The organism is Deinococcus deserti VCD115, assembly GCF_000020685.1.
Lineage (GTDB): Bacteria > Deinococcota > Deinococci > Deinococcales > Deinococcaceae > Deinococcus > Deinococcus deserti.
Map to the genome: position 1 here is coordinate 223060 of NC_012526.1, position 56188 is coordinate 279247.

A 56188-nucleotide genomic window follows, 5' to 3' on the forward strand; every position below is an offset into this window, starting at 1 on the left:
GTCTTCCTGATGGATCTGGTCAACAACGGCCAGTACAACGACAGCTTCCTGCTTGGCTCCACTGTACCTGGACTCACCGGCGCCACCGTGAAGTATTACGACGCGAACACCGGCACCGAGCTGTCCAGGAACTCAGCAGGCCAGTACGTGACCCAGGTTGTGGGCAAGGGTACCGAGTACAAGGTTCTGGCAGTCATCGACGTGCCCGTCGGTACGGCGAACGGTGACTACACCGTGTCTCAGACGGCTGCTGGCAACTACAGCACCATCAGGATGACCGACACCAACAACATCATTCGGGTGGCGCGTCCCGGCGCTCTGAACGTGGCCAAGTTCATTGCCAGGAACGGTGCTGCGGCCGAGACGGTCAATGGCATTGACGGCGGCGCAGGCTACACCAGCACCTCCGCTGGCGCCACCACCGCCAGGCCGGGCGAGCAGATCGCCTACAAGATTATTGCCAAGAACACCTACCCAATGGCGGTCAAGAACATTGTCCTGAGCGACATCGTTCCGACAAATACGACATTCGTCAGTGCCACGGCCGCTGGCGTTGCCACAGCGAAGGTGCTGTACAGGACCAGTGCGAACGGCGCGTGGAGTGCTGCAGCTCCCGCCACCCTCAGCGACGTTTATGCAGTTGCGGTTGACCTCAACGGAGACGGCGTCATCACGGTGGCTGACGAACTGGCCTCCAACGCTCAGGTCACGCTGAACCTGACCGTAGTCATCAAGTAAATTTTCCCCAGCGTACCCTGCCTCCGTGCGGGGTGCGCTCCTTTCACAACACCAGACAACCTTTTTGATCCCCGGCATATTTACGTGCCTTTTTTTGCCATTGGTCTGTGCCGTGCGCTCTTTCAAAGGAGTTCCTCCGTGAAACGCTCCCCCTTCCTGTCTGCTCTGCTTCTGGGCGTGCTGGGTCTGATGGCCCCCGCCAGTGCGCTAACGCCAGCAGGCACCGTCATCACCAATCAGGTGCGCGCCGAGTACCTGCCACCTGTCGCAGGCGACTCTGGTGTAGCGCTTTCCAACGAGGTACGCACGGTGGTCCAACCGGTATGCGCCGCCAGCATCACCCCGGACGGCACAGCGTCCCAACCGGCCTACAGTGTTACGCGGCTGCCGGGCGAAACGGCCGCCTTCGCCTACACGCTGGTCAACGCCGGCAATGCCACTTTCCAGTTCCCACTGGCTGGGCGCGTTGAGGGAGGCAGCGTCAGTCCGGCACTGCGCGTGGTCCAGGATCTCAATGGCGACGGGCAGTTGGACGCGGGTGAGCCTGACGTCACGGCAATAAGCCTGTCAGCCGATGAGAGCATCAGACTGCTGCTGGTCGCCGGGGCCCTGACCGAGGGCTCGGCCCTGGTCAATCTGGTCGGTAGCTGCACGGGCGGCGTGGCGGACGAGAACAATGTCAGTCGCGTGATTGTGAATCCACCGCCAGCGTTGACACTGAGTAAGACCTTCACTCCGGCACTTGTGCGCCCTGGCACCGAGACCACTGTGACCCTCACTGCCACCAACAGCGGGGCAGGGGAGAGCCGTGAAGTCGTGGTGAGTGACCTGCTGGCCGATCAGGCGGCGCAGGGCCTGACCTACGTCGCCGGCAGCGCTTTAGCCAGTGGCGGCACGGTGGAATACACGCAGGACGCCACAAGCTGGGCCGCGCAGGAAACGGCGCCCGTGCGTGGTTTGCGCGTGCGCATGCCCAGCCTGAAACCCTCTGAGACCCTCAGGCTGAGCTTCCGCATGCTGGCGGCAGAAGCCGCAGATGGCCGGAAGATTCCGAATACTGCCACTGTCACCACTGGGGGGCAGGTACTCAGTGCCTCAGTTACTGCGGACGTGCGCTACCTGCCAGCTGTGGCAATCGGACCGCAGGGTGACGCAGAGGCCGTGGAAGGAAGCGACGCGGACCGTCAGAGCCGCAACCTGGGGGTTGTGGGCCAGCCTGTGTGCTTTGCCCACACTGCCAGGAACACCGGCGACGTGTCAGACAGCTACCGGGTTGGTGTCGGCTTTTCTCAGGGGGCTGCCAGCACGGTCCTGCTGGGTGAGGATGGCCAGCCGCTGGCGCAGCCCTTCGTGATGCAGCCGGGCCAGACCCGTGTTGTGCGCGCCTGCTACGAGCCTCAGCAGGCTGGTTCCCTGGTCGCTGTGCTGACCATTCGCGGCGAGCGCGGGACCAGGAACGCCACCACCGACGCTGTGCTGAACGTAGAGGCTGGCCTGCCGGAACTGCGCAAGAGCTTCCTGGCCACCACGGTGAATGACTCGGGTCAGACCGTGCCTGTGCCACAGGACCGCCCGGTACAGGTGGGCGATACCCTGACCTACACCCTGGCAGTACGCAATCCCTATGCCCGCGCCCTGACCGATGTGATGGTGGCTGATCCGCTGCCGGCCCATCTGAATTTTGTCTCGGGCAGTACTGGCGTCCAGGTGAGCGGTGGGCCCGGAAACCAGAGTGTCAGCTGGGCACTGGGGACCCTAGCGGCGGGCGAGACCCGTACCCTGACCCTGATCACCAGGGTCAGCGACCGCGCTGTAGACGGTGAGGCCCTGAAAAATATCTTTACGCTGGTCAGCAGCGAGTTCACCACCCCGCTTCCCAGCAACGAGACCAGCACCCCGGTCTGGAAGGCGAAACTGGTCGTCACCAAGAATGTCAGTGCCCGCGAGGCGGCCTACGGCGACCGTCTGCTCTATACCCTGACCGTCACGAATCAATCCGAAACCACGGCCATCGTAGACGCTGTGGTTGTTGATACTGCTCCAAGGGGTCTGGAATATGTGCCGGGCAGCAGTACCCTGAATGACGAAGCTCTGGCCGACCCTGACATCGTGAGCGGAGACAAGACCTTTACAGCCACCTGGACCGTCCCCCGGATCGCGCCGGGCGGTACCGTCACGCTGACCTACGTATCGCGCGTAACTCCGGAAGCCTCCGGCACGATGATCAACACGGTGCGCGTCTCGGGGGCTGGAGCGGGCGGCGTGGCTAAGGCTATTGCCAGCAACCGTGCTCAGGCAACGACTCGCCTCAATCTGCTGCGCTTTGCGCCCCAGGCTGACATCGTGGGCATTGTCTACGTCGACCGCAACCGCAACGGTCTGTACGACCAGGCCATCGACACGCCTGTGAGCCGGGCCCGCGTGCTGCTGGCCGGTGGACGTGAAGCCCTGACCGACGACCGGGGACGCTACAGCTTTGGCAACGTGCCCATTGGCACCCACGCCCTGCGCCTGGATCCCAATACCACCCCGTATGTGGCGCTGATCACCCCCCAGGCCGGCGGCCTGAGCAGCACCAGGACCGCGCACGTGACCGGTCTGACCAGCGTGGACTTTCCGCTGGCCCCGCCTGGCGGCGACATCAGCGTGCTGCGCCGCACCACCCTGACGGTCGGCGACGTGCGTCTTGAGAAGACCGTGTTTGTGCGCCCCGGTGGCTACACCGTGCACCTGCGCATTCTCAGCCCCAGGGTCCTGAACGGCGTGACGCTGACCGATCCGCTCCCAGCGGGCGCCACCCTGAAAGAAGGCAGAAATACCTTCAGCGGTAGCTTCAGCGCGGGTGAAACCGTTCTTACCTACCAGTTCGACTGGACGGGGGAATCCCGTGCTGCCACCACCGACCCGAGCTTGAGCTGGAGGAACTGATTCATGCGCAACTTCACTTCTCTGGCCACCTCAGTGACGGCGCTCCTGGCTGCTGGAAGTGTGTCCGGCGCGCAGGAAGTCAGCACCAGCCTTCCCCTGACCAGTATCGGTGACGCCCTGATGTGGACGGCCGGCGATCAGAGCCTGCTGCTGGAGGTGCCGGTCGGGAACCGGGTGCGGCTGGAGCTGTACAGCCCCCGTCTCAACCCGGCCGACTCCCGAAGTGACCGTTACTACGGCGACGAGCAGTACGCTGCTGCGCCGGACCTGCGCACCACATTTACGCTGCTGCGTGCCGACGGCACCGAGGTGCTCGCGCGGACTTTCGCGCCCGGCGCCCATGAATGGGACATCCTGTTCGATCAGACCCTGCCCGCCGGCAAGTACGTCCTGCGCTCGGTGACGCATGGAGCGGGGAAAAACACGTTCGCCGTGCGTCTGGCAGGTGTCAGCGCGGCCATGAGCGCTGAGCGCCTGACCGTCAATATCCACTCGCGCGACTGGGTGCCCGCGCTGAGCGTGACCACCGATGGTCAGGGTTACGCCCTGCGCATGTACGACGGCGACGGTCCTACCGAACTCGAGGCCCGGCTGCGAGACGCCCAGGGGCACGTCTATCCTCTGACCGTCAGCCGTGACCTGAGTCACAGCGATCTGCCGATTCCGGCGGCCCCCGGCACCTATACGGTTGAGCTGCGTCAGGCGCCCGGCGCGCGCCAGTTCAGCAACGCGGTGGGTTTTGCGCTGTCACGTCAAGGAACGCCGAGACCCATCACGGTGGCGCGTGTGGATCAGACCGGCCAGCTGCGCGTCAGTGCCGAACTGTTGCTGCCCGGCCGCACCCTGCCTGCTGAGGCCGACCTGCTGCTGGGCGGCAGCCCGGTACACGTGAACGGCACCCAGACACAGCCCACTGCTGCGGGCACCTTTATGCTCACTCCTGCTGCGGTACCCGGCGCAAAGGTGACGGCTCCAGCCAGCGTCACCGTGCCGCGGGGCGGCGTCGGTGAGGCGCGCGTGCAGGTTCAGCCTCAGGTGGCCCTGTCACTTCAGGCCGACAAGGCCGCCGTATGTCTGGGCGACACCGTAACCCTGACCGCCCGGGCCACCACTGCTTACGCTGGAAGCCTTCCGCTGGACCTGAGCCTGGACGTGCCGGCGGGCGTACAGACCCAGGGTCAGACCCGTCTGGAGGCGCCGCTGAGTGCCGCTCAGCCCGGCGAACTGCTGGTGAGTGCCACGGCTACCCAGGCCGGACCGCTGACGTTCACTGCCCGGCTGGCTCCCTGGGCCCAGGCCCAGACCGTTCGGGTGAACGTTCTGCCTGTTCGCACCAGCCTGCAACTGGCCCGGATGCCACTGCCAGATACGGCGGTAGGTGAAGAGGTGAGAGTCGGGCTGACTGTGACCAACACGGCTGCCGAACCTGCCCCCTTTACCCTGCGTGATCAGGCAGGGGAAGGACTTCAGGCACTGGAACCCGCCCGCTTCGAAGGCACCCTGGCAGCCGGCGAGACCCGGACCCTGAGCTACCGGGCCCGCGTGGTGCACAGCGGCCAGACCGGCCTGACCGCTACCCTGAGCACGCCAGGCTGTGCTGTGCCACAACTGGTGTCCGGCGAAGTTCTGGGGGTCAATCCGGCGTCCGTTCCAGCGGCGCCAGCCGCCACGGAGTCCGGTGCTACAGGGGAAACTTCAGACAGCCCCGTTGTCGTGCGCAGCAGCGTCATAACCATGCCTTTCGATGCGCCGGGCGGATCCATTGACCTGGTGATTGCCCATACCCTGCCCACAGGGGCCGAACTCGTGGTCGGCAGCAGTCAGCTGGATGGCCAGACGCTCCCCGATCCCAGACGTGGTGCGGGCGGCACGCTGTACTGGATGGTCCCGACCACAGTGGACCGCCAGGGCGTCACGCGGGGTGTGGTGACCTACGAGGTGCGGCATGAGTCGCCGCTGGGCACCCTGGATGCACCGTCGCTGCTGTCACGTTTCCCCGGAGACCGCCACGAACCCATTGCCGGCAGGGTAGACCTCAAAGATCTCGCTGCTGCGCAGTCGCTGACCCAGCCCTCGCAGGTCACGGAGAACGAGGGAGCCATCAAGCTGCCTCTGCAAGGCAGCGTCGTTCGCGTGCGTGACCGCGTCAGCATTGTGGTTGAAGCGCCGCTGGGGGCTGCCGCACCTGCCCTGAGTGTCAATGGTCTGCTGGTCAGCCCTGACCGCGTTGGCCAGACGACAGAAGACCCGGGACGGGGTGTGGTGCGCCTGACCTATGTCGGTGTTCCGGTGCAGCCAGGGCCCAACCTGATCCAGTTCGGAGACGCCCGTGTGACCGTGCAGCGCGCCGGCCCGACTGCCCGCGTGGAGGTCACGCCGGTCAGCCTGATGGCGGACGGCAGTACCCCGCTGCGTCTGAGAATCCGTACGCTGGACGCCTTTGGTAACCTCAGCAACCCGGGCACCGTGACGGTGCGCACCAACCTGGAAACGCGCGCAGCAGACGCCAGCAATGAGGTTGGCTATCAGGTGCGTCTGAGCGACGGCGAAGGGCTTGTGGAACTGCAGCCGCAGTCGTCTCCAACCACCCTGAACCTTGATGTGGTGCTGGGTGAGAATGTCAAACGCTACAGCTACGAAGTCAAGCCTGACGCCCACCGCGTAGGCGTAGGCCTGATCAGCGCCACCGCAGGCCTGGACGGCAGTTTCAGCGTGCAGGATGACGTGAGCTGGCAGGCCCGCGCCACCTATGAGGGTCCGCTGGCTGGCGGCAAGCTGTACATTGCTGCCGACAAGGACGGCCTGCCCACCGACCGCAATACCCTGCGGCGCTACGCGAGCTACGGTGACAACAGCATCGAGAACGTGCCGCTCCAGGGGATTGATCCAGTCGCACTGACTTACGATCACCCGAACTTCCGCGTGCAGTACCGTCAATCGGCGTTGCCCATCAGTGTGCTGCCGGTGGGAGAACAGCTCACCGCACTGACCGCCTACAGCAAGACCAATCCCCTGGTGTCGGCGTTCGTGGCGGCGCTGCCCAGCGACCGCATCAGCGGCGAGCGCCTGACGCTACAGGGAAACCGCCTGCTGCGTCTGGCTCGCGGCAATATCGCCGAGGGCAGCGAAACCCTGGAACTGCTCACGCTGGAGCGCACCACAGGCAAAGAACTGAGCCGCGTTACCCTGGTTCGCAACGCCGATTACCAGCTGGACCCCACCACCGGTATCGTCACGCTGGCCCGCGCGCTTGATCCCCTTGACGCCCAACTTAACGATGTTGCCGTGCTGGCCTCTTACCGGCTGGCCAACGCTGCAGATCAGCGCAAGCTGGCTTACGGGGCACAGGCGAAATACACCGGTCAGGATTTCACTGTAGGCGTGGCTGCTGTGCGTCTCGATGACCAGCTGACCTTTGGCGCGCGGGCCACCTACGACAACGGCACCACCAGGGCCGATGGCCTGCTGGCCGTGTCGGGCGGCGTGCAGCTCAGCGCTGACGTCAGCACCCGCTTCGGCCAGAACACCCTGAATGCCAAAGTGCGCTACCAGGATGAGAGCTACGCCGGGCTGGCTCCTCTTACTCCCGGCCTGAGTGGCAGTGCCAGCTTCGTGGCGCCTCTTACGACCAGTCTGCGTGCGGCTGTGGACGCCGAATATCACGCGCCCGCTGGCGCAGAAAGCGGCGGCAGCTTGACGGCCCGGGCCGATTACCGTCTGGCACCCTTCAGCGTGGGCGCCGGGCTACGTTACGCCTTTGGCGACAGCCAGGGCCTGGGCGCGGTGCTGGGCGCGGGCTACCACCAGGGCCCGGTCGATGTGGACGTAAGCCACACCCAGCCCCTGAGCGGCAACCTGAAACCCGAGACCAGCGTGACCACGCGCTACCGCCTGAGCAACAGCCTGTCTCTGGGGTTTACCGACAAGATCACCTGGGGCCTGGGTCACGCCGCTGCTGTAACGCTCGACAGCGCCGTCGGCAACGTGAACTACGCGGCCGCATACGAGCTGCCCGGTGCCAGCGGCCAGGGCAACCGTGCCCGCTTCGGTGTCAGCACCAGCCTGCCCCTGACCGAAAATCTGACGGCCGGCCTTCGCGCCAGCGCCACATACACGGTCAGCAGCGGCCAGTTCGACGCCGGCGCAGGGGTGGACCTTCATCACAAGGGCGACGGCTACGTCACCACCACTGGTACCGACGTGACCTATGGCGCTCAGGGATTCGGTGTCGTGATGCGCGCCGGCATCGCTGGCAACCTCAGCGAAAACCTCAACCTGACAGCCGACGGTCTGGTGGAGTTCGGTGCCGGCAAGAACGGACAGCGGGCCGCGGTGGGTTACGCCTATCGCAGCCGAAACTTCAACAGCCTGGGGACGGTGCGTTTCGTCAACGGCACCCTGGCAGGCGGCCAGCCCGAACTGAGCAGCAACGTGAGTGCCGAGTACCGCCAGAGCAACTACGCCGTGCGCGGTGCGCTCGATACCCGCATGCTGCTGCTTGACCGGGCCAGCTTGACCGCCCAGGCGTCGTTCAGCGGGACGTACTACCTGACGGACCGGCTGGGCCTGGGCGCCTGGGGCCGCATGATCACCCAGCCGGCTACGCAGACCACCGAGTACGGCTACGGCCTGGAGGCGTCATTCCGCGCGCTGCCCGGTACCTGGGTAACGGCCGGCTACAATCCCGTGGGCTTTAGCGGCATCGGCACGAGCGCGACCTACACGAAAAAGGGCGCTTACGTGCGCCTGGACCTGACATTGGACGAGACGCTGGGAGGAGACAGGTGACCGGCCTGCAAGTGCTGCCAACGGCCCGTGTGGTGGTCCTGGCAGCCAGAGGCCTGCGGGTGCCCCATCTACCCTCGATTGCTCCGGGGCAGAGCTTATGCGTGTTTTCAGGAGTGTCGCGTGGCCATCCGGGCAGGGCGCCCTGCCCGGATGGTCGGAATGGACCGTCATCGTCAGGAAGGGATATGAAGAAAAACCTCCATATGTGTCAGGGTATTTCCCGTTTTAAGCGGGCCAGAGGCAGGTCGTGAGCTTTTTCGGGGCGTTGCGGGCCATGTTTACCGCTCCACACCTGGCTCTTCAGGGTGCCGTGAGGACACTGTGCTTTCTGCTTTTCAGCGTCGTGATGTCGGTGGCCTCAGCTCAGCTCACCGTCACCTCGACAACGGGTTCTATTTTTCCCTACGACAGCAACAAGTGTGCGACCACTCAGGGGCCGCGGGCTATGTATATCGGCTATACCTTTACCGCGACAACCAACCAGACCAACCTGAAGGCAACCCTGACCACATCAGGAGCGGGCTTTGGTCTGGCAGGCAGGCAGGGTGCGGAACAGTATCTCGGTTCCCTGGCGGCTGGAGCGAGCAGAACGCTGTTCTGGTACGTCACCTACCCATGTGTGGACCAGGCCTCCGGGACCATGACAGTAACGATCCAGAACGATGCGACCAATGCATTGGTGCAGACGTACACCGGAACCTATGCGACCAGCAGCATGCTCAGCGCGAACGCTGGAGCAGATCCCAGGCTGATTGTGAATGTCGCTGGCGCCGTGGTGGGCCAGATCATTTCTCGTCAGGTGACCTTCAAAGTGGGCAATATCGGTTCAAACAACACTCTTCTGGTGGAGCCGGCAGGCAATCTGGACTTCGATGCCTCCTGTCTTCAGCTGATTGGCACCAAGGTAGAGAGTGTGAATCTCGTCACTGGCGTCACTCCCGGAACACAAAACATCCTGCACTTTTCAGGTGTGTCGAGTGGCGGCGGGCAGAACAACGAAGTGGTGATGACTTACGACTTTCTGTATACCGGCCTGTGTGCCTCTGAGATCAAAGCGCTGCCCTTCTCCTACTCGGGCAGCGGCACACAGATCAAGTACATGATGAGCGCCGGGACTGATCCGGCCACGTATTTCACCTTTCCCGCCTCAACGAATGCTCTGACCATTTCTAAGCAGGTAGAGGCCGGAACCGGAGGCGGAACGCCAGCATCTTCGACTGAACTGCTCAATGGTGGGACAGTCACCTACACGGTCACCATCAGAAACTCGTCGGCATACACTGCCAACCTCGGCAAGATCACGGATGTGCTTCCGGTTTCTCCCGGCGCTGTGACGTATGTAGGCATTGCTTCAGGCAGCGGAGTAACCGCGGCAAACTCCATGATTACTCCGGCGCCCAATACGTCAAGCGCTACCCAGCCGACCCTGGTGTTCCGGCCCTTGACCACGACCTCCTACCAGATCGCCCCGAATTCCAGCCTGATTCTTAAATACACCGTGACGATCCCGGTCACGCCAGGGATCTATGACAATTCAGCTACGGGTGGTGTGGCCGCTACCACGGTCTACACGACGACAACAGGAACCACGCCAGCCAAGGCAACCGTCAACAACGTCGCGCTGGCCAATCTGGGCCTGACCAAGACCTTTTCGCCCAGCACCATCATTGCCGGCAACACCACCACCTTGACGCTTACACTCAACAACCCCAACGCTGCCGACGCTACTGGTGTCAGCCTCACAGATAACGTGGCCGCCACCATGGGCTATCCCACGCCGATGCTGCTGCGCGTAACGGCAAATACCTGCGGGGGCACGACCTCGGCCAACGTGAACACCACCGGCGTCCTGACCCTGACTGGCGTGTCTCTGCCCGCCAGCCGGTCCTGCACTCTTACCGTGGCATTTACGCCCTGGGGTCCACCCCTGGGTACGGCCACCAACCAGATTCCGGCGGCCAACGTCAGCGCTACCGTGAAAGGAACCACGGTAACGGGCACAGCGGCCAGTGCGGCGCTGACAGTCACTGCTGGAAATGCAGGCAGCGGATATGTCTGTACGCCCGACTTTTTCCAGATTCGTCAGGATCCTGTGACGCTGCTGACCAACCTGTACAAGCTCGACTTGAATAATCTGGGGAGTGGTGGAACGCTGCAATGGTCAGAGGGCTTTGGCCCTGCCCTGAACGGAATGGCCTACAACCACAAAGACGGCTACTTCTATGCAGTCAACATCACACCATTCAACACGGGCTCGCCGTTCCGGCTCTACCGCCTGGGCCGGTCAGGTGCCGTGGAATATGCCAGCTTGACCAATATTCCTGCTGGCTCCAGCATCGCGGCGGCCACCGTGGACCGCAACGGAGTGATGTACATCAAGAAGCTTCAGCAGGACAGCGTGATCTACCGCTATGACCTTGTTGGAAACCGTACCCTGAGCACTCTGACCCTCAATGCCAGCGTGTACCTGTGGGACCTCGCTATCAATCCGTTGGACAATCAGATGTACGGTGCGGTGACACCGGGTGGGGTGTACGTCATTGATCCCTCGACCGGTGCAGTGGTGCTGCGCGGCACTCCCGCCGCTCTGGCAGCAGACAACTCCAACGCTGTAGGCACGCTGTTTTTCAATTATACCGGTACCCTGTATGCCTATCAGAACGGTGGCGCCTTTGGCACCATCAACACGACGACTGGAGCCTTTACCAGAACCGCTCTGGCCTCGGCTGCAGAACAGTCCGACGGCGCTTCGTGTGCCTTCCAGTCGCCGGACCTGACCCTGATCAAAACTGCCTCGGCTGCCTACATGACCCCGAGCACGCCAGCGAATGCGCCTGTGGCTGCGGTGGACAGATTCATTACTTACACCCTGACTGTCAGGAACATCGCTCAGGTTCCTACTTCGGGAGCAGTAAGTGTGGCAGATGCCCTGCCTCAAGGTTTGACGGCGACCAGCCTTGGCGGCACCGACTGGACCTGCACCCTGGCCACCCTGTCCTGCACGCGCAGTGACGCTCTTGTTGCAGGGGGCAGCTATCCGGACATCACGTTGGTCGTCCGCGCGCCATACACCACCGAGCTGGAGTCGAACGCTGGCCTGCGCACCATCACCAATTCGGCCACGGTCAGCGGGGGCGGCGAGGCCAACACGTCCAACAATACGGGCGCTGCGAACACCACCATGGTCTATGCCAAGCTGACGAAAACCGTGCGCAATGTGTCGGTAGCAGGCGCCGTGTTCGGCACCGCAAGCAATGGCAGACCGGGTCAGACCCTGCAGTACTGCATCGAGTTCGTGAATTACGGGGGCGGCACGCTCAGCAACTTCAAGGTCAACGACGCCTTTCCCCCGAACACCACGTTCGTGCCCGGCTCCCTGATCTACGCCTCACCTGCCACCAGCCTGAGCGGCACGTCGACTCCGCCGGCCAACCAGCCCCTGCCCACGGGCGTGACGTATGCGGCCTCGGCCTCGGGTGTGGCGCTGAACCTGGGGGTCGCGGGTCTGGCTGCCGGTGGTTCAGGAATGGTCTGCTTCAGCAGCTCCGTGAACTGAGAAAACCCATGAGGTTCAGGAGAGGCCACTGGCCTCTCCTGTTTTGCTTTTCAGCAGCGACGGTGGCGTGGCGCAACTTGGTGACTGGGCGCGTGTTATATCCAGCTTACTGGGCCTACACTGACCGTCGTGATGCCCGCCCGCTCTCCTTACGCGCACCTGGAGGGCTTTTTGCGTGACACGCTGGGCGGCGGTGCCACGCGCCTGTATGAGGAAGAGGCCCAGGCCGCGCAGACGCTGCCGGTCGAATCTCTGGACTGGTCACCAGCAGTCCAGCGCGGGTTCGGGTTTCCCAGCGTGTACTCGCATCAGGCGCAGACCTACCGGCTGATGCGTGAGGGCCAGAACGTGATTGTCACGACGCCCACGGCCAGCGGCAAGACCGGGGCTTTTTTCCCGGCGGTGTTTGACCGGCTGGAGCGTGATCCGCAGGCCACTGCGCTGTTCGTGTATCCGCTGGTGGCGCTGGGACAGGACCAGCGTGACAAGCTGAAAACCTTCCGCGACCGTGGAGGCTTTGACTGGGAAATCGGTGCTTTTCAGGGGGCGGCCCAGGCCGGTGAGGTTTTCAAAGGCGGCGTGCGGATGGTCACCGCCACGCCCGACAAGCTGCACTGGGCCCTGACCCAGCCGCGGATGCGCACCTTCCTGTCGAAGCTGTCGTTTCTCGTGCTGGACGAGGCACACACCTACCGGGGTGGTTTCGGCTCGGAAGTGGCGGGCATGCTGCGGCGCCTGCTGAGGTTGGCCCGGGCACTGGGAGCCAACCCTCAGGTCGTACTGAGCACGGCCACCATCGGCAATCCGGCGGAGTTCGCGCGGGAACTGACCGGTGTAGACGCGGTGGAAGTGAGCGAGTCCGGCGCTGCCCGGCACGGCAAGCGCTACGTGCTGGCGGATCACCGCGGTCAGCCGCGCCGTTTCTGGAATGCCGTGATGGACGCCAGCAGCCGGTACAACCTGAAGGTGCTGGCTTTTTTCCGGGGCCGCTCCCGCGCCGCGCGGCTGTACGGCACCTACCGCGCCCAGCCGCAGTACGCCAGCCGCGCGCACCTGTACATGGCCGGCACCAGTGACCGCGAGGGCCGCCTGAGCGAGTTCCGCCGCACCCAGAGCGGTGTCATGTTCGCCACCAACGCCCTGGAAGCCGGCGTGGATATCGGGGACCTGGAAGTGGTGATCATCGACGGTTACCCAGGCAGCCGCATGGCCTTCCGGCAGATGGCGGGCCGCGCCGGGCGGGTGGCGCCGGGGCTGGTGCTGTACCTCCCGGCCCTGAACGAGCAGGGGGTGCCGCAGCCGGCCGATGCCTTTTACAGCAACTCGGGCAACTTCCTGGAACTGCTGACCGGACCTATTGAAAAGGCGGTGGTGGAGGCTCAGAATCCTTACCTCCTGCCGCGTCACCAGTCGCGTGAGACCGAGGAATTCCGCCTGGCCGGGCTGCCTGATCCGTACCCGGACACGCCCGGAACCCAGCAACGCTACTGGAATCTGCGCGGCGAGGGCAGCGCGAAATTTGCAGTGGTGGAGCATGCCGAGTGGGAGCGCCTGGGCGCGCGCAGCCTGGAAGCCCCCCTCGAATCTCCCAGTCAGCATTACGCGCTGACTGAAAAGCACGAGGGAGCCGTCTTCACGCTGGACGGGCAGGGATACAAGGTGGCGCGCTGGGAAGCCCACCCGGCCGGTACCGCCATCATCGTGGAGAAATATGACGCGGCCAGCCTGTTTACTCGTGGCCTGTACAGCATTGAGGTCACGCCGCTGCGCATGGGCGCCTGGGAGAAACGCGGACCACTGGCGTTCCGGCACGGCGAGGTCGTGATCCGCCGCCGGTACACCGGCTATCAGATGCGCCGGCAGGTCTTCGAGCGCGTGTGCGTGGGCTGCGACCGCGAGCCCGGCCCTACCGAGCGCACCTGTGTGAAATGCAGCGGCCGCATTCAGGACCGCATGCAGGACCATAAGCTCTCCGAGCACCTCTACGATCAGCCGGTCGAGCTGCCTCCCTTCCGCACGGGGGCCCTGGAGGTCGGGGTGGACGCCCGCGCCACCGAGCGCCCGGGGGCGGTGGCCCATACCATCAAGCATCTTCTGCAGAAAGTCACGCCCGAACGCATTGCCTGCGACGACAACGATCTGGCGGGCGCCTTCCGGGAAGGCCGTGACGACTATTTCTTTCTGTATGACGACTGGCTGGGCGGTCTGGGCGTCTCCCGGCGCGCCTACGAGCAATTCGACGATCTGCTGCGGCGTGCACTGGACCTGAGCATCAAGACCTGCTGCAAGAATGCCGAGGGCTGCTACGAGTGCATCGCCGTGAGCCGCTGTTATGCTCCGCATCTGGCCAGCGGGGAGCGGCGCCCCACCGACAAGCACGCCACTCGGCTGTTCCTGGAAACCCTGCTGGGTGTGCAGCCCAGGGCCGCCGAAGGTGCTGGGGACTCGGTCCTGCCTGACGAGGCGCCCGACCTGCCTGCGTCCTGGCCGCTTCAGGCGCGCGAACTGCTGGATCTGCATGGTCTGTCACTGCCGGAAGTCAGCGCCCGCCTGGGCATTCCCAGCCGCGAGCTGCAGCGTGCGGTGACCAGCACCCAGCCGCTGCGTCTGCTGCATGCGCGCTTCGGAGAAGGGGTGTTTATGCAGGGTTTTCATCAAGGCGAGCGCCGGGAGGTGCTGGTCTACTTTCCCGGCATCGGGCAAAAGCGCCTGCTGCTCCAGCACGCTGGCCTCAAGGTGGTTGAGCCCCGCGAGGCCCAGCCGGCAGGGTGAGAAGGCGGCGCGGTACCGGTTGACCGGTCCGGGCCTGCACCCCTATACTTCTGAAGCTCGCGCCGCAGGACTCCCGCGCCAGCGCCACTTTACGGGGATATAGTGTAATGGCAGCACAACAGATTTTGGATCTGTTCGTCTAGGTTCGAATCCTGGTATCCCTGCCAGACGGTGGCCTTCCTTTCCGGGAAGGCCACTTCTGCTGTTGCAACGGTTCGGGTCCAGGGGTCATAGACAGTAACGGAGCTCGCCCGTGTACCCCTGAAAGCAGCGCCAGAGGTTCATGACCGCCGGACCAGTTTGGCCGAGCTGGTTGACAGCACATGTCTCATGAGGGGAAAAGCGACATTCCTCACCTTCAGTCAGCCAGACTTCACCGCACGTCAGGTGCCAGAGCCTACCGTTAAGGAAGTGGACACGCCTGCTTTCGGCGCGCCGCTGGAGGAAGTCATGAAGAAGCCCGTTTTGCTGCTTGGTCTGATTGCTACTGTGCTTGGCGCCTTTGCCACGCCCGTGCTGGCAGCGCCCAAGCTCAGCACCCAGAGCATTATCGTCAACCCGGTACAGACCACCCTGCAGGCGCGCGTATGGGTGAACCGTGACCCCAGCGGCACCTATACGCCGGTCTATTACGTTGGCGACCGGATCACGCTGTACACGTCCGTCAATGAAAACGCCTACGTGTACCTGTTCAACGTCAACCCCGACGGCACCACCGACCAGATCCTGCCCAACCGCCTGAGCGGCAGCAATTATGTGCGCGCCGGCCAGACCCGGGCCTTCCCGGCTCCGGGAGACAGGTTCACTTTCGATGTGGCAGGGCCTGAAGGCCTGAACCGCGTGCTGGTGATCGCCAGCCGCCGGCCTCTGAATCTCAGCGAGCTCAGCACCTACCAGCAGGGCCAGAGTTTCGCCACGGTTAAGCCCACCACGACCCCCGGCTTTGCCCAGGCGCTGAGCATTGTGGTCAATCCGGTCACCCAGCCTGTGCCCCAGCAGGACTGGACCAGCGACACCGCCGCGTATACCGTCCGGTACTAAGCTCCACCGTGCAGGAGGGCAGGCCACGTGGCCTGCCCTCCTGCGTTTACGCTTGTGCTTTTTCCCGCCTGGAGACTGTACCCAGGAACAACGCAAGAACCTCTCCCTCTTCGCCCCGGCGCACCTCTACCCGGTAGGTCGCCAGGGTGCGGCCCACCCGCTCTGGCGTGGCGACCGCCACCAGGACGTCTCCCTGGCGCGCAGCTCTGAAAAAGCTCAGATGCGTTTCAATAGCCACGGCCTGGGCACTGGCGTTGCTGATCAGGGCAAAGGCTTCATCCGCAAGACTGAAAATGAGGCCGCCGTGCGCGCTGCCGTGCATGTTGAGTCCTGAGGCTTCTACAGTCAGGCTGATACGGGTAAGGTCAGGCCCGGTATCCAGGACCGTCATGCCCAGGTGACTCGCGTAACTCATGCAAGCAGGGTAACGGGTCTCCTGCATACGGCTGTGGGTGCACATCAATGCGCGTCAAGGTGGCTTCTGTTCATCCGCCGTCCTGTGGCTTCTTGCCTGCGGGGAGGGTTCCAAAAAGCTCAGGGCCTGCTACGGTCTCTCATCCATGGGGAAGACCAGCCCATATTCCCTGCATAGCCGGGGAATACTGTCGTAATCGACCTCAAGTCCGTACCGGGCGTCCATGGCCGGCGCGCCGTCACCAACGAAACTGTCCGGGGCCGCGCCCATATCTGCAAACAGCTGCTCGAATCCTCCGGGCGAGATGATCTCCAGAATCCGGCAGGGCTCGTCCCCGGCATTCCAGAAGGTGTGCCACTGATTCCGGGGCTTGAACACCAGGTCCCCGCGCTGCGCGTACACCACCTGATCACCCAGAAGTGCGCCCATGCGTCCTTCAAGCACGTAGCTGTACTCGTCCTCGTTGGAGTGGCGGTGCAGCGGGGCGGCCAGCGTGCGGGGCGCAATCGGATGCTCGACTAGGGAAAATCCACCTCCGGACTCCCGGCTCCACACCATGAACCGGACTCCAAGCGCACCAAGATCGACAAAATGACCGTCTGCTGGCCCGATGATCCGGGGTGCTGGTGAGATGTGTGGCTGGCTTTCCATGTCTGGCTCGTGTGTCATAGGGTGTCTCCTGGACCCGGGATGAGGAGAGTCCTGAACCCCGACTCGTCCCTGACCGGATGGGTGTCGGAACGCTTCTCTATTTCGGCGACCATGCTCCGGTCCAGCGGCGTCCGTGGAGGCACAAAGGCATAACTCTCTGGTCGGAGGCTGCTGAACTGTTGCGCCAAGCTGGACCTGGACCGGCTCTTCCAGCCCCTGCCACGCGTGCTTGAACACGGTATGTAGGGAGGAGGTCCCGCGAAGACTGCTGGAAGGTGGTACTCGGTCACGGAGTACCTTCACGTGTGGTGGCGCCGCGAAGTTTCACGACGATCCGCGTCCCGGCTGCCCTAAAGCTTTCGCTGCCTCTGGAGGGGGCAGGATGACTTCGGTCATGCTTCATCGTGCCGGATGGTCAGGGCCCAGGGAAAGAGGATGCCGGAGCTGTGCAACGGATGTGCACTTCCTCTGCTACCGGCGCTGCGTGCGGCTACAGCCCGACCATCTGGGCACTCTGATCCCACAGCATCTGTGTCAGGACAGGGTTATCGGCTATGGGGTGCACCATGCCAATGTTCCGGCGGTCGTAATACTGGCCCGGCTGCCAGTCCACACCCGGCGTTCCATTGGCCAGCCACAACATCGTGTCGGTGCCCTGTTGGGGCGTGATCAGCAGCAGGTGCCGCAGCGGCGTGCGGTAGATCAGCCGCATCAAGCTGGACGATTCGCTGGCGAAATTGGTGGCCACCGTGCCGGGGTGAAAAGCGGCTGTGCTCAGGCCCTGGGGGTGGTAACGCCGGTGCAGCTCACGGGTAAACAGAATGTTGGCCAGTTTCGCGTTTCCGTAAGCCCGGTTGGGCGTGTAGCCGCGCGTCAGTTCAAGGTCCGTCAGGTCCAGCCTGGAAAACACCTGGTTGGCGGCGCTGGAGGTATTGAGAACAACGCTGCGGCTGGCCGTGAGCCGGTCAATCAGGAGGTTGGTCAGCAGGAAGGGAGCAAGGTGATTGACCTGCAGCGTTTTCTCGAAGCCGTCGGTGGTCGTTTCACGCGGCCCCATGACGCCTCCGGCGTTGTTCATCAGAACATCAATGCGGGCATAGGCGCCTAAAGCTGAAGCGAGCGCACGGACATCGTCCAGCCGGGTGAAATCGGCCAGATGGTAGGGTGCCCCCAGTTCGGCGGCCACAGCGCGGGTCTTTTCAGGCGAGCGCCCGACGAGCACGACGTGTTCCCCGGAGGCGACCAGCTGACGCGCCGCCTGCGCACCGATGCCGTCGCTGGCACCTGTGATGATGATTGTTCGCCCTGACATGGGGTCATCCTTGCATGGGGTGCCCTGCGTCCCCGGCCCGCTGTGAAAATACAGGCGTGCTGAGGGTACAAACCGTATCATCGCTGCTATGTCGCCTGAGTTGCCGTTGCTGGACTTGCCCTATGTCACCGAGTTCCTGCTGCGGTTGCTCGGCACTCCCAGCCCTACAGGTTTTACCGGCGCCGCCGTACAGCTGATCGAGGACGAATTGCGCCAGCTGGGCGTGACGGCAACGCGCACCAAGAAGGGTGCCCTGACCTGGGAGCTGCCCGGCACGCAGCCTGATGCGCGGCATGTCACTTTCAGCGGGCACGTGGACACCCTGGGAGCCATGGTGCGCGGTATCAAGGCCAACGGGCGTCTGGGCCTGTGGATGCTGGGCGGTTTCGACTGGACCACCATTGAGGGCGAGTACGTGCAGGTGCATACCCAGAGTGGACGGGTGCTGACGGGCACGGTCGTCAACATCAAACAGAGCACCCATGTCCACGGCCCGGCCCTGCGCGAGCTCAAGCGCGAACAGACTGTGATGGAGGTGCGCCTGGACGAGCAGGTCTTCAGCGCCCAGGACACCCTGGCGCTGGGCGTGGGGATCGGTGACTACGTCAGTTTTGATCCCCGCGCCGTCCTGACTCCGGCTGGTTACCTGAAAAGCCGCCACTTGGACAACAAGGCGGCTGTGGCACTGTTCCTAGGCGTAACCCGGGCCCTGCTGGCCCAGCCGGCTCCCTGCACCGTGGCCTTCCACGTGACCACCTATGAGGAGGTCGGTCACGGCGCGGCCACCGGCATTCCTGCGCACACCGATGAACTGATCGCGGTGGACATGGCAGTAATTGGTCAGGGTCAGACCGGCAGCGAGCATCACGTGACCCTGTGTGTGGCTGACGGCGGGGGCCCGTATGACCACGGCCTGAGCAACCGCCTGCGCAAAGTAGCGCGCGACGCCGGGATTGATCTGCGCACGGACATCTACACCTTCTATGCCAGTGACGGCACTGCGGCGTGGCGCGCCGGGGGTGATTACCCGGTGGCGCTGATCGGCCCAGGCGTGGACGCAAGCCATGCCTACGAACGCATGCACACCGATTCTCTGAAAGCCACCGCTGCCCTGATGCTGGCGTACCTGCGCGCCTGACCAGCGGCTGACAGCAGGCGCACACCAGGCTGACGTGCGCCAATCACATTCGGGGAGATGAAGACATCGTCTGTTCGTCTGGCAGCCCTGCTGGCTCTGTCCCTGAATATGGCTCAGGCCGCCTCCCTGGTGGGGTACGCCGAACTGAAGGCCGACACCTTTGCTCCTGGTCCAGCCAGTGGCGCCTGGAACGGCGGTTTGCGCGGGGCGGCACGCTTTGGGTCTCAGCCAGTGCAGGGCTTCAGCGGGGTGCAGTTCGATCCTTCGGGAAGCGGCTTTGTCTTCCTGAGTGACAACGGTTTCGGGGCCAGAAACAACTCGGCTGATTACCTGCTGCGGCTGCACCGCGTGGCGTTGGCACCGGGCACACCGGCAGCCCGCCTGGGGCAGGTCAGTCTTGGAGGCGTGATCGAACTGCGCGACCCTGACCGCAAGGTGCCGTGGCAGATCGTGAACGAGTCCACTTCCGGGCGCCTGCTGACCGGCGCCGACTTCGACCTGGAGGGTTTTGCCTTCGCTCCGGACGGTACTTTGTGGGTGGGTGACGAATTCGGTCCCTACCTGCTGCACTTCTCGGCGGATGGCCGGCTGCTTGAAGCGCCGGTCGCTACGCCGAATCTCGCCGGCCTGCCCACGCTGCGCGGCCAGCGTCCCCTGGTGGTCGCCCACCGGGGCAGCTCCGGCACCCGCCCTGAGCACACACTGGAAGCCTACCGGGTGGCGATCGAAGCCGGCGCCGACTTTATCGAGCCGGACCTGGTGGTGACCAGGGACGGCGTGCTGGTCGCCCGCCACGAACCGGTAATCGCGGTGCTGTCCGCTGACGGCAAGGTGACCGAAGCCACGGCTGACGTGGCGGCACGCCCCGAGTTCAAGGACCGTGCGCGGATCAAGAAGCTCGACGGCAAGGACGTCTACGGGTACTGGGCCGAGGACTTCACGCTGGCTGAACTCAAGACCCTGCGCGCCGTGGAGCGTCTGCCGCAGCTGCGCGGCAGGGCCTATGACGGCCGCTTCGAGATTCCCACACTTGCGGAGATCATCGCGCTGGTCCGCGACGTCGAGGCACGCACCGGGCGCAGGATCGGCATCTACCCTGAGACCAAGCACCCTACCTTTGTGGCCCAGTCTGCCAGGATGAATATCAGCCAGCTGCTGATCGATACCCTCAAGAAGGAGAACTTCACGGACCCTGCGCGTGTCTTTATTCAGTCGTTCGAGGTGGGCAACCTGAAGGAGCTTAAGACCCGGATCATGCCGGCCGCCGGGGTGAACCTGCCCCTGGTTCAGCTGATCAGCAGCCCCGACGAGGCTCCGTACGACTGGGCAGCCGCGGGCGACCTGCGCACCTACGGCGCGCTGACCTCCGACGCCGCCCTGAAAGAGATTGCTGGGTACGCCGCAGGCGTAGGCCCATACAAACGCTGGATCATTGATGATCAGGGGCGCACCACCGACTTCGTGTCGCGCGCGCACGCCACCGGACTGCTGGTCCACCCCTGGACCTTCCGCAACGAGCCGACCTACCTGCTGCCGGGATACCAGAATGACCCGGAAGCTGAACTGCGTCAGGCGCTGCGCGCTGGCGTGGACGGCTTCTTCTCGGACTTTCCTGCCACCGGCGCCCGGGTGGTGAGCCAGTATTCGGCTCCCGAGGTTCGCAGTCCCCAGCATCATGCCTACGCGCAGGGTGACAGCAGCAGTGCGGCAAACCTGCCCGCCAGCGGCGGATTCGAGGGCCTGAACCTCAGCCCCGACGGCCGGAGCCTGTACGCCCTGCTGGAAAAGACGGTGGCCGGAGACCTGCCTGGTCAGCTGCGGCTGATGCAGTTTGACTTGACCAGCCGCAAATGGGCCCTGGCTGGGCGCTACGCGCTGGAACCGGCGGGTGAGGCCATCGGTGACCTCGCGCCTGTCAACGATCACGAATATCTGGTACTGGAGCGGGACAATGCCAGCGGCGGGGCGGCCAAATTCAAGCGGGTGTACCTGCTGAATCTGCGCGAGAAGAACCCGGACGGCACCCTGAAAAAGACGCTGGTGGCGGACCTGATGAACCTCAGGGATCCTCAGAAGCTGGCCCCCAGCACTGTGGGCGGCGTGTTCTCCTTCCCCTACGTAACCATCGAGAACGTGCTGGTGCTCGATGCCCAGACCATCCTGGTGGCCAACGACAACAACTTTCCGGCCACGGGTGGGCGGGGACGCGAGGTCAGGGACGTCAGCGAGTTTCTGTGGATCCGTCTGGATCAGCCGCTGAAGCTCGCTGCAGGTGTGGGGCAGCGCCCAGCTGCGCGAAACTGAAGGTCAGACCCGTCCAGGTGGGGGTGGTCATTCGCCGCCCTCACCGCCGGCCCCGCGTTCTGCGTCCTGTGCAGCCTGCCACGCCGCGTAGGGAATCCGGTCGATCTGAAAGGTATCGCGGGTGTGCGTGTAGGTGCCGCGTCCCCCCATGCGGCCCACGAGGTCCAGCGCCGCCGTATCCACGTAAAAGCGTTCGGCATCCTGCACCGCGTCCGAACGCAGGGTCAGCCCCAGGACCTCACCCAGAATGATGCGGGTGCGGCCGATCAGCACCGTCTGCACTTCACGGCATTCCAGGGCCGCCGGCGCGCCCTGCACCCGGGGCACCCGCACCTGCACGCCGCTTTCCAGCGTGATGCCCAGGGCCCGGGTCTCGTCCATACCGGGCGGAAAATCCGTGGCGGTGGCGTTCATGAGGCTGGCCTGCGCGGCACTGACGAGGTTGACCGTGAACTCGCCGCCCGAGCCGATGTTGCGGGCAGTGTCTTTCGGGCCTCCTTCGGGGCGGTCGCCGGGTGCGAAGGCCACGATGGGCGGGTCCGAGCCCATCAGACCAAAAAAGGAATAGGGCGCCAGATTCACGTGTCCGTCTGTTCCCAGCGAAGCCACCCAGGCAATCGGGCGCGGCACCACCGTGGAGATCAGCAGCTTGTAACGGTCCGCGGCCCTCAGGGACGTCAGGTCGAAGTGCTGGGTGGGTACCGGGAACTCAGGGGAAGTGGGCGGCAGGGCAGACACGGCCCAGCCTAACGCTCTAGCATGCCTGCCATGAAAGGGTCCTACCGCGAGGCGTACACCATCCTGTCCCGGATCGCGGCAGAACTGGAGGCCGGCGAGGCGGACCTGGACCGGGTACTGCCGCTGCTGGAGGAAGCCCGCCAGGCCTACGCGGTGTGCCGTGACCGCATCGAGGCCGTCCGGGCAGTGCTGGCCGGTGAGTGGGCCGAGGTCCGGGACACCGCAGAAGCGCCCGAAGATCCGGAAGCGGATGAGGCTGCAGACGATGAGGACGATCTGGACTGAAAGAGAAAGACGCGCGGTAATGTGCCGTCTCTCTTGCTGATCAGGCGCGTATTCTGGCCGCATGAGTGACGCCGACCGTCCCAGCAGCCCTGTACCTGCCGTGCCCGGGACTCCACCGCGCGCCGAAGGGCCGCCTTCCGTCAATCCCAGGGTGTACCGGCTGGTGGTGGCCGTGATGAATCTGCCGGTCCTCCTCAGCGGCATGTACCTGGAAGTGCACGGCGCCGAGCATGTGCCGCCGCCTGGCACGCCCCTGGTGGTCGCCTCCAATCACCGTTCGAATCTGGATCCCTTTCTGGTGGCGCGCGCGCTGCCTCCAGGACGGTTCGTACAGTTCATGGCCAAGCGGGAGCTGTTCCTGCCAGTCATCGGAGACATTATCCGCAGTGGGGGCAGCTTCCCGGTGGACCGCAGCAGCAATGACGTGCCGGCCATCCGTACTGCCCTGCGTATTCTGGCAGCCAACGGCACAGTCGGGATTTTTCCGGAAGGCACGCGGGGCGGCAGCGGCGGCGAACTGCATGGAGGAGTGGCGCTGATTGCCGCCAAGGGACGCGCCCCGATTCTGCCTGTCGGCATCAGCCGCGACGGCAAACGCTGGGTGATCCGCTTCGGGCCGCCCATTTCGCCCAAGGGCGGTATCAAAGCCGTGACGCGGGAACTGGGAACCGTGCTGACTGACCTCGCCCGCCCGGTCTGAGGCTGGCAGGCAGGGCGTATACTCAGGGGTGACGGCTGCCTGGGGAAGCAGGTGAAGACCCCTGCCGGGGGTCCATTCCTGCACTGTCGCGCAACGGTAAACGCTGGCCCTTTGAGGCCGGCGCAAAGTCCGAACACCGGTCCCGTCCGTGTCTTCTGGTCATGGTCTGTGGAGACTCACCGGCAGGCGCGTGGCTCAACCTCCCGCAGAAGGAGGGACCGCCCCCGCCGCTTCATAAGCGGCCCGGACGCGTCCATCCGCCCCCAATCCGGGGCGGCGTTTTTTCTGCGGGTGGCCTTCCCTCCTGGAGGAACCCCATGAAGAACCTGTTGACACTGACTCTTACGCTAAGCGGCCTCGCCCTGTCGTCCCAGGCTGCCGCGACCCGTTATCCCCTGACGCTGACCGACGACCTCAACCGCAAGGTCACCATCAAGGCCGAACCCATGCGCATTGTAAGTGTGCTGCCCAGCACCACCGAGACGCTGTGTGCGCTGGGTGTGTGCAACCGGCTGGTGGGCGTAGATACCTTCAGCGACTACCCGCAGCAGGTGACCCGCCTGCCCAGGGTAGGCGGCCTGTACGATCCGAACATCGAGGCCATCGTGGCCCTCAAGCCGGATCTGGTCCTGGTTAGCAAATACGGCAAACTCGAAGGCCCGCTGACCCAGGCCGGCCTCACGGTAGTGGCCGTGAACCCCGAAACCTACGAGGAAGTCTTCAGCAAGACCCTGACCCTGGGCCGGATCGTCAACCGCGAGGCGGCGGCCAAGGCGCTGGTCACGCAGATGAGGCGTGACATCGCCCGGATAGAGATCCTCACGAAAAACGCTGCGCGCAAGCCCACCACCTACCTGGAAATCGATCCCACACCGTACAGCGTCGGTCCCAACTCATTTATGGGCGTGCTGCTCACCAAGGCCGGCGCGCGCAACATCATTCCGGCCAGCATGGGCGACTTTCCCAAGGTGGACCCGGAATTTATCGTGCGGCAGAACCCGCAGCTGATCCTGAGCACCGACCTGAAAGACCTGGGTAAGCGTCCGGGCTGGAACACCATCGCCGCTGTGAAAAACGGGCGGGTCGTGGAGATCCCGCAGGCCCTGAATACCATGCTGGGCCGTCCCGGGCCGCGCCTGGCCGAGGCTCTGCGCGGACTGGCGCGGATCATTCATCCGGAACTGCTGAAGTAAGCCGGTGAGGGCCGTGGTGCTGCGCTCCTCGTCCCGTCTGGGCCTGGTGCCGCGGACGCTGGCCCTGGTGGCCGGGCTGATGCTGGCGGTGGTGTTGGGCACCGCGCTGGGCAGCGTCTCCATTCCGCCGGCCGAGGTGCTGGGCGCGCTCTGGCGTGGTCTGAGCGGGCAGGAACTTCAGGGCAACGACGTCATCGTGTGGCAGATCCGCCTGCCCCGTGTGGTTATGGCAGTGGTGGTCGGCGCGGCCCTGTCGGTGTGTGGTGGGGCCTTCCAGGGCGTATTCCGCAACCCACTGGCCGATCCTTACCTGCTGGGCGTGGCCAGCGGGTCGGCCCTGGGGGCGACCATTGCCATCGTGTCCGGCTGGCCGCGCACGACCATTCCGCTGGTGGCCCTGGCCCTGGCTCTGCTGGCGGTGAGTGTCACTCTGGCTCTGGCCCGCGAGGGACGGCGCTTTCCTCCCACCCGGCTGATTCTGGCTGGTGTGGTGGTGGGCAGCGTGCTCAGCGCCACCACCACCTTTCTGATCCTGCGCGGCGAGGACCGCGCCCGGCAGGTGCTGGCCTACACCCTGGGCGACCTGGGCTTCAGTGGCTGGGCCGACGTGGCCACCGTACTTCCCTATGCCGGAGTGGGCTGCGGCGTGCTGATCCTGCTGGCCCGGGCGCTGGACACCCTGCAACTGGGTGATCTGACGGCCCGCAGTCTGGGCGTACCGGTGGAGCGGCTGCGCCTCCTGGTGGTGGTCGCGGCCAGTATGGCCACGGCCGGGGCTGTGGCGTATGTCGGGATTATCGGTTTCGTGGGGCTGATCGTGCCGCACGTGGTCCGGCTCGCCTGGGGCTCAGGGCACCGCGTGCTGCTGCCGGTTTCGGCACTGATGGGCGCGGTTCTGCTGGTCCTGGCCGATCTGCTGGCACGTACCAGCATTCTGTCGCAGGTCGGTATCGTGACCACGCTGCTGGGTGGTCCCTTTTTCCTCTACCTGCTGCGACGGGGGCAGCATGACTAGCGCCCGGCTGTTGCAGGCCGTGGACCTGCATGTGCGGGCCGGCAGTTTTCCGGCGGTACGCGGGGTCAGCGCCGACTTCGAGCCTGGGCGGTTTACGGCGGTGATCGGACCCAACGGGGCGGGAAAAAGCACCCTGTTGCGGGCGCTGCTGGGCCTCAGCCCCCCTGAGTCCGGCGAGGTACGGCTGGATGGCCAGCCACTGCGCCACTGGACCCGGGCCCAGCGGTCGTCAGCCCTTGCCTATCTGGCGCAGGGTGAAGCAGTCCCCGAAAGCGCCCGCGTGCGCGATGTGGTGGCGCTGGGGCGTGGGGCTGGGAGCTGGAAGTGGGGCCTGATTCCGACCCGTCCCTGGACGGACGAGGATGAAGAAGCCGTCCGGGGAGCACTGGACCGCACCGATACCCGCCGTTTCGAGCACCGCAAGATCTCGGAACTGTCCGGGGGAGAGCGTCAGCGGGTCAGCTTGGCACGCGCTCTGGCTGCCCACCCCCGCTACCTGCTGCTGGATGAACCCACCAATCATCTGGATCTGGCCTACGCACTGGACGTGATCCGTTACGTTCGGTGTGAAGTTGCAGGCGGGTTGGGCGTCGTGGCGGTGCTGCATGACCTGAACCTCGCTGCCCGCGCCGACCGGCTGGTGCTGCTGCATCAGGGGCAGGTGCTGGCAGCCGGCCCTCCCGATGAGGTACTGACGCCCGACTACCTGCACGCGGCATATGGCGTGCGCGTAAGCGTGACCCGCACTGCCGGACGCCTGCTCGTGATTCCTGAAGACTGAACCTTCCAGAGCCTGGACCCTGAAGTTCCCCAAGGAGTTTTATATGCCCCCGAAGTACTACCCCACCCGTGGCCACCTGCTGGTCTGCCAGGGCAGCAGCTGCCAGGCAAGAGGGTCTTCGCTGCTGCACCAGGCGCTCTGGAAACACCTGGAGCGCGAGGCTCTGTCCTACTACAAGCAGGGCGGCAGTGTGCGCCTGACCACCAGTGGCTGTCTGGGCGCGTGCAATCACGGCCCGACCATGTGCGTCTATCGCCAGCGCCCCGAAGGCCTGGAAGAAGGCTGGTACGCCGCCATGGACTTCCCGCTGGCCAGCCGGGTTGCACAGGCCGTGCATGAGGGCACGCCGCTCCCGGCCGAGCACCGGTATGGCCCACCTGAAGAAATTCCAGTCGGGTCACACTAGGGCGGGGTGCTCCCAGGCTGAGCCGGCGGCTGAAGGAAGCAGCTGAAGATCATGCAGCGGTCACAATCAAGAGCAGCGAGAGCGCCATCGGCACGCTTTGAATCAGATCTCGGGCCATGACACGACAGAGCAGGTTGCGCGGCCCTTCGCGGACGAACCCGCTGGTCTGAAGCTGTATGGCAAGGTCCAGTCACCAGAGACCTTCCCCGGAGGTCTGCTGGTGACTTTCATCCGGTCTGCCGGGCGCGCTGGAAAGGATCCCCGTGTCCAACTAGTCGGACACGGGCATCTTTTCATCCGTCCTCAGACGCCTTAGCCGCGCACGACCTCCAGAATCTTCTCTCCGTATTTGCGTACCCGCTCCGGGCCCATGCCCTTCACAGCCCGCAGGTCTGCCTCGGTGTAGGGAATGCGCCGGGCGATCTCGGCCAGGGTGGCGTTGCTGGCAATGATGAAGCGGCTGATCTCCTGGCGTTTGGCCTCGGCGTTACGCCATTCACGCAGTCGGGCGTAGACGGCTGCCTGCTCGTCGGTCAGGTCGGCGCTGGGATCCTCCTTGCCCTTGGGAAGGTCCGGAGCCAGCACGATGGCCGGTGGGGCAGGTTCAATGACGTCGGCCTCAGTGCTGTCGGCCTCAACTGCAGTGTCCTCGGCCGGAGCAGCCGGGTCGGCAGCCCCTGAACCGGCACGGTCGTCAGCGTCGCTGAGGCTGGCCTGCGGTTCCTGAACAGCCGTGTCGTCCTGCCCGTTGGGTGTCTCGTCAGCATCGGCCAGAGGCTCAGGCAGATTCAGCACATCCGGCAATACCGGCAGATTCGGCGCGTCCGGCCCGGAGCTGACCGGCGTGGGCAGCGTGACCTGTGGGTGCGGAGGCTGGTTGCTGAACACGATTTCGGGTTCCCAGGTTTCCTCGGTGGCCGGAACAGGCGCGGCCGACTGGAGAGGCGCCGTGTCGGCTGCTGCTTGCGGAGCCTCAAAGGTAAAGCGCTCAGGCTCGGCAGGTCTGTCCGGTCCCGCCTGGTTGGGCTGATCACCGCGTGAAAAGCGTCCCGGGCGGTCCCCACCACGCCGGAAAGCGTCCCGGCGTCCCCCGTCACGGCCCGCATCTCGGCGCCCATCGAAGCGGTGATCCCGGCGGTCCTCCCGGCGTCCTTCATCACGGCGCCCTTCGTCCCGGCGCGGCTCACCCTGCTGCTGCTCGTCCCGGCGTCCTTCTTCTGGGCGCCTTCCCTCCACACGCGAGGCTTCAGGACGGGCCGGTTCACGTCGCTCGGGCTGGCGCAGATCAGCGGCGCCGTGCAGCATGGCCAGGGCGACGTCTGCTTCCTGGAGCCCGGGGGTCAGCAGCACGCCGCCCGGAACGCTGCGTGCTGCTGCCAGCACGCCACCCAGAGCCTGCGGAGTATCAGACGCTGCGTCGGGCGCCAGCAGCAGCGCGGTGGGTCCAGCGCCCTGCGCCGCGCCGCCCAGACGCTCGGCAAGCTGCACGGTTGTGCGGGCAGCCCGGGCCAGACGCAGCGGCAGGGTAGCCACGTCGCGCAGCACCAGGGCCACGCTCAGATCGCTGGGTGGTGCTCCCGCCGCCTCAGGGGCGCGCCCTGTTCCGAACAGCACAGCCAGTGGAGCGTCGGCATGGCCGCTGAGCGTGACACTGTCGCGGTACACCACCAGATCAGCGCCAGCGGCGAACCAGCTGCTTCCGGGCGCCAGGGTGGCGTCCACCACGACCCGGACGCCCGCCCGGCGGGCACGCTCCAGGGTCTCGGCGTCAGGTTCCAGCAGCCACACGGCGCGGGCGCCCCGCCATTCGGCATCCAGGCCAGCCACCGCCAGGCCAGCCCCGGCCAGGGCCTCACGGTTGACGCGCACCCGGGAATCCACCCGCAGGGTTCCGCCACCCACCAGGCTGGCCAGCTGCCGTGCCAGGGCATCTTCCCCCGAGAGCAGCAGCCCCCAGTCCGCCCCTTCCAGCGCCGCGAGAGCGCCGGCCAGACGGGCGTGCGGGTCACCCCGCTCGGCATGCAGGAGCACCAGGCGTGCGTCGGGTCGGGACGAGCGGGAATCGGTCATCCTGCTATTTTGCCGCATGCAGCCCCTGGCTGGTCCGGGAACCGGATTTTGACCCAAGACGTATTTCCCGACATGAGATTATTTGTCCTGACAGCCCTTCTGCTTTCCGCTCCTGCTGCTGCCCAGGGAAACGCGCCGGCTACCGTGCCGGTCAGTGCGTCGGCCGCAACCTTACGCGTTACCGCGGCGGTCGGCACCACAGTGGAGATGCAGACCACGACCCAGTCGCGCATGACGATGGGGAAGGTCGAAGTCACGGCCGCGCCGGGGCGGCAGGTGTCAGCAGCGAAATTGCAGGCCATGCAGCAGGAGTTCAGCCGTGGCATGGCTGGCGCGGATGTTCCAGCCATGACCGGCAAGCTGTTCGTGAAAGTAGCAGCCCGGGCCGCAGACGGTTCAGTCACTCTGCTGACCAGCATGATCCAGAACATTCCCGGTGAGAAGACGCCACTGACCCTGCGTGTAACGCAGCAGGTCGCGCCGGATGGCAGCATCACCGGCCTGAGCATGGACTCGGATCACCCCATGATGAAACCTCTGCTGTCTGGATTGACCCCCGAGAAACTCAGGCAGATTGCCAGCCAGAGCGGCGCTGACCACACAGGAATCTATGGCCTGCCGCTGGTGAAAGGCTCCGTACATACGCAGACAGCGACCCTGGACCTGCAGGAGATCATGAGCGCGGTGTTGCAGGGCATTGCCGGCCAGGACCCGGAGGTGGCCGCTGCACTGGGCGACCTGAAGTCCAGCTTCTTGAAAACCACCACAACAACCACCTACTCTGGACTTAACGCGCAGGGGCTGCACACCTTCATGGTCTCGGGCCGGGCCGGCGGCTACCGGATGAGCCTGGGCGGCCAGGGTGGACTGCCCGCCATGACAATGGAACTGAAAAACCTGCAGACTTCAGGCAGCAGCACCTACCGTCCGGACGGATTGCCGGGGCTCATGACCCAGCAGTCCACCATGCAGATGGTCATGACCATGCAGATGGACGACGTGGTCGTGACCATGCCCATGACCATGACGCAGACCCTCACTGCCCGTCCACGCTGACCGGCCGGGTTCTGTCTCACGGGCATCGTGCCCTGGAGCGGGAGCCACCAGTCGGCACAGCCCCGGCATTACAAACGCCCCCCGCCTTTCACGCCATGCTGAGGAGCACGGAGGTTGCAGCTTATGGCGCGGATAACGCGGTACAGCAAGTTCGAGGGGGAACTGGATCAGCTTGAAAGCAGTGAGCTGATGCAGATGATTCAAGAAGCGCTGCTGGGGCAGGGCATGAATGATCCCTACGACCCCGACCCCAACGCGCGCCCCAGCATGGATGATCTGTTCGACGCAATTCTGGAGGCGCTGGCCGAGCGGGGCATGATTCCCGAAGATCAGCTGCTGGAGGCCATGCAGTCCGACGACGTGCGCGAGACCCAACTCGGTCAGCAGATTCAGCGCCTGATGGACAAGCTGCAGCAGGACGGGTTTATTCGCAAGGAGTTTGATGACGCTGACGGTCAGGGCGGCGCAGGACAGGGCGGCGAGGCAACCTTTCAGCTGACCGACAAGAGCATCGATTTCCTGGGCTACAAAAGCCTGCGTGATCTCATGGGCGGCCTGGGCCGCAGCAGTGCGGGTGCCCACGACACCCGTGAGTACGCCTCGGGCGTCGAAATGAGCGGGGAGCTCAAAAGCTACGAGTTCGGGGACACCATGAACCTGGACACCACGGCCACGCTGGGCAACGTGATTTCCAAGGGCTTTGATCAGCTGGAGGAATCGGATCTGGTGATCCGCCAGGCCGAGTACAACTCCTCGGCGGCCACGGTGGTGATGCTGGACTGCTCGCACTCCATGATCCTGTACGGTGAGGACCGCTTTACACCGGCCAAGCAGGTGGCCCTGGCCCTGGCGCACCTGATCCGCACCCAGTACCCCGGCGACACCCTGAAGTTCGTGCTGTTTCACGACAGCGCCGAGGAGGTGCCGGTCAGCAAGCTGGCGCAGGCGCAGATCGGTCCGTACCACACCAATACTGCCGGTGGCCTGAGGCTGGCGCAGCAGCTCCTGAAGCGCGAGAACAAGGACATGAAGCAGATCGTGATGATCACCGACGGTAAGCCCTCGGCCCTCACGCTGCCGGACGGCCGCATCTACAAGAACGCCTACGGCCTGGACCCCTACGTGCTGGGCGCCACCCTGCGCGAGGTCGCCAACTGCAGGCGCAGCGGCATTCAGGTCAACACCTTCATGCTGGCGCGCGACCCGGAACTGGTGGGGTTCGTGCGGCGGGTCTCGGAAATGACGCGTGGCAAGGCCTACTTCACCACGCCGCAGAACATCGGTCAGTACGTGCTGATGGACTTCGTGACCAACAAGACCAAGATGGTGAATTAGCGGCAACAGGAAGGGGAGGCACACCGGTGTGCCTCCCCTTCTTTATGGCGGTCTCAGCCCATCTTGATGTACATCGGTGGCTTGATGCCCAGCATGCGGGCCATCATCCACACCTGTCCCTTGTGATGGGCCTCGTGGCTGACCATGGCGTCAAGCAACGCGGCTGCCGGCATCTCGCGGCCCCCGAAGGCGACCACACGGCGTTCCAGATCCTCCGGGCCCATGGCGCGGATAGCCCTGGCAATCTGCTCACCGGTCGTTTCCAGACGGCCCCGGGCCTCCTGCAGTGTGGCGCTGCTGGCCACGGCCCCCGGCTTCTCTCCGGCAACCATGGACAGAAGGCGCTGACAGCTGCCCGACAGGTGGTCAGCCAGACCGATAAAGGTCATGCCGCCCTCCCAGGCGCTGAAGGTGCCCTGGTCCTCCGGCAACTGGGCGTACAGGTCCATCAGCGCGCCGCGGTGCATCAGGAAGTTGCGGGCGTAGGTCTCGGCAGGATTGACAGGCATGCCCTCAGGATAGTGGCCGGGATTGTTGCCCGGCCCTCAGGCAGGCGGTCCAGGCCGCCGGCGCAACTCGTCGCGGATTTCCGCGAGGAGCTTTTCCTGGTTGCTGGGCTCTGCCGCCGCTGGTTTGTCCTCCTGCTTGAAGCGTTCCATCAGGCGGTTGACAGGCGTGATGACAAAAAAGTAGATCACGGCCCCGGTGATCAGGAAATTCACCAGCGCTGTCAGAAAGAGTCCATATTTGAAGACGCTTCCATTGATTTCAAAAGTGAGCCTGTCAAAATTCGGGATTCCGCCGAAAATCCCGATGATCGGCATGATCACGCCGTCGGTAAAGGACTTGACCACGCCGTTGAACGCCGCGCCGATAATCACGCCCACGGCCAGATCGATCAGGTTGCCGCGCATCAGGAACTTCTGAAAACCACTCAGCATGTTCCGGAGTGTTCCACAGAACAGCAGATGTCACCGAATGGTCCGGAGCCGAAAGAACCGGAATGCGGCCTGGGCTCAGGCCTGTCCGCGCTGCTCCTTGACAGCGTGAGCACTCATGCCCCACTGGTGCCCGCTGGTGTCTACCCCTTGCAGGATCACGCGGCCCAGTTCGCCCAGGGTGGCTCCGCCGGCGCGCACGTCCATACGGAACTCATTGCGCAGCTCGGTCAGGCTGGTGTCGTCAAGCATCAGCTCGGTGCCGTAGCGCAGGGTGGTCGGCGGCACGATCAGCAGGTCCGCCTCTCCGGGTTTGACCGCGTGGCGGAAGCAGCGGCCCGTCAGCAGTCCGGCCACGGTCGTGACCTTGCCGAAGGTCTTGTTCTCCACGGCGCGGACCTCCAGCGTCAGGCCCTCGATGGCGCGCAGGGGCTCCACGGCGCGGTCCAGCGACTCGGCAAACAGCAGCCCCGTGGTCAGGATCACCTTACGCGGCTGGGGCAGCGAAGCAGGCAGTTCCGGCAGGCCCTCGGTCAGGAAGTCGCGGATCATGCCCACGCCGTTTTCCAGCATGGGAAAGCCCTCGTACTCCTCCTCGGTGGGCAGACTTTCCCCAGCCAGCAGGTACAGCTCGTCACTCGGGAACACGAAGCGGGTGCCACGTTCGGCCAGGAATTTCCTGCGCCATACGTTGAGGCGTTTCAGGCTGTCCTGCGCTTCCTCACGGGTAAAGGTACGCACGTCCGGCAGGTTGGTGCGGTGCCCGGTCAGGCCGATCGGCACCACCGCTGCCGAGATGACGTTGGGCCGGCTCGACAGGTACTCGACCGTGTCATCCAGATGCTCGCGGTCGTTGCGCCCCGGAACCAGCACGATCTGGGTGTACAGATCAATGCTTTCCAGGCGCTCGATCATGCCGCGGATCTGTACGGCCTGCGGGTCTTTGACCTTCAGCTTCCACCACTTCATCATGTCCTGACGCAGGTCCTGGTTGGCCGTGTGGACCGAAACGTACAGCGGCGAGAGGTTCTCGTCCAGAATCCGGTTGATGTCGCCCTCGGTCAGGTTGGTCAGGGTGACAAACGAGCCGTACAGGAAGGACAAGCGGTAGTCGTCGTCCATGATGTACAGGCTCTTGCGAAAGCCGCGCGGCATCTGGTGCACGTAGCAGAAATCGCACTTGTTGGCGCACTTCTTGATGCCGTCAAACAGCACTTCCTCGAACTCCAGGCCGGGGTCTTCCCACTCCACCGTGAAGGTGAAGGTGTCGTCCAGACTGGGCGGCGCACTGAGCAGCAGGCGGTGATGGTCCTGCGCGGTGCCGGGAACGCCGGTCATGATCCGGGGAGCCTCGTGGGGCCGGGCGATCTCCAGGGTGGCCTGCCCCTGGGTGAGCAGGTGACGGTAGGCCAGCACGTCCGTCACAGCCTGACCGTTGACGCGCAGCAGCACGTCCCCCGGGCGAACGCCGGCCCGTTCTGCCGGGCTGCCGGCTTCCACAGCCTTGATAGGCGCAGGATAGATCTGGTCGTGTAGAGCTTCGGCTGCCGTCATGTCATCTCACCCCTTTTCGGGACTAAGCACGGCCCCGAACAAACGTAACACTCTACCGGGCGGCGCGAGGTCAGGATGTGACGTGACTCCCGGTTGCGGCACACAGACAACCGCGAAGGGCCACGGCATCTGCTCGTGGCCCTTCGCAGATGTAATGTCAGGACTGCGGAATCTGGCGCAGCAGGTTAACGGTCTCGATCATCGCCAGGGTCGCCTCGGCGCCTTTGTTGCCGGCCTTGATCCCCGCGCGGTTCAGGGCCTGCTCGACCGTGTCGGTGGTCAGCACGCCAAAGGCGACCGGCACCCCGGTGTGCAGTGAGGTATTCAGGATGCCGTTGGCTGCGCCGCCCGCCACGAAATCGTAGTGGTCAGTATCGCCCTTAATCACGGCCCCCAGGCAGACGATGGCGTCATAGCGGCCTGACTCGGCCAGTTTGCGGGCGATCAGCGGCACCTCGTAGGCGCCAGGGGACAGGTAGTGGTCCAGGTTCTCGCTGCGGCCACCATGCTGCACAAAGGCAAGCTCGGCGCCTTCGACCAGCCGGTCTACAATCAGGTGATTCCAGCGGGTGGAAATAATGGCGAATTTCAGGTCAGTGGCCAGCAGATGGGCTTCGATACGGTTCATGGGAAACTCCGGGGTGGGGAAGAGGCGCTTTCGGGGAATTCGGGCAGCTGCTCAGTCGCCGCTGCCGTCGGTGCCGATGTGCCCGAGGCGGGCCGCCTTGGTGTTGAGGTAGGCGTCGTTGTGGACATTGCGGCCTGCGTGCAGCGGCACGCGCTCGATGACTTCCAGCCCGAAGCCTCCCAGGGAGTGCAGTTTGCGCGGGTTGTTGGTCAACACACGCAGGCGCCGCGCGCCCAGCAGGTGCAGCATCTGCGCGCCAATCCCGAAATCACGGGCATCGGCGGGAAACCCCAGCTGCAGGTTGGCGTCTACGGTATCGGCTCCGCCGTCCTGCAGGTGGTAGGCGCGGATCTTGTTGAGCAGGCCAATGCCGCGGCCTTCCTGGCGCAGATAGACCAGCACGCCGCGGCCCTCTTCGGCAATGGCCTGCATCGCCGCGTCACGCTGCGGGCCGCAGTCGCAGCGCAGCGAGTGAAAGCCGTCCCCAGTCAGGCACTCGCTATGCACCCGCACCAGCAGGGGCTCGGGCGTGACCTCGCCCATCACCAGGGCGACGTGCTCAGCGCCGCTCAGGGAGTCCTCGAAACCGACGATGCGGAACTGGCCATACTCGGTAGGCAGATCCGCCTCGGCCACCAGCCGCATAAAGGGATCGTGCTCCATGCGGTAGGCGATCAGCGCCTCGATGCTGCCCACCTTCAGGTTGTGTTTCTCGGCAAATTCCAGCAGTTCCGGCAGGCGGCTCATCTCTCCGGAGTCGCTCATGATCTCGCAGATCACCCCGGCCGGGGCGTAACCCGCCAGCCGCGCCAGGTCACAGCCGGCCTCGGTGTGCCCGGCCCGGCGCAGCACCCCACCCGGACGTGCCACCAGCGGAAAGATGTGCCCGGGGCGGCGGAACTCCTCAGGGCGGGCCTCCGGGTTGACCAGCGCGGCAATGGTCGCGGCGCGGTCGTAGGCACTGATGCCGGTGGAGTTGCTCACGTGATCCACGCTGACCGTGAAGGCCGTGCCGTTGGGGTCACTGCCCTGGCCGAAGCTGCCAGCACCGACCATGGGTGCCAGATTCAGCGCCGCGGCCCGCTCGGGCGGCAGGGTCACGCAGATCAGCCCGCGACCCTCGCGCGCCATGAAGTTGACCCATTCGGGTGTGGCCGCTTCGGCGGGCATCAGCAGGTCCCCCTCGTTCTCGCGGCTCTCGTCGTCCACCACAACCACGGGGCGGCCGGCGCGCAGCTCGGCCAGCAGTTCAGGAATGGAAGCCAGGGTCATGCGCCCACCTCCGCCGTTCCCTGCGCGTCCGGAGTCCAGTCGCGCATGCGCAGCAGCCGCTCCAGATACTTGGCCATCTGATCAGCCTCCAGGTTCACCTTCGTGCCCACCTTCCAGGTGTGTAGAGAAGTCACTTCCAGCGTGTGCGGCACCAGCCACAGGGTGAACTCGTCAGCGCGCAGGTCGGCGCGGCTGCCAGCTGGACCACCCACATCCACCACCGTCAGACTCACGCCGTCCACCGTCACGCTGCCCTTGGGCACCAGGAAACGCGCCAGGTCTGCCGGGGCCCGCACCGTCATGGTGTAGGCGCCGGGCTGGGCGTCTATCTGCAGAATCTCTCCCACGCCGTCCACGTGGCCGCTGACCACGTGACCGCCAAAGCGCGCTCCGGCGGTCATGGCGCGCTCCAGGTTCACCACGTCACCCGGCTGCCAGTGCGGCGCCGTTTTGGCGAGGGTTTCGTGACTCAGGTCCACCGTGAAGCCGGTCTCGTCCCACTGGGTGACGGTCAGGCAGGTGCCGTTCACGGCGATGCTCTCACCCAGCGCCACGTCGTTCCACATCTGCGCGGGGGCCACGGTGACGGTCAGATTGCCTTCCTGTTCGGTGGCGCGCGTCACGCGGCCCACCTGCTCGATAATTCCGGTAAACATCAGTTGGCTCCTTGCACGTTCAATCGGGGAATGTCGTTCAGCAGGCCGCGGATCAGCAGATCCGGGCCCAGGGATTCGAAGGTCACGTCACGCAGGACCTGCGCCTCATGCATAGGGCGCACCGGCGCGGTCAGCGGATTCAGGCCAGCGCCCAGCAGCTTGGGAGCCACAAAGGCGCGTACCTCGTCCACCAGCCCGGCGTCCAGCAGACTGCCGGCCAGGGTCGGGCCGCCCTCGACGAACAGCGTCGAGAAATTCAGCCGGCCCAGTTCGGCCAGGGCCTCGCTGGGCTGCGTGGCATAGATCACCTGGGCGCCGGCCGCCTCATGCCTGCTCATGTCCATCCCAGGCGCCGTGACGACCACAGCGCCAGGACGGATCACTCGCGCGCTGGCTGACGTGCGGCCCTGACCGTCAAAAACCACCGGGCGCGGGTCACGGCCACCCTCCACGCCACGGGTGGTCAGCAGCGGATCGTCGGTGATGACCGTTCCGCTGCCCACGGCGATCCCGTCCACCTCGTTACGCCACGCCATCACCCGCGCGCGCGAGGCCAGTCCAGTGACCAGACCGTTGGCTTCGCCCCGGCCGCTGGCGTCCAGAGCCGCCACCTTGCCGTCCAGGGTCATGGCGTATTTGTAGATCACCCAGGGACGCGCGCGCATCACCAGGCTGCGGAAGCCGGCCTGCTGGCGCAGCGCCTCTTCCTCGGCGACGCCCACGATCACTTCAATTCCAGCCTCGCGCAGGCGCGAAGCCCCTTGACCCCCTACGCGGGGATTCGGGTCCAGGGCGGCAATGACAACCTGAGACACACCGGCGGCGACCAGCGCGTCTGCACAGGGCGGCGTCCGGCCAAAATGGCTGCACGGTTCCAGGGTCACATAGGCGGTGGCGCCGCGTGCATATTCGCCTGCTTCCCGCAGCGCAAAGACCTCTGCGTGCGGCTCGCCGGCTCTGGGATGAAAGCCCCGGCCCACCACCTGGCCGTCGCGCACGATCACACACCCCACCGGCGGGTTGGGTGAGGTGCGGCCCATACCCCGCGCGGCCTCGTTCAGGGCCAATCTCATGTATTCCGTGTCAGGCGGATGCTCTGTATACATACATCAACGTCGTCCGCCGGGGTGGCAGACAGAACGTTTCCTCCTTCTCTCATCCGGACTGAGCTGATCAGCAAACGTTTGGGTGGCCAGAGGCTCAGGGACGGCCCTTCGCCTGTCTTGCCGTATTCCACGCGTCTCTGGTCGCAACGTCACCGTCGGCCCCGGATTCTCACCGGATCGGGCCCCCGCGTGGTGCGATTTGCGCGGGCTTCGCGGGCTGAGGTCATTCTGGACTGGCATCTGGCGCAGGTTCCGGAATCACCATCACCGCCGGTGGGGAATCTCACCCCGCCCCGAAGGAAGCTGGCCCCCCGCGACGCGGCGGGCCGCAAGCAGATTAGTGCATCCGAAGGGGACAAAAGGGGGAGTTGTTCAGGATCCGGGAACAGCGTGTCCTTTTTAAGCTGATTTCAGGCTCCCCTCACTGCCTGTCACTGGTTCAGGACAGCGGCCTGGACCACTCCTGAATTATTTTTTCAGCAGGCAACGCTGATAATCACCAGCACGCCGGCCTTTGCCGTCTGCAAACAACAGCATGATGATCGGGCCGTTGCGGAGCGTATTGACGTACTCTCCCGTCACCGGGCGGGTGCTGAGCTCTCCGCCTTTCCAGGTGATGGTCCTCTGGGCTGGGTTGTAGGTGTACGTTCCGGAGCGATTGTTGCCGGTCAGGTAGGTGTAGCGCCCGCCGCTGGCAATCACGAAAGAGCCCATGTACGCATTCTCATACATCGGGTGGTAGCACACGTAGGTTCCGGCAGGCGGACCGGAGGCTGTATTCCCTGGATTGAACCGGGTAAGGCGGTCGGCCGTGACCCAGGTATCCTCGGCGGTGCTGTCCTCGGAGTGCACAAGGTATCTGCCGTCCTTCACCGCACGTATGGTGGCCTCATTCTCATAGTCGAGCTGACTGAACTTTGCCATGACCCGGTCCCCGACCTTGAACGGTGCGGCGGCGGCCGGCTGCTGAGCACGGGGTGCGGCCGCTGTGGGTGTCACTGCGGGGGCACTCTTCAGACTGCACCAGCCGAGCACGACGCTCTGTGCATCGGTGTAAATCAGGGCAACAAAGCGGTTGGTCTTCTCCGTCATCAGAAAGGACAGCGTGTAACTTTCCTCATCTTCCTCTTCGTTCAGCTGCTTGACGGTAATGCCACGTGTTTTGAACTGTGCAGCCAGACCATCACTAATCGTTTCGGCCAGAGAGGCATCTTCCCAGACCAGATACTCGCTGGCCTGACACGCACTGCCCTGCTGCCCGGCAAGACTGTTCAAAAACTGACCGAGTTCGCGTGTGGCGGCAGGGTCCGTTACCCGGATCGCCCCTTTGGTCAGGGAAACCTTTGTCAGATTCGAGACGTTGGCAGGCCCCTGCTGGGCGGCCGCGCCTGAAATCAGGGCCAGGCAGATGGTGATCAGCGGATATTTCATCGGGTCTTCTCCTGTCGCTGTCGGCGGTGTGGTGAGGTGCCTGTACTTTAGGCTACGGAGCATGCCGCTGTACTGACATCAGCTGGCTTCAGGGAGTGCCCGCATCGGCACGGCTGATAGGGGGGCTGCGGGCCCTCAGGCAGTCCGTTCGAACCACCGGCCTTTCGCGTTTCTGCCGAACCCGCCACAGACAAGCACTGTTCAAGAAATTGCTGTCTGGTACACGCGCCGCCAGCGTGGCTGCTGCCTTCAGACAGGTTGAACGGTCTACGACGCGGCCTGACCCAGCAGCGCCGCCAGCCCCCGGGACGCCACGTCGCGCACGCTGAACGACAGAAGGGGCGTGAGTTCGGTCTCTTCCGGGTTGATCTCGATGACCACGCCGCCCTGCCGCAGGGTCTCGAGGGCCAGGCCGGCAGCCGGGTACACCACGCCGCTGGTGCCCACGACCAGCGCCACGTCGGCACTGGCAAACGCCTCGGACGCCGTAGCCAGGGCGTCTTCAGGCAGGAATTCCCCGAACCACACGATGTTGGGACGCATGCGGTGACCGTTCGGAGACACTGGTGGCGTTTCCAGCACGTCCGGGTCGGGCAGCGCAAACACCTCTCCGGTGATCTCGTCCCGGGCGCTCAGCAGGTTGCCGTGCAGTTCCACCAGCCGCTGGCTGCCGGCACGGGCATGCAGGCCGTCCACGTTCTGGGTGGCCAGCAGAAACCCGTTCCCTTTGAGCCCTTCAAGCTGCGCCAGCAGATAGTGCGCGCCGTTGGGCTCGGCGCGCAGCACGTCCCGGTAGCGCCCGGCGTACCACTCCCAGACGGTGTCCGGGTCCTGCCGGTAGGCGTCCGGGCTGGCCAGGTCCTCGGGGCGGAAGCGCGCCCAGTGGCCGGTCTGGGCGTCACGGAAGGTGGGAATACCACTCTCGGCACTCACGCCAGCTCCGGTCAGCACGGCGACACGCCGGGCGTCACGCAGGGCCGCTCGGGCGGCTTCAAGGTTCATGGGGTCAGGGTAACAGCCGGTCCCCTCAGGGAAAGTTGAGAAATTCTGGCGGGACAGCCTCTGTCAGCCACACCCCGTTGTCACTTCGGTAGAAGCTGTGGCCAGCGTCGTACATGGCTCCCGACTGCACCGTCAGGATCACTGGGGTGCCGCGCCGGGCACCGACCTGCCGGGCCGTCTCCGGGTCGCTCGACAGGTGCACGTGATGGCGCTGCATGGGCCGCAGCCCCTCGTGTTGAATAGCGGCCAGAACGCCAGGGTGGGTGCCGTGATACAGCCTCGCTGGCGGTACCGTCAGCGGCAGACGCAGGTCCACCTCCACGCTGTGGCCCTGGTTGGCGCGAATGCGCTCGCCATTCAGCGTGAAGCGCTGCTTGTTGTTGGTCGCCACCACCCGTTCGACCTGCGCCCGGGTGACGTTCAGGTGGGCCAGAACCGGTGCGAGCGGCGCCCAGCCTCCCGGTTCCAGCGTCAGCCCGGCCTTCTGTGGGGCGTGGCGCAGCAGGTACGACAGGCGGCGCGAGAGCTGTTCGTCGTTCATGGCGTGTCCTGGGGTGGCCGTTTACAGCCGCCGCGCAAAATAATCCGCCATCAGCCGGTAGCTGCGGGTCTTGCCGGCAATGTCGCCCGCGCCGTGGCCTTCGTCGTCAAATTCCACGTACTCGAAATCCCGGCCCTCCTGCCGGCCCTGGGCCAGCAGGGCGTCACGGAAGCCGCGCGCCTGGTTGATCGGGCAGCGTGGGTCGTTGGTGCCGTGCATCATGAACATGTGCGCTTTCAACCGGGCCGCGTGGGTCACGGCGCTGCGGTCGCGCCACAGTTCAGCGTTCTCTTCCGGGTCGCCCATCATGGTGCGGAAGTAGTAGCTCAGCTGAGGCATGACCCGGCTGTTGTCCTCGTGCAGCTGGCGCAGGTCACTGATGCCCACGATAGGCACGCTGACTTTAAAGAGCTCCGGCTTTTTCACCGCTGCCAGAAAGCTCATGTATCCGCCGAAGCTGCCCCCGAAAATGCCCAGCCGCTCCGGATCGACTTCAGGCAGGGTCTTGAGGAACCCGGCTCCGGCCGCCACGTCCTCCAGGTCGCGCCCACCCCAGTCGCGCAGGTTGGCGTCGCGCCACGCCACGCCGTAGCCGGTACTGCCGCGGATGTTGGGTGAGAGCACCACATGGCCCCGGTCGGCCAGGAACTGCGCCTGGGCATCAAAGCCCCGGAAGAACTGTGCGGTCGGTCCGCCGTGCACGTGGACCAGCGCCGGAAGTTTCTGCCCAGGTGCAGCGTCACGCGGCCGGTACAGGATGGCTGGGACCTCCAGACCGTCGGTGGTCGGGTAGCGGACGTACTCACCCGCCACAAAGTCGGCCGGGTCCAGCTCACCGTAATCGGCCGGAATCAGTACCTCGTAGCGGTCATGTTCCAGGTCGTAGAGCAGCACCTCCGGGCGGGTGGTGGTGGTCGTGAACTGCAGCAGCAGCTTCGTGCCGCCCAGCGCGAAATCCGTACCGGCAGCAATGCCTGCGGGCAGCTTCAGCGTGCGTTCGTGCCCGGTCCCGGTGTCGTACAGCACCGGCGTCAGCGTGCTGTCCACGTTACGCAGGGCACTCAGCCAGCGGCCGTCCGGCGAGAAGCGGCCGGGCATTTCCTCGGTCTGGTCATTTTCGGAAGTCAGCCACCGGACCTCTCCGGTGTCCACCGTCAGCAGGCCTACGCGCCCGCTGCCGCTCGCGTCACTGCTGACCGCCACGCGCTGGCCGTCGGGATGCCAGTGGCCCACACTGTCACGGCTGCCCTCGCGCACCCGGAAAATGCGGCGCAGGCCACTGCCGTCGGCGTTCAGCACGTACCCGTCGGTGTTGCGCAGATCGGGGCTCTCGTTGGTGGTCACGGTCAGGCGTGTGCCGTCAGGACTGAACGCCGCCGCCATGGTGGTGTTCGGTTGCCGGGTCAGCACCGTCCAGGCCGAGTCCTTGGGGGCAGCTGGGTCATAGATGTGCACATTCATCATGCCGCCGCGCGTGCTGTTGACCAGCAGGCGTCCATCCGGATGAACATCCGCCGCGTAGTCCATGCTCTGAGGGTCGTGTTGCAGCGCGCGGACCTTCCCCGACGCGACTTCCAGCTCAAAGAGGGCCTGACGCTCGTCGCCGTTCTCATCGCGGCTGAAGTACAGGTGGGCGTCGTCGTGGCTCCAGATGAAAGCCGCGCGCACTGCCTTGGGCGCTTCCCCGTTGGTCAGCTGACGGCGCTCGCCGCTGCGCAGGTCCTGAACATACAGCTCAAAACGCCCGGTCCAGTCGGCATAGAACGCGATGTGGTTCCCGGAATTTGACACCAGGAGGGCCGTCACGGTGGGCAGGGCGGCCAGCGCTTCGAGTGGAAGGCGTTCTGTCATGCCGCAGTCTAGGAGAAGGGCGCCGGGGTGCGCCTCATGGAAATGGCGGATGTGGCCCGCCCCGGTGGGCTACCCAGGGGCCTGCCCTGCGGCCTTTTGCAGGTAGAGGACAGCATCTGCCGGTGGGGCCGGCTCTGTCCTACGCGGGAGCGCCGCCCCCTTTCTTGCTGCGCGCTCCCTCGGCCCAGATGTAACGTGCGGCCAGGGTGCGGTACGGGGCCCACAGGGCCAGCACCTCGGCGGCTGGCTGGTCAGGGTGCCGCCTTTCCAGGTGCTGGCGCAGGGCCAGGTCTCCCATACTGAACACGTTGGGGCGCGCCAGCGCGAACATCAGGAACATCTCCACGGTCCACCGGCCAATGCCGGGCAGCGGCACCAGCTCGCGGATAATTTCTTCGTCCGGCAGGCTGCTCAGGTGTGCAAAGTCCACCTGTCCGCTGTGGGCCGCTCCGGCTATGGCCTGAATGGTCCGCACCTTGGCCCACGACAGGCCCACCGCCCGCAGGTCGTCGCCCGTGGTTGCCAGGATATTCGGGGCACTGATGGTCCCCAGCTGTTCCACAAGCCGGGCATAGATCCGGTCGGCGGCCTTCACGCTCAACTGCTGGCCTGTCACGTTGCGCACCAGCGTTCCGAAAGGATCCGGGGTGGGGGAGAACACCGGCAGTTCTCCGTTCAGCGCGATGAGCTCTGCCATGACCGGCTCCATGGACAGGTGGGTCAGGGCGCCTTCGTGATGCGCCAGTGGAACATCTGGCAGGATGGATTCAGACAGCATGGTGCCATTCAAGCGTATGGCTGGGCTGGTGTGAGCTGACGGAAGTGACAGGACACACCGCTGACATTCAGCGGCCTACCTGGCGTGCCCGCTGCACCAGGGTGCGGGTAAAGGAGTTGAGCGGAAACGCTTCTGTCTCATCCACAGACACCCAGGCCCATTCCTCGATTTCCTCGTTGGGCACCACCTCGTGCGAAGGCACACTGGCAAAGTAATCCACCAGCAGCAGGTGTGCCGGGCGCCAGAACTCATCGCTGAACACCGCTTCCTGCGTCTGGGCGTACAGCACGTCCGAAAGCTCCAGGCCTACTTCCTCGCGCAGTTCCCGCTCTACGGCATCCACCAGGGTTTCGCCGTACTCCACCTTGCCGCCGGGAACACCCCACAGACCCCGCCACTTGGTGGTCCGCACGATCAGCACCCGCCCGTCCGGTCCCCATACCAGTGCTCCGACGCACACCACAGGCCTGTTCATTGGAAACAGGGTACCGGGCTTTTTGGCCGTGACGCAGAACCCAGACCCACAGAGTCCAGATCTCGACTGCGCAGATGAGGACGCATTATTTCGGTGCTGCCTCTTCCGGGGCCACCGCCGGACGCCCGCGGGTATTGACCAGAATCACTCCGGCAACGGCGATCAGACCGCCTACTACCGACAGGGGCGTAGGCAGCTCACCCAGCCACAGCCAGGCAATCAGGATCGCCAGCACCGGCGACACGTACAGGAAAGAGGTGGTGACGCCTGCGCCTACCCGCGCGAGCGCGAAGGTCCACGTGAGGTACGCCAGCGCCGCCGGAAACAGTCCGATGTAGATCACGGCCAGATGCGCGTCCAGCGGCGCCCGGGCCAGCTCGTCGCCGAATCCCGGCAGGAAGATCAGCATGGGCAGCGTGCCCAGAATCAGGCTCCAGACCGTGAAATGCAGCGGATTCATCCGCCGCAGCAAGGGCTTCTGGAACACGAAATACACGCTGGTAAACAGCGCTGCCGCCAGAATCAGCAGGGCTCCGCGCGTAAACTCCACGCTATCGCCGCGTCCCAGCACGATCAGGGATACGCCCGAGAGGCTGACCAGCGTGCCCATCCAGCCCAGGCGGTTAAGCCGCTCGCCGGAAAAGCGGGTGGCAAGCAGCGCCGTAATGACCGGTCCTGCCGCAATGATCAGGCTGGCGGTGCCGGCCGGCACACTCACCTGGCCGTAGTTGAGGAACACGTGGTACAGCGTGATGCCAAAGAGGCTCAGCCAGCCGATTCGCAGCAGGTCGGGCCAGGCCGGAAGGGGGATGCGCGCCACGGCGGCGTAGATGCCCAGTGCCAGGCTGGCCACCAGAAAGCGGTACAGCGTCAGGTGGCCGGGCGTGAAAGCCTCCAGACCCGCACGGATGCCCGCAAACGAGGAGGCCCAGAACACGATGGTGATGAAAATAGCCAGCAGGGACAGGGAGTCGAGACGACCCATCTGTGGGGGGGGAGCCCCGTTCGGGCGCTGGAACCTCGCGGACGGACGAGAAGTCAAAGGGCAGCGCTCCACGCGCTCAGGACCAGCATCATGTCCTCAAGCGTAGCGCGCAGCCTCGCGCCAGCAGAAACAGCAGCGGCCGGAAGCGTAAGCGAGGCCACAAGACCTCCACATCCGCTCTGCGCTGTCCGCGCTCCAGCATGACGGCAGTTGTGGTCCCCCTCTGCGCAGGTGCGGGCCAGCCATAGGAGGCCAGCACATGGGAGAAGGTAACCCCCGCAGCACGATCAATCCCCCCGTCACCCTGGAAACCGATAAGGCCAGCGCTACCTCCAGCCGTGGAGCCAACACCAATCTGGATCCAAATCTGCAAGGTGGCCCAACCACAGCTGCCGATCAGGCTGCCACTCAGGAAATTACCCACCAGGACGCGCAGCCTGGCGGCATGCCCGAGGGCATTCTGGATCAGAGCGATCCGGCCAGGCAGATGGACAACAGCGGGCTGCTGCGTCCAAGTGCCGAGGGCGCCGACGCGGCGATCATGGGCGGCAGTGGCCACGCCCGCAACGAGCACAGCGACTGACCCCCAGCATCCCCACGCTGCATACAGCTGCAGAATGGGGCTTTAATTCGGCTTGGCCCAGACTTCACCCGCTTCATGAGGGCCGCCACATACACTGACTCACGTAACGGAGGAACCACCATGACAAACAGCAACAGTGGCACGAATGGCAGCACCGGCATGGACCAGACCCGCATGATCAGCGGCGCAGCAGGCGGAGCCCTGCTGCTGATGGGCCTCAAGAAGCGCGGCATCCTGGGACTGACCCTGGCCGGTGTGGGCGGCTACCTGGCCTACCGCGCCGCTACCGGTCAGGACCCGGTGATGGCTGCGGCCGGCCTGAGCGGCAATGCCACGGCAGCCAAGCCCATCTTCGTAGAGCACAGCGTGGTTATCGACCGCCCCGCGCAGCTGGTCTACGATTACTGGCGCAAACTGGAAAACCTCCCGCAGATCATGAGCCACCTCGAAAGCGTAACCGTGCTCGACGAGAAGCGCAGCCGCTGGGTGGCCAAGGCGCCGCTGGGCACGCACGTCGAATGGGAAGCTGAAATCGTCAATGACAAGCCGGGCGAGCGTATCGGCTGGCACAGCCTGCCCGGCGCCACCGTAGACAACGCTGGCAGCGTGCAGTTTGAAAGCCTCCCCGGTGGCGGCACCCGCGTGCACGTGGCCCTGAGCTACCGTCCGCCCGCCGGTGCCCTTGGTGCTGCTGTCGCCAAGCTGTTCGGCGAGGAGCCCAGCCAGCAGATCGCCGAGGACCTGCAGAACTTCAAGGCGACCTTCGAAGGCACCAATCCCAAAGTCTGAAGCAGGCTGATATTGCAGCAAAGAGGCCCCACTTGTGTGGGGCCTCTTTAAGCTTGCACGGAATTACCAGTTGAGGATGTAGTTCGTGAAGGGCGCGCCGCTCTTTTCGACCTTCACTTCGTTCAGGCTGTACAGCGTCCAGCCGGGCTTGAGGTTCATCAGATCCGTGCCGCTTTTACTGCCGGTGCCTTCCTTGCTGTAGATGAAGGCCTTGCCGGTCGAGCCGGTGCGGACTTCATTGTCAGCGCTGTCATACCGGTTGTTCCCGTTGGCGTCCACATACGCGAGCAGCTCGTAGGCACCGTTTGCGGGCGACTCAGGCAGGCTCACCGCGTAGGCACGCTTCTCGGGGTTGAAGGTAGGAATGTTGATCTGGTCAGCCACCGGTGCCTGGTAGCCCGTCACCGTCATGCCCTGGAACGCCAGACGAATCTTTCCACTGGGCTGAATGCCATTGATGTTGCCGGAAACATCAGCATTGGGAATGCCCAGCGTGCTACAGGAAGCCAGGGTCAGGGGAACAATCAGCAGGGACAGTATTTTTTTCATCAGGCCCACCCTAGATGCCCCGCATTTAATCCGGATGAGCTGAGGACTCTGAATCTTACGCGGCTCTCACGGTGCACCGGACGTGTTCTCATCGTTTGCCTGGTCCGGAGCCGTACCTTCGATCACGGTCATGGAACGCAGCGTCTGACCCTGATGCCAGCCGTACTGGGGGTCGCGCAGGCCCAATGCTGCCGCTATCGCTTCAGCGGCGCTGCGGTCCGGTTCGCCGTCCAGGCAGAACAGCAGGAACTTGCGGCCACCAGGGGCAATCCGGATAAACAGGTCCTCACCCAGTTCTACCTGTTGCGTTCGCTGCACGCGGGCAGCGCGTTCCTGCGCAAGGCGCAGCGCCTGACGGATCGGCACGGTGACGGTGGGATGACTCACGACCCTTCTCCGCGCTGAGGGACCAGCAGACCCCCCAAGAGCATGTCGGCATACTGGTCGGCCACGTCGCGCGGAGTCATCTGGCCGCCGGGCCGGTACCAGGTGTAGGCCCAGTTCACTGCGGACAGAATCAGGTTGGCGGTCATTTTGGGATCAAGGTCCGCGCGGAACTGCCCCTGCTCTATGCCCTGGGTGACCAGATCGCGGTAAAACTGATCGATGGTGTCGCGCCAGCTGGTCACGCGGGCGTAAGCGTCAGGCGACAGGTGCTTCCACTCGTGGAAAAACACGGTGGCGCTGTCCATGTTGTCGGCCACGACCCGGATATGGCGGTGCATCGCTTCCCGCAGCTTGTCGGCCGCCGGGCGGGGGTCGTCACGCAGGTAAAACAGTGCCGTGTCGAACTGTGCCGACGCCTGATTGACGATCTCGATCAGCAGCTCTTCCTTGCCGCTGATGTGCGCGTACAGGCTGCCGCCCTGCATGCCGAGCTCGCCGGCCAGATCCCGCATGCTGGTGGCGTGATAGCCCCGCTCGGAAAACAGGCGGCTGGCGGAGTCGAGAATCTGTTCGCGGCGGGGTTTGCTGGGTTCAGTCATGGCTGGGATCTGGCCTCGGGCGCCCTGGAGCAGGCTGGAAAAAGGAAGCCCGCCGGGATGGCATGCAGGGTAGCACGTCACCTAACGCTCGTTTGGTGAAGCTGGACGCCTTCAGGCACTCCTGCGGGCAGGAGTGGTACAACGGACATCATGACTTCGACGCCTTCTACCCTGCCGGACGGCCCGCAGGACACGGCCCTGCCCGGCGTGCGCCCGGCGGTGCGTGCCGTGCCTGCCTATCCGTTTACCCCGGCGGACGTGCCGATCAAACTCGACCAGAACGAGAACCCCTACGACTTTCCAGCCGAGCTGAAGGCCGAGGCCACCCGCCGCATGATGGAGCGTGCCTGGAACCGCTACCCGGACCTGCACGCCGATACGCTGCGCGCCCGTGTGGCTGCCTATGAGGGCTGGGACGCAGGCGGTGTGGTACTCACGCCGGGCAGCAACGTGCTGATCAAGATCCTGACCGAGCTGGCTGGAATCAACCAGACGGTCCTGACAGTCAGGCCGACATTCAGTGTATATACCCTGGAAGCTTCGCTGCTGGGCGCCAGTCTGGTGCAGGTCCCGCTGAACGAGGACTTTTCCCTGCCGGTCGAAGGGCTCAAGGCTGCCCTGGCGGCGAACCCACCCGGCGTGTTGTACATCACGCAGCCACACGCTCCAACCGGATTTGTAGACGGTGTAGATGCAGTGCGGGAGCTGGTCGAGGCTGCCCGCGGCTGGGTGGTCGTGATAGATGAGGCCTATCACGAGTACAGCGACACCGATTACCGCGCCCTGGTCCGCGCCCATCCCAATGCGCTGAGCCTGCGCACCTTCAGCAAGGCCTGGGGACTGGCCGGCATCCGCGCCGGCTACGCGCTGACCAGTCCTGAGCTGGCTGAGAACCTGCAGAAACTGGTTTCGGCCTTCACCATGAATACCCTGACCCAGTGCGCGCTGGAAGTTGCCCTGGAGCAGCCCGCCTACGTGCGCCAGCGCGTTCAGGAAGGCGTGCGCGAGCGCCAGCGGGTGCTGGACGCCCTCCAGGCTCACCCCACCTGTCAGGCACTGCCCAGCCAGGGCAACTTTTTCCTGCTGCGTACGCCAGACCCACAGGTCGCCTACGAAACGTTACTCTCGCACGGCATCGTGATCCGCCGTCAGGACAACCTGCCCGGCCTTCAGGGCTGCCTGCGGATCGCCATCGGCACTCCTGCCGAAAACGACGCTCTGATCCAGGCCGTGCAGGCCCTGCACTAGGAAGCGGTGTCCTGGCCCCAGCGCTTTATCGCCCCGCCGGAGTTTGCTCCGCGCAGTCCGGTTGTGGCGGGCTGCACTGCGTGCGGGGCCTGCTGCTCGGCACCCGACATTCACGCCCTGCAAAAGCCGCTTGGCGTCCCCTGTGCCCATCTGGGCTCAGGGTGCCTGTGCGCCGTTTATGCCACGCGTCCGGCTGTGTGCCGCAACTACCAACCCGACTGGGTCTGTGGCGAGGTGGCGCCGCTTCCGACACTGGAGGCCCGGATACAGCGCTTTCTGGAAATCTATGGCCTGGAAGCTGAGGCCGGGGCGTTGGAACGGAGATCAGATACAGCAGGCTGAAAGCAGGGCTCAACGAAAGCTCCCGGCAAATTTGCCGGGAGCTTTCCCGTTAAGGACAACACCAGTGCTTCAGTCGTCAGCGGCGGCGCTGTCCTTCCGGGGCACCTCCGGGTTTTCAACGAACTCGGTGGGGTCGTACAGATCAAAGCCGATTTCCTTCTCGTAGTCCTGGATCTTAACGTGCAGACGGCGCACGTCACCCTCGACCATGCCGTAGTCGAAAGTGTCCCAGATGGCAGTCGTCTTGAAATTCCCGCCTTCGAAATCGGGAACCTCACGGGTTTTGCGGATGCCGTCCTCCAGCGCCTTGCGGCTCTCGATGCCCAGGTTGCGGAAGGCCACCTGCATGACGTCGCGCTGGAACTCGCGGGGGCCGTAGACGCCGGCGCGGTAGACCGTCTCGAAGAAAGCCTCCCAGTCCGGCACAAGGTTCGCGGCCGGCATGGAGAACTGCGCGATGACGTTCTTGATCGCGTTCAGGGTCGCCTCGGGATAGTAGTAGAGGTACATCCGCACCCCTTCCAGGAAGAAGTTGTAGTGCGCCGCTTCGTCCACAGCGATGATCTGCGATACCCGTGCCAGGACCGGGTCGTCCACGCCGCGCAGATGCGGCTTATCGCTTTTGCCCTGGGCGATTTTCATCATGTTCAGGTAGTTGAGCTGTGTGGCGCGCTCCTGAAACACGGTGTAGACCAGGTTGTGGATGGCGTCGGGAAAGGGCAGTTCCCAGGTCTGAGATTTGAGGCGCTCCTTGTATTCGGCGATCCATTGAGGGCTGCGCTGGCCACTGAACAGCACCGCGTTTTCCCAGGTATCCGCGTGCTTTTCCTCTTCGCTGCCCCATCTGAGCTGAAAATGGCTGCGGCCGTGGCTGCGCCGGACCAGGTGCACCAGATGACTGGTGAAATCCGGCGCGTACTGCTCTACCGCGAAAAATCCCTGAAGCACGGTGATGACATCAGGTGGAAGGTTCTGGTTCATCTGGCGCCAGTCGAAGCTGCGGTCAGGGTTCCAGTTGCGGGTTTCCTGACTGCGGGCGGTGTACCAGCGGTACAGGCCCAGGAAGCCACGCTCGATAAGGCGATCTTTCTCGGCGTTGCTCAGCAGGCCGGGCGGCGTTCTGGAACGCTCCAGCATGTCGGGGGGCAGAATGTCGGCCATCAGGACTTCCTCCTTACGCACATGTGAACCGGGAGAGACTCAGACTACGCGCGATTACAGAGCATTCCGATGAATCTGGACTCAGTGTATGTTCATACCGAAACGTCCACCTGGACCGGATTGACGGAATGCAGGGTCGTCCGGTCACTGCAGATGACGTCCTGCTCCAGTCCCATGGATGGTATGACCCAGGTAGCATCAGCCATGCCGCTTCCCCTGCTGGCCACCCTGGCGGTTTCTGTGCCAGTTGCTGCTCCACCCCAGGAACTCAGTTGTGCTGCGCTCCGAAGTGGCGTCAGGGTCGTGGTTGCGCCAGATGTGACGATTCGGCTCAAACGGGTAGGCGAAAGTCAACTACAGATGTCTACTGGGCGGGCTGACAGGACCGTGCCACTGGACTGCTTCAACGAGCAGATCCAGGCCACAGTGGCCGATTTCAACTTTGACGGTGTCCGGGATGTCGCGGTGCCGGTCGCTGTGGGGTATATGGGGGTCAACATCTTTTCGCGCCTGTATTTCGCTGGGCGAGACGGAACCCTGCGCGCCTCCAGGCTGGAGATCGGGAACGTGTGGCCCGACCCGCTGACCCGGACGCTCACGTCGGGGGTGAAGGACGGACCGTTCTACCGGACGGAGAGCCACTGCCTGAGTGCTGACGGCCAGGATTTCTACCTGTGCCGCCAGCTGGAGCCGGAGTCTGACGCGACGTCTGCAGATCCGACGGTGGCGCAGTGGCTCAGTCCTGCGGGAAAGGTGCTGCTTTCAAGACGCTCTGACTCGTCCCGGTCCAGGGGCCCTGAGATCTGGCAGATAGAACCGGTCCGCGCCTACTTTCACAGCCGGCCCGACGGCGCCAGTCGCCGCGCTGCCTACGTCATCCGCGGAGACACGGTAGAAGGGCTGGAGGTCAGGGGTTCCTGGATGCGAGTCATATACCGTCCTGCACAGGGCGCAGCCACTGCTGGCTGGTTGAGACGGCAGGATCTTCGCTAGGGGCCTGAGCCGTTAGACTGGACCACATGAGTTTGCTCGGTCAGCCTGCTCCGGACTTCACACTGCCTTCCTCGACGGGTGAGAACATCACGTTGGGCAGTTACCGTGGGCAGAAGCACGTGGTGCTGGTGTTTTACCCTCTGGATTTCAGCCCGGTGTGCAGTATGCAACTGCCCGAGTATTCCGGCCGTCAGGACGACTTCGCAGATGCCGGCGCCGTCATTCTGGGCATCAACCGCGACAGCGTGCATGCGCACAAGGCGTGGGCTGCCGATTACGGCATCGAGGTGCCGCTGCTGGCTGACATGAAGTGTGACGTTGCCCGTCAGTACGGCGTGACTGTCGACGAGCGCGGCGTCAGCGGCCGGGCTGTATTTCTGATTGACCGGGAGGGCGTGGTGCGCTTCGAGCATGTGGAGGCCAAGCCCAGTGAGTACACCATCCGCCCCGAAGTGGTGCTGAGCAAAATCACTGAACTCTGAGTTCACAGCCGAATCAGGTCGCTAGCCGTCAGAGTGTTGCCGGGTCCACCAGCAGAGCGTCGTCGCTTTCGAACGCCTCGGCATAACGCACCCGCGCTAAGGTACCCCAGTACATCAGGCGCGCGCGGCGCCGCTCGATTACTTCCGGCGTGACGGTTTCCGAGACAGCCAGTCCCGAGAACTGGCTTTTGTGGGCCCGGATGGCCTCCTCCCACACAGGCAGCACTTCCTCGACATCGACCAGCACGCTGGCCTGGATGTCGGCGTTGCCCTGGTACAGCAGCACCCGTCCGACCCGGTGCGGTTCGCCCGCCACGTCTGCCTTGCGCAGCCCGGCCAGGTGCACCGCCCGCTTGGCCAGATGATAGGCCCCGAAATGATCCGGATGGCGGTCACGGTGATGCGGCACGACCAGTACCCGGGGCCGCACGGCGCGCAGAACCTCTGCCAGGGCGCGGGCCTCGGCAGGGCTGTCTACCAGCCCTCCATCCGGCAGCCCCAGCTGGCCGCGCCAGGCCAGTCCCATGATCTGCGCGGCAGCCACACACTCTGCTGTGCGCACCTGGGCCGAGCCCAGAGTGCCTCCCTCGCCGCGCGACAGTTCCAGAATGCCTACTGCCTTTCCGGCGCGGCCCAGGCGGATCAGGGTGCCTCCTGCCCCGATCTCTGCGTCATCCGGATGAGGCGCGAGACACAGCCAATCCACCGGACCTGCCTTGCCATACACCGTCTCAAAGCTCATGGTGCAGAGCATAGGACCTATTCAGGACGAAAAGCTCGTGGAGGAGTCAGAAGTCCAACAAGACCAGCAGACAACAGTGCTGCGTGGTGACAGGACAGGCGTGTGAGGCAGCGTCCAAGCTGGGGCAGACCCTGCCGCTTTGCCTTGACACCCCTCAGACTGCTCCTTATACTTTGCAAGCCTGTTGACGCTATGGCAAAAACCGGCCAGTGTAGCTCAGTGGTAGAGCAGCTGATTCGTAATCAGCAGGTCGTCGGTTCAAGTCCGACCCCTGGCTCCAGAAGACAAAATCCTCCGTCTACGACGGGGGATTTCTTTTTGCACTGACTGAACTCAAGACCAACTGATTCGGCCCAGAACCTCCTGACGCAGCAGATGATTGTTGCTGTCCAGTGACCAACAAAAGAGGGTGAACATGGAACTTGAAGTGCTCCGCAACATGCACTTCCGCGAGCTGGAGAACCAGAACCGCTCGCCGGAAACCATCCGCTTCTACCGGCAGTCCTACGCGGAACTCATCGGCTACTTCGGCGAAGGGCACAGCAAGCTGGCTGACCTGAACAAGGTCACCAAAGCAGACCTGTAAATGGTGGACATCCTGCACATCAACTACCTGACGGATGTGTAGTTCCTGCCTATGTTGAAACGTACCCTGCGGGTGTCCGGGGTGAACCTAGTCCGCGTGGGCTCACTGAAGTACCGCTTCAACGTCTATGGCGAGAAATTCACCACCTGTATGTGGGGGCGTGCGCAGTAAAGCTCTATTTGACCATGCGGTACAGGTAAATCTGCCCACCAGGGGCAGGCGTCAGGGATACGGGGTACCAGCCATGGTGCCCCAGGGCATTGAGTTGCCCGATGAAGTCAGCACATGCGGTGGGGGCCTGCCCCAGCAGCACACACCACTGGGCAGGGGTGCCGGTATAGCCCTTGTCCGTAGTGACCAGCACCACCTGTTTATCGCCGGGCACCCAGTAGGCGTATTCGTACTTGTGCAGGGGTACACCCTGGGCAGATACGCAGCCGAAGGTGAGCAGGGCAAGCATCAAGAGTAGGCGCTTCACGGCCTGAGTATGCTGTAAAACTGCTTCTGGTACGCACACCAGCAGCTCGCTGTCAACAGGGGGCTGGCAAAGGGTAAGGGGCGGACGTGTTACCGCACGTTCCACCCCTTCTGAATGCTCGCTTCGCTCGCATTCGGTTACAGCACTCGGTCTAGGAGCGTCTTATTAAGGGGTTAAGGCATTCCCCGCTATGAACGAACAACTACTGACGAAAGCCGCCGAGGGTATCGGCACCCTGAACTGCAAAAACGATCTGCTGCGCCTAGAAGTCGAAGCGGCGCTGGAGCGCGTGTTCAAACTGGAGCGTACCCTTGTGGTGCTGGTGGCGGAGAAGCTGCCTGCGGCTACGAGACTGTGGGCGGCCTGACGGCGTCGCTCTCGGCAGTCCAGCACGAACTAAGAGTATCAGCACCAGCTCCGGACCAAACGCAAGCCTTGAGCGGCCTTTCGTCCTCGCTTCGGCTGGGGTGTTTGCTTGACTCCGGCACTATGGCCCAGGTTGCCAAAGGAAACTGGGAGAATCACATAGGGTGGCGTCGCCAGAAGCGCGCAGCTTAGGCCGACAGCAGGTCCCAAAGAGTTGAAACCACCACAATATTCGGTTAAGCTCGTGCTAGACGGTGGAATAAGAAAGTGTGCGCAAGTACGCTATTCGTAATCAGCAGGTCGTCGGTTCAAGTCCGACCCCTGGCTCCAGAGAAAAGCCCCCGCCCTGTGCGGGGTTTTTCTTTATGCCGGCGGGTATGGAGATTCTTGGGACGCGGAGCTGGCGATGTCTGCACCTGTAAAGGGCCTGATAGCCGCAGATATTGCTGCTTTTGGCTTGTAGTTTCGAATAATTTGCGCTGTGTGCTTAGAGAAAAAAGACTAATTTTTGTCTTTGAATAGACTATTTATTTCTGGGGCATGTGTGAAACATTGCTTCATAGGGCATTGGAATAAAATATGCCGCCTAATGCGTAGAGTTGAACTCTGATATTAAATTTTCAGAGGGAAATCAACTACAACACTATCTTTTTTAGGAGAAATAGTATACAATAATTGTATGTTAATTCTGGATGGAAAATATCAGGTGCAACAAAATAAGCGATTGACCATCCTGGCGGAAGCAGGACACTTACCGAAAGGTACCCTCCAGTCAGACATTGATGCTCTGCACGATGACTGTCAGGCGCACGGGCGGTGTGACGTTCAGGTCAACACCCAGCACGGCCTGATGCAGGGCACGCTGGTGGAGAAGAAACCTCTGAAGTTCAGCCTGTGGCAGTTTGAAGGCCATCTGTCATTTCCCGCCCGCACCTGAGGAAGCTTACGGTGCTGAGCTGGAGTGATTGTTTCTCGCTGGGCACCCAGGTTGTGGTACGGCCTTGGTTGGTCCAGCCTGGCTTGTGCAGGGTGATTCATAAAGAGTTCTGACACTTCACTCTCTGTACGACGATTTCACGCAGCCTTCTGGCTGCTTTTTCGTTGCTGGGATGAAATGCAGAATGACTGTGTTACGGACTGTAGCGCTCACTTGATGCTAAGGCTCCAGAGCCAACAACCTTGGCGTTACTTTTCTGGTAAGAGCAGTTGCTGTGTCAGCGGCTCAGGGCACGTCCTACTCTGGAATCGGCCAGGCACATTTTGGCTGAAGAACTTCTTATCCCGCAGGGTAGACCTTAGTACGCCAGCCCACCACGCTTGAACATAAAACCCATTTTCTTGAACACCAGCATAACGGTCCGGCCGTCTGCCTTGAAGGTGATTGACGAGTTGAGTGGCCCGGATGTTGTGGAAATACAGCTGGCCTCGACATGATAGTTCTTGCCTTTTTCAAATGGCGGGAAGGTCTTGACGGGTCCCCGTGGTTTGATGACGCCATTGGTCAGTACCGTGAATTCTCCGAGATTTTTTGATCCTTCAACGAAGCGCACGGCAACCCCCTGACAGGGCGTCGGTTCGTCCATCATGATCATGAGCTGGTTGAGCTGCACAGAGGCCGAAAACGCTGTCGACACGCTCGCCATTCCCAGAAGCGCGAGCAGGTGCCCGATTTTTGAGTTGTGCATGGTTCACATTTTGCTGCGTGTTCCATACAGACTTCTGACACGACACTTCATGACCGGCCAACACTCTGTTCTGCCGGGCGGAGATGCGGGGGTTTTCTGTCACAGCCATTGACAGGACCATCCCGATATCTGGCGGGTGTTGAGCCAGTTGATGTTCTTGTGAGCACGTGGCCATGAGCCTGATAGAGCCGACCGCAGCAACAACATCGAAAACCCCGTAAGAAGCGGGGTTTTCGGAGTATGGCCTACGTAAAAAGTCACATCTCAGATCACAATTCTGGATCAGGAGGGGAGAGCTTCCGGAAGAGCACTCGGCAGATCCCCATTCCAACGCAAAGGTGCCGCGTGCAATTGCCGGCGTGTACGTTCTGCATCCCAGGCGTGAAATATCAGTATGTCCTCACCAGCAAGTTGAGTCACGCTGGCGTGGCCGGGGCCTGTGAGGTGCCCAGCAGTCCGCAGCACGTTGGCTCCTGGTACCGGCTCGGTCCAGGGTCCCAGCGGATGGTCGGCTACAGCGTGACCTACGCCGTAGGTTTCGTTGGTCCAGGCGCCCCCGGAATACAGCAGGTGGTATCTCCCGTGCCGGTGCAGCACGAATGGGCCCTCCAGCGTGTGCCAGTCATAGACCGCGCCATACATGCTCCGGGCCCGCTGGTACACTTGCCAGTCACCGCTGGCCCGCAGGATCGTCTGCGTCTCGCCCAACCGGGTCATGTCGTGCAGCGGTGCAGCCGACAGCAGGGTACCGGGGCGGTC

General features: G+C 64.0%; 52 protein-coding genes and 2 tRNA genes (2 of these 54 running past the window's edge). 27 read left to right on the forward strand and 27 right to left on the reverse strand.

Annotation, left to right across the window (positions count from 1 at the left end):
- The 7 genes from DEIDE_RS01135 to DEIDE_RS01165 all read left to right on the forward strand — a co-directional run.
- Window positions 1-738, forward strand: partial view of a DUF11 domain-containing protein gene (locus tag DEIDE_RS01135; protein WP_012692131.1) — the end only. Its footprint begins 1533 nt before the window's first position; the window shows 738 of its 2271 coding nt (coding positions 1534-2271); its start codon lies off the left edge, out of view; it ends in the stop codon at window positions 736-738.
- Window positions 739-876: 138 nt separating this feature from the next.
- Complete coding sequence (locus DEIDE_RS01140) at window positions 877-3666, forward strand: DUF11 domain-containing protein (protein ID WP_012692132.1); 2790 nt, start codon at window positions 877-879, stop codon at window positions 3664-3666.
- A gap of 3 nt (window positions 3667-3669) precedes the next feature.
- Window positions 3670-8454 carry an alpha-2-macroglobulin family protein gene (locus DEIDE_RS01145; protein WP_012692133.1) on the forward strand — a complete coding sequence of 1595 codons (4785 nt, stop codon included), beginning with the start codon at window positions 3670-3672 and terminating at the stop codon, window positions 8452-8454.
- Window positions 8455-8701: 247 nt separating this feature from the next.
- Window positions 8702-12010: a DUF6923 family protein gene (locus DEIDE_RS01150; protein WP_012692134.1), complete on the forward strand. Its 3309-nt coding sequence runs from the start codon at window positions 8702-8704 to the stop codon at window positions 12008-12010.
- A gap of 132 nt (window positions 12011-12142) precedes the next feature.
- The gene (locus DEIDE_RS01155) at window positions 12143-14782 is read left to right on the forward strand and encodes a DEAD/DEAH box helicase (RefSeq protein ID WP_012692135.1); all 2640 of its coding nucleotides are present in this window, start codon (window positions 12143-12145) and stop codon (window positions 14780-14782) included.
- Between the two features lie 93 nt (window positions 14783-14875).
- Window positions 14876-14949 (forward strand) — tRNA-Gln (locus tag DEIDE_RS01160).
- 283 nt (window positions 14950-15232) lie between these two features.
- Window positions 15233-15823: a DUF4384 domain-containing protein gene (locus DEIDE_RS01165; RefSeq protein ID WP_012692136.1), complete on the forward strand. Its 591-nt coding sequence runs from the start codon at window positions 15233-15235 to the stop codon at window positions 15821-15823.
- A gap of 46 nt (window positions 15824-15869) precedes the next feature.
- Here DEIDE_RS01165 and paaI read toward each other — a convergent pair whose 3' ends face one another.
- The 3 genes from paaI to DEIDE_RS01180 form a co-directional block, all read right to left on the reverse strand.
- A complete protein-coding gene (gene paaI / locus DEIDE_RS01170; protein WP_012692137.1) occupies window positions 15870-16238 on the reverse strand; it encodes a hydroxyphenylacetyl-CoA thioesterase PaaI in 369 nt (122 codons plus the stop codon).
- Between the two features lie 129 nt (window positions 16239-16367).
- The gene (locus DEIDE_RS01175; protein WP_202796668.1) at window positions 16368-16907 is read right to left on the reverse strand and encodes a cupin domain-containing protein; all 540 of its coding nucleotides are present in this window, start codon (window positions 16905-16907) and stop codon (window positions 16368-16370) included.
- 472 nt (window positions 16908-17379) lie between these two features.
- Window positions 17380-18201, reverse strand: coding sequence for an SDR family NAD(P)-dependent oxidoreductase (locus DEIDE_RS01180; RefSeq protein ID WP_012692139.1), 822 nt, complete (start codon window positions 18199-18201; stop codon window positions 17380-17382).
- 88 nt (window positions 18202-18289) lie between these two features.
- Between DEIDE_RS01180 and DEIDE_RS01185 the strand changes: the two genes are divergently transcribed.
- Complete coding sequence (locus DEIDE_RS01185; protein ID WP_041226968.1) at window positions 18290-19339, forward strand: M42 family metallopeptidase; 1050 nt, start codon at window positions 18290-18292, stop codon at window positions 19337-19339.
- A gap of 57 nt (window positions 19340-19396) precedes the next feature.
- Window positions 19397-21643, forward strand: coding sequence for an esterase-like activity of phytase family protein (locus tag DEIDE_RS01190; protein WP_012692141.1), 2247 nt, complete (start codon window positions 19397-19399; stop codon window positions 21641-21643).
- Between the two features lie 27 nt (window positions 21644-21670).
- On the opposite strand, the gene DEIDE_RS01195 is transcribed toward DEIDE_RS01190, so the two are convergent.
- Window positions 21671-22381: a flavin reductase family protein gene (locus DEIDE_RS01195; protein WP_012692142.1), complete on the reverse strand. Its 711-nt coding sequence runs from the start codon at window positions 22379-22381 to the stop codon at window positions 21671-21673.
- 21 nt (window positions 22382-22402) lie between these two features.
- Here DEIDE_RS01195 and xseB point away from each other — a divergent pair, with 21 nt between their 5' ends.
- The 6 genes from xseB (at window position 22403) to DEIDE_RS01225 (ending at window position 26761) form a co-directional block, all read left to right on the forward strand.
- Window positions 22403-22666: an exodeoxyribonuclease VII small subunit gene (xseB, locus tag DEIDE_RS01200; RefSeq protein ID WP_012692143.1), complete on the forward strand. Its 264-nt coding sequence runs from the start codon at window positions 22403-22405 to the stop codon at window positions 22664-22666.
- 61 nt (window positions 22667-22727) lie between these two features.
- Window positions 22728-23366, forward strand: coding sequence for a lysophospholipid acyltransferase family protein (locus tag DEIDE_RS01205; RefSeq protein ID WP_012692144.1), 639 nt, complete (start codon window positions 22728-22730; stop codon window positions 23364-23366).
- A gap of 317 nt (window positions 23367-23683) precedes the next feature.
- Window positions 23684-24559 carry an ABC transporter substrate-binding protein gene (locus DEIDE_RS01210; RefSeq protein WP_012692145.1) on the forward strand — a complete coding sequence of 292 codons (876 nt, stop codon included), beginning with the start codon at window positions 23684-23686 and terminating at the stop codon, window positions 24557-24559.
- A 79-nt stretch (window positions 24560-24638) separates the two neighbouring features.
- Window positions 24639-25574 (forward strand): iron chelate uptake ABC transporter family permease subunit, encoded by a 936-nt coding sequence (locus DEIDE_RS01215; protein WP_162485489.1) that lies wholly within the window; start codon window positions 24639-24641, stop codon window positions 25572-25574.
- The gene (locus tag DEIDE_RS01220; RefSeq protein WP_012692147.1) at window positions 25567-26355 is read left to right on the forward strand and encodes an ABC transporter ATP-binding protein; all 789 of its coding nucleotides are present in this window, start codon (window positions 25567-25569) and stop codon (window positions 26353-26355) included. Before DEIDE_RS01215 ends, DEIDE_RS01220 begins: the two co-directional genes overlap by 8 nt.
- A 43-nt stretch (window positions 26356-26398) precedes the next feature.
- Window positions 26399-26761 (forward strand): (2Fe-2S) ferredoxin domain-containing protein, encoded by a 363-nt coding sequence (locus DEIDE_RS01225; RefSeq protein ID WP_012692148.1) that lies wholly within the window; start codon window positions 26399-26401, stop codon window positions 26759-26761.
- Between the two features lie 312 nt (window positions 26762-27073).
- On the opposite strand, the gene DEIDE_RS01230 is transcribed toward DEIDE_RS01225, so the two are convergent.
- Window positions 27074-28831 carry an HRDC domain-containing protein gene (locus DEIDE_RS01230; RefSeq protein ID WP_041226969.1) on the reverse strand — a complete coding sequence of 586 codons (1758 nt, stop codon included), beginning with the start codon at window positions 28829-28831 and terminating at the stop codon, window positions 27074-27076.
- A gap of 72 nt (window positions 28832-28903) precedes the next feature.
- Here DEIDE_RS01230 and DEIDE_RS01235 point away from each other — a divergent pair, with 72 nt between their 5' ends.
- Both DEIDE_RS01235 and DEIDE_RS01240 read left to right on the forward strand, forming a co-directional pair.
- Complete coding sequence (locus tag DEIDE_RS01235) at window positions 28904-29887, forward strand: hypothetical protein (RefSeq protein WP_041226970.1); 984 nt, start codon at window positions 28904-28906, stop codon at window positions 29885-29887.
- 123 nt (window positions 29888-30010) lie between these two features.
- On the forward strand, window positions 30011-31222 hold the full coding sequence (locus DEIDE_RS01240; protein WP_012692151.1) for a vWA domain-containing protein: 1212 nt from the start codon (window positions 30011-30013) through the stop codon (window positions 31220-31222).
- A 53-nt stretch (window positions 31223-31275) separates the two neighbouring features.
- Here the strand turns inward: DEIDE_RS01240 and DEIDE_RS01245 are convergent, their stop codons facing one another.
- The 14 genes from DEIDE_RS01245 to DEIDE_RS01310 all read right to left on the reverse strand — a co-directional run bounded on the left by DEIDE_RS01245 (window position 31276) and on the right by DEIDE_RS01310 (window position 44439).
- Complete coding sequence (locus DEIDE_RS01245; RefSeq protein ID WP_012692152.1) at window positions 31276-31731, reverse strand: DinB family protein; 456 nt, start codon at window positions 31729-31731, stop codon at window positions 31276-31278.
- A gap of 36 nt (window positions 31732-31767) precedes the next feature.
- On the reverse strand, window positions 31768-32163 hold the full coding sequence (gene mscL / locus DEIDE_RS01250) for a large conductance mechanosensitive channel protein MscL (RefSeq protein WP_012692153.1): 396 nt from the start codon (window positions 32161-32163) through the stop codon (window positions 31768-31770).
- Between the two features lie 75 nt (window positions 32164-32238).
- The gene (locus DEIDE_RS01255; RefSeq protein WP_012692154.1) at window positions 32239-33714 is read right to left on the reverse strand and encodes a radical SAM protein; all 1476 of its coding nucleotides are present in this window, start codon (window positions 33712-33714) and stop codon (window positions 32239-32241) included.
- A 157-nt stretch (window positions 33715-33871) separates the two neighbouring features.
- Window positions 33872-34342, reverse strand: coding sequence for a 6,7-dimethyl-8-ribityllumazine synthase (gene ribH / locus DEIDE_RS01260; RefSeq protein ID WP_012692155.1), 471 nt, complete (start codon window positions 34340-34342; stop codon window positions 33872-33874).
- A 51-nt stretch (window positions 34343-34393) separates the two neighbouring features.
- Entirely contained in the window at window positions 34394-35614 is a 1221-nt protein-coding gene (locus tag DEIDE_RS01265; RefSeq protein WP_012692156.1) for a bifunctional 3,4-dihydroxy-2-butanone-4-phosphate synthase/GTP cyclohydrolase II, read from the reverse strand.
- Window positions 35611-36270: a riboflavin synthase gene (locus tag DEIDE_RS01270; protein ID WP_012692157.1), complete on the reverse strand. Its 660-nt coding sequence runs from the start codon at window positions 36268-36270 to the stop codon at window positions 35611-35613. Before DEIDE_RS01270 ends, DEIDE_RS01265 begins: the two co-directional genes overlap by 4 nt.
- Window positions 36270-37376 (reverse strand): bifunctional diaminohydroxyphosphoribosylaminopyrimidine deaminase/5-amino-6-(5-phosphoribosylamino)uracil reductase RibD, encoded by a 1107-nt coding sequence (gene ribD / locus DEIDE_RS01275; RefSeq protein WP_012692158.1) that lies wholly within the window; start codon window positions 37374-37376, stop codon window positions 36270-36272. The genes DEIDE_RS01270 and ribD overlap by 1 nt, the downstream gene beginning before the upstream one ends.
- A 468-nt stretch (window positions 37377-37844) precedes the next feature.
- A complete protein-coding gene (locus DEIDE_RS01280) occupies window positions 37845-38807 on the reverse strand; it encodes a hypothetical protein (protein WP_012692160.1) in 963 nt (320 codons plus the stop codon).
- Window positions 38808-39074: 267 nt separating this feature from the next.
- The gene (locus DEIDE_RS01285; protein ID WP_012692161.1) at window positions 39075-39809 is read right to left on the reverse strand and encodes an SIR2 family NAD-dependent protein deacylase; all 735 of its coding nucleotides are present in this window, start codon (window positions 39807-39809) and stop codon (window positions 39075-39077) included.
- Window positions 39810-39834: 25 nt separating this feature from the next.
- Window positions 39835-40350 carry an RNA 2'-phosphotransferase gene (locus DEIDE_RS01290; RefSeq protein WP_012692162.1) on the reverse strand — a complete coding sequence of 172 codons (516 nt, stop codon included), beginning with the start codon at window positions 40348-40350 and terminating at the stop codon, window positions 39835-39837.
- Window positions 40351-40371: 21 nt separating this feature from the next.
- Window positions 40372-42201: a S9 family peptidase gene (locus DEIDE_RS01295; RefSeq protein WP_012692163.1), complete on the reverse strand. Its 1830-nt coding sequence runs from the start codon at window positions 42199-42201 to the stop codon at window positions 40372-40374.
- 139 nt (window positions 42202-42340) lie between these two features.
- Window positions 42341-42979: a DNA-3-methyladenine glycosylase family protein gene (locus tag DEIDE_RS01300; protein ID WP_041226971.1), complete on the reverse strand. Its 639-nt coding sequence runs from the start codon at window positions 42977-42979 to the stop codon at window positions 42341-42343.
- Between the two features lie 67 nt (window positions 42980-43046).
- The gene (locus DEIDE_RS01305; protein ID WP_012692165.1) at window positions 43047-43454 is read right to left on the reverse strand and encodes an NUDIX domain-containing protein; all 408 of its coding nucleotides are present in this window, start codon (window positions 43452-43454) and stop codon (window positions 43047-43049) included.
- 85 nt (window positions 43455-43539) lie between these two features.
- A complete protein-coding gene (locus tag DEIDE_RS01310) occupies window positions 43540-44439 on the reverse strand; it encodes a DMT family transporter (RefSeq protein WP_012692166.1) in 900 nt (299 codons plus the stop codon).
- Between the two features lie 259 nt (window positions 44440-44698).
- On the opposite strand from DEIDE_RS01310, the gene DEIDE_RS18305 reads away from it, so the two are divergent.
- Window positions 44699-45022, forward strand: coding sequence for a hypothetical protein (locus DEIDE_RS18305; RefSeq protein ID WP_012692167.1), 324 nt, complete (start codon window positions 44699-44701; stop codon window positions 45020-45022).
- 120 nt (window positions 45023-45142) lie between these two features.
- Window positions 45143-45811, forward strand: a complete 669-nt coding sequence (locus DEIDE_RS01320) for an SRPBCC family protein (RefSeq protein WP_012692168.1) — start codon at window positions 45143-45145, stop codon at window positions 45809-45811.
- Window positions 45812-45874: 63 nt separating this feature from the next.
- On the opposite strand, the gene DEIDE_RS01325 is transcribed toward DEIDE_RS01320, so the two are convergent.
- The 3 genes from DEIDE_RS01325 to DEIDE_RS01335 form a co-directional block, all read right to left on the reverse strand.
- Window positions 45875-46360, reverse strand: a complete 486-nt coding sequence (locus DEIDE_RS01325; protein WP_162485364.1) for a hypothetical protein — start codon at window positions 46358-46360, stop codon at window positions 45875-45877.
- Between the two features lie 66 nt (window positions 46361-46426).
- Entirely contained in the window at window positions 46427-46747 is a 321-nt protein-coding gene (locus DEIDE_RS01330) for a hypothetical protein (RefSeq protein WP_012692170.1), read from the reverse strand.
- Window positions 46744-47346 (reverse strand): TetR/AcrR family transcriptional regulator, encoded by a 603-nt coding sequence (locus DEIDE_RS01335; protein WP_012692171.1) that lies wholly within the window; start codon window positions 47344-47346, stop codon window positions 46744-46746. The genes DEIDE_RS01330 and DEIDE_RS01335 overlap by 4 nt, the downstream gene beginning before the upstream one ends.
- Before the next feature lie 150 nt (window positions 47347-47496).
- On the opposite strand from DEIDE_RS01335, the gene DEIDE_RS01340 reads away from it, so the two are divergent.
- Together DEIDE_RS01340 and DEIDE_RS19450 are read left to right on the forward strand one after the other, a co-directional pair.
- A complete protein-coding gene (locus DEIDE_RS01340; RefSeq protein ID WP_012692172.1) occupies window positions 47497-48594 on the forward strand; it encodes a pyridoxal phosphate-dependent aminotransferase in 1098 nt (365 codons plus the stop codon).
- 6 nt (window positions 48595-48600) lie between these two features.
- Complete coding sequence (locus DEIDE_RS19450) at window positions 48601-48936, forward strand: YkgJ family cysteine cluster protein (protein ID WP_012692173.1); 336 nt, start codon at window positions 48601-48603, stop codon at window positions 48934-48936.
- Window positions 48937-49005: 69 nt separating this feature from the next.
- Here DEIDE_RS19450 and DEIDE_RS01345 read toward each other — a convergent pair whose 3' ends face one another.
- The gene (locus DEIDE_RS01345; protein WP_012692174.1) at window positions 49006-50097 is read right to left on the reverse strand and encodes an acyl-ACP desaturase; all 1092 of its coding nucleotides are present in this window, start codon (window positions 50095-50097) and stop codon (window positions 49006-49008) included.
- Window positions 50098-50301: 204 nt separating this feature from the next.
- Here DEIDE_RS01345 and DEIDE_RS01350 point away from each other — a divergent pair, with 204 nt between their 5' ends.
- Together DEIDE_RS01350 and DEIDE_RS01355 are read left to right on the forward strand one after the other, a co-directional pair.
- Window positions 50302-51090 carry a hypothetical protein gene (locus tag DEIDE_RS01350; RefSeq protein ID WP_162485365.1) on the forward strand — a complete coding sequence of 263 codons (789 nt, stop codon included), beginning with the start codon at window positions 50302-50304 and terminating at the stop codon, window positions 51088-51090.
- Window positions 51091-51116: 26 nt separating this feature from the next.
- A complete protein-coding gene (locus DEIDE_RS01355) occupies window positions 51117-51572 on the forward strand; it encodes a redoxin domain-containing protein (RefSeq protein ID WP_012692176.1) in 456 nt (151 codons plus the stop codon).
- Between the two features lie 28 nt (window positions 51573-51600).
- Here the strand turns inward: DEIDE_RS01355 and bshB1 are convergent, their stop codons facing one another.
- Complete coding sequence (gene bshB1, locus DEIDE_RS01360; RefSeq protein ID WP_162485366.1) at window positions 51601-52314, reverse strand: bacillithiol biosynthesis deacetylase BshB1; 714 nt, start codon at window positions 52312-52314, stop codon at window positions 51601-51603.
- A gap of 205 nt (window positions 52315-52519) precedes the next feature.
- Between bshB1 and DEIDE_RS01365 the strand changes: the two genes are divergently transcribed.
- Together DEIDE_RS01365 and DEIDE_RS18940 are read left to right on the forward strand one after the other, a co-directional pair.
- Window positions 52520-52594 (forward strand) — tRNA-Thr (locus DEIDE_RS01365).
- Between the two features lie 135 nt (window positions 52595-52729).
- A complete protein-coding gene (locus DEIDE_RS18940; protein WP_012692178.1) occupies window positions 52730-52900 on the forward strand; it encodes a hypothetical protein in 171 nt (56 codons plus the stop codon).
- 175 nt (window positions 52901-53075) lie between these two features.
- On the opposite strand, the gene DEIDE_RS01370 is transcribed toward DEIDE_RS18940, so the two are convergent.
- Window positions 53076-53378, reverse strand: a complete 303-nt coding sequence (locus tag DEIDE_RS01370; protein WP_162485367.1) for a hypothetical protein — start codon at window positions 53376-53378, stop codon at window positions 53076-53078.
- Window positions 53379-53568: 190 nt separating this feature from the next.
- Between DEIDE_RS01370 and DEIDE_RS18945 the strand changes: the two genes are divergently transcribed.
- Window positions 53569-53745 carry a hypothetical protein gene (locus DEIDE_RS18945; protein WP_012692180.1) on the forward strand — a complete coding sequence of 59 codons (177 nt, stop codon included), beginning with the start codon at window positions 53569-53571 and terminating at the stop codon, window positions 53743-53745.
- 678 nt (window positions 53746-54423) lie between these two features.
- Window positions 54424-54681 (forward strand): hypothetical protein, encoded by a 258-nt coding sequence (locus DEIDE_RS01375; protein WP_041226973.1) that lies wholly within the window; start codon window positions 54424-54426, stop codon window positions 54679-54681.
- Window positions 54682-55039: 358 nt separating this feature from the next.
- Here DEIDE_RS01375 and DEIDE_RS01380 read toward each other — a convergent pair whose 3' ends face one another.
- Both DEIDE_RS01380 and DEIDE_RS01385 read right to left on the reverse strand, forming a co-directional pair.
- Entirely contained in the window at window positions 55040-55429 is a 390-nt protein-coding gene (locus DEIDE_RS01380; protein ID WP_012692182.1) for a hypothetical protein, read from the reverse strand.
- A 282-nt stretch (window positions 55430-55711) separates the two neighbouring features.
- On the reverse strand, window positions 55712-56188 hold the 3' portion of the coding sequence (locus DEIDE_RS01385) for a glycoside hydrolase family 43 protein (RefSeq protein WP_012692183.1). 459 nt of this gene lie beyond the right edge of the window; the window shows 477 of its 936 coding nt (coding positions 460-936); its start codon lies off the right edge, out of view; it ends in the stop codon at window positions 55712-55714.

Excerpts from the sequence above, each read along its gene's own strand:
- bshB1 (WP_162485366.1), bottom strand. The coding sequence starts at position 52,314 with ATGAGCTTTGAGACGGTGTATGGCAAGGCAGGTCCGGTGGATTGGCTG.
- DEIDE_RS01255 (WP_012692154.1), bottom strand. The coding sequence starts at position 33,714 with ATGACGGCAGCCGAAGCTCTACACGACCAGATCTATCCTGCGCCTATC.
- DEIDE_RS01225 (WP_012692148.1), top strand. The coding sequence starts at position 26,399 with ATGCCCCCGAAGTACTACCCCACCCGTGGCCACCTGCTGGTCTGCCAG.
- DEIDE_RS01380 (WP_012692182.1), bottom strand. The coding sequence starts at position 55,429 with ATGCACAACTCAAAAATCGGGCACCTGCTCGCGCTTCTGGGAATGGCG.
- DEIDE_RS18305 (WP_012692167.1), top strand. The coding sequence starts at position 44,699 with ATGGGAGAAGGTAACCCCCGCAGCACGATCAATCCCCCCGTCACCCTG.
- DEIDE_RS01270 (WP_012692157.1), bottom strand. The coding sequence starts at position 36,270 with ATGTTTACCGGAATTATCGAGCAGGTGGGCCGCGTGACGCGCGCCACC.
- DEIDE_RS01180 (WP_012692139.1), bottom strand. The coding sequence starts at position 18,201 with ATGTCAGGGCGAACAATCATCATCACAGGTGCCAGCGACGGCATCGGT.
- DEIDE_RS01265 (WP_012692156.1), bottom strand. The coding sequence starts at position 35,614 with ATGACCCTGGCTTCCATTCCTGAACTGCTGGCCGAGCTGCGCGCCGGC.
- DEIDE_RS01310 (WP_012692166.1), bottom strand. The coding sequence starts at position 44,439 with ATGGGTCGTCTCGACTCCCTGTCCCTGCTGGCTATTTTCATCACCATC.
- DEIDE_RS01155 (WP_012692135.1), top strand. The coding sequence starts at position 12,143 with ATGCCCGCCCGCTCTCCTTACGCGCACCTGGAGGGCTTTTTGCGTGAC.
- paaI (WP_012692137.1), bottom strand. The coding sequence starts at position 16,238 with ATGAGTTACGCGAGTCACCTGGGCATGACGGTCCTGGATACCGGGCCT.
- DEIDE_RS01235 (WP_041226970.1), top strand. The coding sequence starts at position 28,904 with ATGAGATTATTTGTCCTGACAGCCCTTCTGCTTTCCGCTCCTGCTGCT.
- DEIDE_RS01165 (WP_012692136.1), top strand. The coding sequence starts at position 15,233 with ATGAAGAAGCCCGTTTTGCTGCTTGGTCTGATTGCTACTGTGCTTGGC.
- DEIDE_RS01280 (WP_012692160.1), bottom strand. The coding sequence starts at position 38,807 with ATGAAATATCCGCTGATCACCATCTGCCTGGCCCTGATTTCAGGCGCG.
- DEIDE_RS01145 (WP_012692133.1), top strand. The coding sequence starts at position 3,670 with ATGCGCAACTTCACTTCTCTGGCCACCTCAGTGACGGCGCTCCTGGCT.
- DEIDE_RS01220 (WP_012692147.1), top strand. The coding sequence starts at position 25,567 with ATGACTAGCGCCCGGCTGTTGCAGGCCGTGGACCTGCATGTGCGGGCC.
- ribD (WP_012692158.1), bottom strand. The coding sequence starts at position 37,376 with ATGTATACAGAGCATCCGCCTGACACGGAATACATGAGATTGGCCCTG.
- DEIDE_RS01285 (WP_012692161.1), bottom strand. The coding sequence starts at position 39,809 with ATGAACCTTGAAGCCGCCCGAGCGGCCCTGCGTGACGCCCGGCGTGTC.
- DEIDE_RS01375 (WP_041226973.1), top strand. The coding sequence starts at position 54,424 with ATGTTAATTCTGGATGGAAAATATCAGGTGCAACAAAATAAGCGATTG.
- DEIDE_RS01345 (WP_012692174.1), bottom strand. The coding sequence starts at position 50,097 with ATGGCCGACATTCTGCCCCCCGACATGCTGGAGCGTTCCAGAACGCCG.
- DEIDE_RS01340 (WP_012692172.1), top strand. The coding sequence starts at position 47,497 with ATGACTTCGACGCCTTCTACCCTGCCGGACGGCCCGCAGGACACGGCC.
- DEIDE_RS01320 (WP_012692168.1), top strand. The coding sequence starts at position 45,143 with ATGACAAACAGCAACAGTGGCACGAATGGCAGCACCGGCATGGACCAG.
- DEIDE_RS01240 (WP_012692151.1), top strand. The coding sequence starts at position 30,011 with ATGGCGCGGATAACGCGGTACAGCAAGTTCGAGGGGGAACTGGATCAG.
- DEIDE_RS01210 (WP_012692145.1), top strand. The coding sequence starts at position 23,684 with ATGAAGAACCTGTTGACACTGACTCTTACGCTAAGCGGCCTCGCCCTG.
- DEIDE_RS01335 (WP_012692171.1), bottom strand. The coding sequence starts at position 47,346 with ATGACTGAACCCAGCAAACCCCGCCGCGAACAGATTCTCGACTCCGCC.
- DEIDE_RS01185 (WP_041226968.1), top strand. The coding sequence starts at position 18,290 with ATGTCGCCTGAGTTGCCGTTGCTGGACTTGCCCTATGTCACCGAGTTC.
- mscL (WP_012692153.1), bottom strand. The coding sequence starts at position 32,163 with ATGCTGAGTGGTTTTCAGAAGTTCCTGATGCGCGGCAACCTGATCGAT.
- DEIDE_RS01230 (WP_041226969.1), bottom strand. The coding sequence starts at position 28,831 with ATGACCGATTCCCGCTCGTCCCGACCCGACGCACGCCTGGTGCTCCTG.
- DEIDE_RS01355 (WP_012692176.1), top strand. The coding sequence starts at position 51,117 with ATGAGTTTGCTCGGTCAGCCTGCTCCGGACTTCACACTGCCTTCCTCG.
- DEIDE_RS01305 (WP_012692165.1), bottom strand. The coding sequence starts at position 43,454 with ATGAACAGGCCTGTGGTGTGCGTCGGAGCACTGGTATGGGGACCGGAC.
- DEIDE_RS18945 (WP_012692180.1), top strand. The coding sequence starts at position 53,569 with ATGAACGAACAACTACTGACGAAAGCCGCCGAGGGTATCGGCACCCTG.
- ribH (WP_012692155.1), bottom strand. The coding sequence starts at position 34,342 with ATGAACCGTATCGAAGCCCATCTGCTGGCCACTGACCTGAAATTCGCC.
- DEIDE_RS01350 (WP_162485365.1), top strand. The coding sequence starts at position 50,302 with ATGCCGCTTCCCCTGCTGGCCACCCTGGCGGTTTCTGTGCCAGTTGCT.
- DEIDE_RS18940 (WP_012692178.1), top strand. The coding sequence starts at position 52,730 with ATGGAACTTGAAGTGCTCCGCAACATGCACTTCCGCGAGCTGGAGAAC.
- DEIDE_RS01245 (WP_012692152.1), bottom strand. The coding sequence starts at position 31,731 with ATGCCTGTCAATCCTGCCGAGACCTACGCCCGCAACTTCCTGATGCAC.
- DEIDE_RS01295 (WP_012692163.1), bottom strand. The coding sequence starts at position 42,201 with ATGACAGAACGCCTTCCACTCGAAGCGCTGGCCGCCCTGCCCACCGTG.
- xseB (WP_012692143.1), top strand. The coding sequence starts at position 22,403 with ATGCCTGCCATGAAAGGGTCCTACCGCGAGGCGTACACCATCCTGTCC.
- DEIDE_RS01215 (WP_162485489.1), top strand. The coding sequence starts at position 24,639 with ATGCTGGCGGTGGTGTTGGGCACCGCGCTGGGCAGCGTCTCCATTCCG.
- DEIDE_RS01325 (WP_162485364.1), bottom strand. The coding sequence starts at position 46,360 with ATGAAAAAAATACTGTCCCTGCTGATTGTTCCCCTGACCCTGGCTTCC.
- DEIDE_RS01290 (WP_012692162.1), bottom strand. The coding sequence starts at position 40,350 with ATGAACGACGAACAGCTCTCGCGCCGCCTGTCGTACCTGCTGCGCCAC.
- DEIDE_RS01300 (WP_041226971.1), bottom strand. The coding sequence starts at position 42,979 with ATGCTGTCTGAATCCATCCTGCCAGATGTTCCACTGGCGCATCACGAA.
- DEIDE_RS01190 (WP_012692141.1), top strand. The coding sequence starts at position 19,397 with ATGAAGACATCGTCTGTTCGTCTGGCAGCCCTGCTGGCTCTGTCCCTG.
- DEIDE_RS01175 (WP_202796668.1), bottom strand. The coding sequence starts at position 16,907 with ATGACACACGAGCCAGACATGGAAAGCCAGCCACACATCTCACCAGCA.
- DEIDE_RS01205 (WP_012692144.1), top strand. The coding sequence starts at position 22,728 with ATGAGTGACGCCGACCGTCCCAGCAGCCCTGTACCTGCCGTGCCCGGG.